Source organism: Nocardioides sp. Z50_6 (assembly GCF_058215755.1).
In genome coordinates this window covers 1-57,671 of record NZ_JBZAJB010000007.1, presented here as the reverse complement: position 1 = coordinate 57,671, position 57,671 = coordinate 1, and the positions used below count along the sequence as shown (strand labels likewise).

At 67.5% G+C, this 57,671-nt stretch carries 44 protein-coding genes, 4 tRNA genes and 1 riboswitch (1 of these 49 running past the window's edge); of the genes, 21 read left to right on the top strand and 27 right to left on the bottom strand.

Annotated features, from left to right (window positions below):
• Nucleotides 1-338: the 3' portion of a DoxX family protein gene (locus AC4BGE_RS15915; RefSeq protein ID WP_490571562.1), read on the top strand. Its footprint begins 256 nt before the window's first position; only the last 338 of its 594 coding nucleotides appear in the window; its start codon lies off the left edge, out of view; its stop codon occupies nt 336-338.
• On the opposite strand, the gene AC4BGE_RS15910 is transcribed toward AC4BGE_RS15915, so the two are convergent.
• Genes AC4BGE_RS15910 through AC4BGE_RS15885 form a run of 6 tightly spaced genes read right to left on the bottom strand, consistent with a single transcriptional unit; the run spans nt 331 to nt 6,352 of the window.
• Nucleotides 331-1,038, bottom strand: a complete 708-nt coding sequence (locus AC4BGE_RS15910) for an ABC transporter ATP-binding protein (protein WP_490575899.1) — start codon at nt 1,036-1,038, stop codon at nt 331-333. The two genes, AC4BGE_RS15915 and AC4BGE_RS15910, sit on opposite strands and share 8 nt — an antisense overlap.
• Nucleotides 1,032-1,937 (bottom strand): ATP-binding cassette domain-containing protein, encoded by a 906-nt coding sequence (locus AC4BGE_RS15905; protein WP_490571560.1) that lies wholly within the window; start codon nt 1,935-1,937, stop codon nt 1,032-1,034. Before AC4BGE_RS15905 ends, AC4BGE_RS15910 begins: the two co-directional genes overlap by 7 nt.
• Nucleotides 1,938-1,969: 32 nt before the next feature.
• Nucleotides 1,970-2,845 (bottom strand): ABC transporter permease, encoded by an 876-nt coding sequence (locus AC4BGE_RS15900; protein WP_490571559.1) that lies wholly within the window; start codon nt 2,843-2,845, stop codon nt 1,970-1,972.
• Entirely contained in the window at nt 2,842-3,849 is a 1,008-nt protein-coding gene (locus AC4BGE_RS15895; RefSeq protein WP_490571558.1) for an ABC transporter permease, read from the bottom strand. The genes AC4BGE_RS15900 and AC4BGE_RS15895 overlap by 4 nt, the downstream gene beginning before the upstream one ends.
• Nucleotides 3,831-5,438 (bottom strand): ABC transporter substrate-binding protein, encoded by a 1,608-nt coding sequence (locus tag AC4BGE_RS15890; RefSeq protein ID WP_490575898.1) that lies wholly within the window; start codon nt 5,436-5,438, stop codon nt 3,831-3,833. Before AC4BGE_RS15890 ends, AC4BGE_RS15895 begins: the two co-directional genes overlap by 19 nt.
• A 38-nt stretch (nt 5,439-5,476) precedes the next feature.
• On the bottom strand, nt 5,477-6,352 hold the full coding sequence (locus tag AC4BGE_RS15885; protein ID WP_490575897.1) for a hypothetical protein: 876 nt from the start codon (nt 6,350-6,352) through the stop codon (nt 5,477-5,479).
• Nucleotides 6,353-6,424: 72 nt separating this feature from the next.
• Between AC4BGE_RS15885 and AC4BGE_RS15880 the strand changes: the two genes are divergently transcribed.
• From AC4BGE_RS15880 to AC4BGE_RS15865, 4 genes are all read left to right on the top strand, one after another.
• Complete coding sequence (locus tag AC4BGE_RS15880; protein WP_490575896.1) at nt 6,425-7,639, top strand: LssY C-terminal domain-containing protein; 1,215 nt, start codon at nt 6,425-6,427, stop codon at nt 7,637-7,639.
• A complete protein-coding gene (locus AC4BGE_RS15875) occupies nt 7,636-8,289 on the top strand; it encodes a DUF998 domain-containing protein (RefSeq protein WP_490575895.1) in 654 nt (217 codons plus the stop codon). Before AC4BGE_RS15880 ends, AC4BGE_RS15875 begins: the two co-directional genes overlap by 4 nt.
• A gap of 112 nt (nt 8,290-8,401) precedes the next feature.
• A complete protein-coding gene (gene lysX / locus AC4BGE_RS15870) occupies nt 8,402-11,707 on the top strand; it encodes a bifunctional lysylphosphatidylglycerol synthetase/lysine--tRNA ligase LysX (RefSeq protein ID WP_490575894.1) in 3,306 nt (1,101 codons plus the stop codon).
• A gap of 1 nt (nt 11,708) precedes the next feature.
• Complete coding sequence (locus AC4BGE_RS15865; RefSeq protein ID WP_490575893.1) at nt 11,709-13,172, top strand: basic amino acid/polyamine antiporter; 1,464 nt, start codon at nt 11,709-11,711, stop codon at nt 13,170-13,172.
• Nucleotides 13,173-13,179: 7 nt separating this feature from the next.
• On the opposite strand, the gene sppA is transcribed toward AC4BGE_RS15865, so the two are convergent.
• Nucleotides 13,180-14,970 carry a signal peptide peptidase SppA gene (sppA, locus tag AC4BGE_RS15860; protein WP_490575892.1) on the bottom strand — a complete coding sequence of 597 codons (1,791 nt, stop codon included), beginning with the start codon at nt 14,968-14,970 and terminating at the stop codon, nt 13,180-13,182.
• Between the two features lie 144 nt (nt 14,971-15,114).
• Nucleotides 15,115-15,190: riboswitch (cyclic di-GMP riboswitch) on the top strand.
• 217 nt (nt 15,191-15,407) lie between these two features.
• On the opposite strand from sppA, the gene AC4BGE_RS15855 reads away from it, so the two are divergent.
• The 3 genes from AC4BGE_RS15855 to AC4BGE_RS15845 are packed head-to-tail and all read left to right on the top strand — an operon-like array spanning nt 15,408 to nt 18,516.
• Entirely contained in the window at nt 15,408-16,634 is a 1,227-nt protein-coding gene (locus AC4BGE_RS15855) for a PAS domain-containing sensor histidine kinase (protein WP_490575891.1), read from the top strand.
• 23 nt (nt 16,635-16,657) lie between these two features.
• Nucleotides 16,658-17,497: a GGDEF domain-containing protein gene (locus AC4BGE_RS15850; protein ID WP_490575890.1), complete on the top strand. Its 840-nt coding sequence runs from the start codon at nt 16,658-16,660 to the stop codon at nt 17,495-17,497.
• Entirely contained in the window at nt 17,494-18,516 is a 1,023-nt protein-coding gene (locus AC4BGE_RS15845; protein WP_490575889.1) for a cobalamin B12-binding domain-containing protein, read from the top strand. Before AC4BGE_RS15850 ends, AC4BGE_RS15845 begins: the two co-directional genes overlap by 4 nt.
• Before the next feature lie 146 nt (nt 18,517-18,662).
• On the opposite strand, the gene AC4BGE_RS15840 is transcribed toward AC4BGE_RS15845, so the two are convergent.
• The 3 genes from AC4BGE_RS15840 to AC4BGE_RS15830 form a co-directional block, all read right to left on the bottom strand.
• Nucleotides 18,663-18,737 (bottom strand) — tRNA-Val (locus AC4BGE_RS15840).
• 15 nt (nt 18,738-18,752) lie between these two features.
• Nucleotides 18,753-18,826: transfer RNA gene (locus AC4BGE_RS15835), tRNA-Cys, on the bottom strand.
• Between the two features lie 43 nt (nt 18,827-18,869).
• Nucleotides 18,870-18,942: transfer RNA gene (locus AC4BGE_RS15830), tRNA-Gly, on the bottom strand.
• A 134-nt stretch (nt 18,943-19,076) separates the two neighbouring features.
• On the opposite strand from AC4BGE_RS15830, the gene AC4BGE_RS15825 reads away from it, so the two are divergent.
• Complete coding sequence (locus tag AC4BGE_RS15825; protein WP_490575888.1) at nt 19,077-19,898, top strand: aminotransferase class IV; 822 nt, start codon at nt 19,077-19,079, stop codon at nt 19,896-19,898.
• A gap of 61 nt (nt 19,899-19,959) precedes the next feature.
• Here the strand turns inward: AC4BGE_RS15825 and AC4BGE_RS15820 are convergent, their stop codons facing one another.
• Nucleotides 19,960-20,394, bottom strand: coding sequence for an SsgA family sporulation/cell division regulator (locus AC4BGE_RS15820; RefSeq protein ID WP_489966282.1), 435 nt, complete (start codon nt 20,392-20,394; stop codon nt 19,960-19,962).
• Nucleotides 20,395-20,534: 140 nt separating this feature from the next.
• Here AC4BGE_RS15820 and AC4BGE_RS15815 point away from each other — a divergent pair, with 140 nt between their 5' ends.
• Both AC4BGE_RS15815 and AC4BGE_RS15810 read left to right on the top strand, forming a co-directional pair.
• Entirely contained in the window at nt 20,535-21,053 is a 519-nt protein-coding gene (locus tag AC4BGE_RS15815; protein ID WP_490571545.1) for a PGPGW domain-containing protein, read from the top strand.
• A gap of 57 nt (nt 21,054-21,110) precedes the next feature.
• Nucleotides 21,111-21,182 (top strand) — tRNA-Val (locus AC4BGE_RS15810).
• A 526-nt stretch (nt 21,183-21,708) separates the two neighbouring features.
• Here AC4BGE_RS15810 and AC4BGE_RS15805 read toward each other — a convergent pair.
• Nucleotides 21,709-21,933 carry a hypothetical protein gene (locus AC4BGE_RS15805; RefSeq protein WP_490575887.1) on the bottom strand — a complete coding sequence of 75 codons (225 nt, stop codon included), beginning with the start codon at nt 21,931-21,933 and terminating at the stop codon, nt 21,709-21,711.
• Nucleotides 21,934-22,578: 645 nt separating this feature from the next.
• On the opposite strand from AC4BGE_RS15805, the gene AC4BGE_RS15800 reads away from it, so the two are divergent.
• Nucleotides 22,579-23,904 (top strand): hypothetical protein, encoded by a 1,326-nt coding sequence (locus AC4BGE_RS15800; protein ID WP_490575886.1) that lies wholly within the window; start codon nt 22,579-22,581, stop codon nt 23,902-23,904.
• Between the two features lie 607 nt (nt 23,905-24,511).
• Here AC4BGE_RS15800 and AC4BGE_RS15795 read toward each other — a convergent pair.
• Both AC4BGE_RS15795 and AC4BGE_RS15790 read right to left on the bottom strand, forming a co-directional pair.
• Nucleotides 24,512-26,011, bottom strand: a complete 1,500-nt coding sequence (locus tag AC4BGE_RS15795; RefSeq protein ID WP_490575885.1) for a hypothetical protein — start codon at nt 26,009-26,011, stop codon at nt 24,512-24,514.
• A 127-nt stretch (nt 26,012-26,138) separates the two neighbouring features.
• Nucleotides 26,139-26,375 carry a hypothetical protein gene (locus AC4BGE_RS15790; RefSeq protein ID WP_490575884.1) on the bottom strand — a complete coding sequence of 79 codons (237 nt, stop codon included), beginning with the start codon at nt 26,373-26,375 and terminating at the stop codon, nt 26,139-26,141.
• 10 nt (nt 26,376-26,385) lie between these two features.
• Between AC4BGE_RS15790 and mobF the strand changes: the two genes are divergently transcribed.
• From mobF to AC4BGE_RS15775, 3 genes are all read left to right on the top strand, one after another.
• Nucleotides 26,386-28,047, top strand: coding sequence for a MobF family relaxase (mobF, locus tag AC4BGE_RS15785; RefSeq protein WP_490575937.1), 1,662 nt, complete (start codon nt 26,386-26,388; stop codon nt 28,045-28,047).
• 64 nt (nt 28,048-28,111) lie between these two features.
• A complete protein-coding gene (locus AC4BGE_RS15780; RefSeq protein WP_490575883.1) occupies nt 28,112-29,410 on the top strand; it encodes a TrwC relaxase in 1,299 nt (432 codons plus the stop codon).
• Between the two features lie 98 nt (nt 29,411-29,508).
• Nucleotides 29,509-29,889 carry a hypothetical protein gene (locus AC4BGE_RS15775; RefSeq protein WP_490575882.1) on the top strand — a complete coding sequence of 127 codons (381 nt, stop codon included), beginning with the start codon at nt 29,509-29,511 and terminating at the stop codon, nt 29,887-29,889.
• Here AC4BGE_RS15775 and dpdD read toward each other — a convergent pair.
• From dpdD to AC4BGE_RS15715, 12 genes are all read right to left on the bottom strand, one after another.
• The gene (gene dpdD, locus AC4BGE_RS15770; protein WP_490575881.1) at nt 29,854-32,019 is read right to left on the bottom strand and encodes a protein DpdD; all 2,166 of its coding nucleotides are present in this window, start codon (nt 32,017-32,019) and stop codon (nt 29,854-29,856) included. The genes AC4BGE_RS15775 and dpdD overlap by 36 nt on opposite strands.
• A complete protein-coding gene (gene dpdK, locus AC4BGE_RS15765; protein ID WP_490575880.1) occupies nt 32,006-32,533 on the bottom strand; it encodes a phospholipase D-like domain-containing protein DpdK in 528 nt (175 codons plus the stop codon). Before dpdK ends, dpdD begins: the two co-directional genes overlap by 14 nt.
• On the bottom strand, nt 32,530-37,026 hold the full coding sequence (gene dpdJ / locus AC4BGE_RS15760) for a protein DpdJ (protein WP_490575879.1): 4,497 nt from the start codon (nt 37,024-37,026) through the stop codon (nt 32,530-32,532). Before dpdJ ends, dpdK begins: the two co-directional genes overlap by 4 nt.
• Entirely contained in the window at nt 37,023-37,733 is a 711-nt protein-coding gene (locus tag AC4BGE_RS15755) for a hypothetical protein (RefSeq protein WP_490575878.1), read from the bottom strand. Before AC4BGE_RS15755 ends, dpdJ begins: the two co-directional genes overlap by 4 nt.
• Entirely contained in the window at nt 37,730-40,786 is a 3,057-nt protein-coding gene (gene dpdH / locus AC4BGE_RS15750; protein ID WP_490575877.1) for a protein DpdH, read from the bottom strand. Before dpdH ends, AC4BGE_RS15755 begins: the two co-directional genes overlap by 4 nt.
• Nucleotides 40,783-41,703, bottom strand: a complete 921-nt coding sequence (gene dpdG / locus AC4BGE_RS15745) for a protein DpdG (protein ID WP_490575876.1) — start codon at nt 41,701-41,703, stop codon at nt 40,783-40,785. Before dpdG ends, dpdH begins: the two co-directional genes overlap by 4 nt.
• Nucleotides 41,703-44,300, bottom strand: a complete 2,598-nt coding sequence (dpdF, locus tag AC4BGE_RS15740) for a protein DpdF (protein ID WP_490575875.1) — start codon at nt 44,298-44,300, stop codon at nt 41,703-41,705. Before dpdF ends, dpdG begins: the two co-directional genes overlap by 1 nt.
• Before the next feature lies 1 nt (nt 44,301).
• Nucleotides 44,302-47,493, bottom strand: coding sequence for a protein DpdE (dpdE, locus tag AC4BGE_RS15735; protein WP_490575874.1), 3,192 nt, complete (start codon nt 47,491-47,493; stop codon nt 44,302-44,304).
• Nucleotides 47,494-47,868: 375 nt separating this feature from the next.
• Nucleotides 47,869-48,978, bottom strand: coding sequence for a DGQHR domain-containing protein DpdB (dbpB, locus tag AC4BGE_RS15730; protein ID WP_490575873.1), 1,110 nt, complete (start codon nt 48,976-48,978; stop codon nt 47,869-47,871).
• On the bottom strand, nt 48,978-50,207 hold the full coding sequence (dpdA, locus tag AC4BGE_RS15725; protein WP_490575872.1) for a tRNA-guanine transglycosylase DpdA: 1,230 nt from the start codon (nt 50,205-50,207) through the stop codon (nt 48,978-48,980). Before dpdA ends, dbpB (AC4BGE_RS15730) begins: the two co-directional genes overlap by 1 nt.
• Complete coding sequence (dbpB, locus tag AC4BGE_RS15720; RefSeq protein WP_490575871.1) at nt 50,204-51,343, bottom strand: DGQHR domain-containing protein DpdB; 1,140 nt, start codon at nt 51,341-51,343, stop codon at nt 50,204-50,206. Before dbpB (AC4BGE_RS15720) ends, dpdA begins: the two co-directional genes overlap by 4 nt.
• Nucleotides 51,340-52,185, bottom strand: a complete 846-nt coding sequence (locus AC4BGE_RS15715) for a hypothetical protein (RefSeq protein ID WP_490575870.1) — start codon at nt 52,183-52,185, stop codon at nt 51,340-51,342. The genes dbpB (AC4BGE_RS15720) and AC4BGE_RS15715 overlap by 4 nt, the downstream gene beginning before the upstream one ends.
• A gap of 126 nt (nt 52,186-52,311) precedes the next feature.
• Here AC4BGE_RS15715 and queC point away from each other — a divergent pair, with 126 nt between their 5' ends.
• The 6 genes from queC (at nt 52,312) to AC4BGE_RS15685 (ending at nt 57,305) form a co-directional block, all read left to right on the top strand.
• Complete coding sequence (gene queC / locus AC4BGE_RS15710; protein ID WP_490575869.1) at nt 52,312-53,010, top strand: 7-cyano-7-deazaguanine synthase QueC; 699 nt, start codon at nt 52,312-52,314, stop codon at nt 53,008-53,010.
• Nucleotides 53,007-53,642: a 7-carboxy-7-deazaguanine synthase gene (gene queE / locus AC4BGE_RS15705; protein WP_490575868.1), complete on the top strand. Its 636-nt coding sequence runs from the start codon at nt 53,007-53,009 to the stop codon at nt 53,640-53,642. The genes queC and queE overlap by 4 nt, the downstream gene beginning before the upstream one ends.
• Nucleotides 53,639-54,013 carry a 6-carboxytetrahydropterin synthase QueD gene (gene queD / locus AC4BGE_RS15700; RefSeq protein WP_490575867.1) on the top strand — a complete coding sequence of 125 codons (375 nt, stop codon included), beginning with the start codon at nt 53,639-53,641 and terminating at the stop codon, nt 54,011-54,013. Before queE ends, queD begins: the two co-directional genes overlap by 4 nt.
• Nucleotides 54,010-54,603 (top strand): VUT family protein, encoded by a 594-nt coding sequence (locus tag AC4BGE_RS15695; protein WP_490575866.1) that lies wholly within the window; start codon nt 54,010-54,012, stop codon nt 54,601-54,603. Before queD ends, AC4BGE_RS15695 begins: the two co-directional genes overlap by 4 nt.
• A 457-nt stretch (nt 54,604-55,060) precedes the next feature.
• The gene (locus AC4BGE_RS15690) at nt 55,061-56,446 is read left to right on the top strand and encodes a ParB N-terminal domain-containing protein (RefSeq protein ID WP_490575865.1); all 1,386 of its coding nucleotides are present in this window, start codon (nt 55,061-55,063) and stop codon (nt 56,444-56,446) included.
• Nucleotides 56,447-56,564: 118 nt separating this feature from the next.
• Complete coding sequence (locus AC4BGE_RS15685; RefSeq protein WP_490575864.1) at nt 56,565-57,305, top strand: HNH endonuclease; 741 nt, start codon at nt 56,565-56,567, stop codon at nt 57,303-57,305.
• A 163-nt stretch (nt 57,306-57,468) separates the two neighbouring features.
• On the opposite strand, the gene AC4BGE_RS15680 is transcribed toward AC4BGE_RS15685, so the two are convergent.
• On the bottom strand, nt 57,469-57,671 hold a 203-nt coding region (locus AC4BGE_RS15680), incomplete at its 5' end, for a hypothetical protein (RefSeq protein WP_490575863.1).

Below are 57,671 nucleotides of genomic sequence, written 5' to 3'. Positions count from 1 at the left end.
GCTTCCTGAGCGGCACCGAAGGCCCCTTCGCCGGCTTCTTCAACTCGATGGCCGGTCACGCCTGGGCCGACTGGCTCTTCATGGCGGGCCTGCTCGGCATCGGTCTGTCCCTGATGCTCGGGGTCTTCACCCGCCTGGCCGCGGCCTCCGGCTCCGTGATGATGGTGCTGATGTGGGCGGCGGCGCTGCCCCTGGACAACAACCCGTTCATGGACGACCACCTGGTCTACGCCGGCGTCCTGGTGCTCCTGGCCCTGATGGGCGCGGGACGCTACCTCGGCCTCGGTGCCGCCTGGGAGCGCCTGCCGATGGTGAGGAAGTACGCCTTCCTCAGGTGATTCGGTGCAGGGAGGTGGCGGTCGGCTTCTGGGAGCCGGCCGCTGCTGCGTCTCCGGCTGCGTCTCGGGCTGCCTGGTCGGCTCCGGCGAGGGCGACGACGCGATCGGCGACCCGGTCCAGCAGGGGCTGGTCGTGCGAGATCGCCAGCACTCCGAGCCGACGCTCACGGACCTGGGCGAGCAGGTGCTGCCACAGCAGCGCCTGGGTCAGCGGGTCCAGGCTGGAGGAGATCTCGTCCGCGAGCACGTACGCCGGCTCCGTGAGCAGCGCCCGGGCCAGGTTGACCCGCTGGAGCTCCCCGCCGCTGATCTCGTGCGGACGCCGGTCCAGCCAGTGCGCCTCCACCAGCGTGCCCGCCGGCCCGTCGGGAGCGCAGGCGAGGAGGTCACCGTCGGGGCGGGCCTCCCGGAGCACGTCCCGGACCCGCCACCGGGGGTTCATCGCCCGCTCGGGGTGCTGGAGCACCAGCTGGACCGGCCGCGGCCGGCCCCGGGGTGGTGTCGTGGCCCCGTCCACGCGCACCACGCCGCGCTCCGCGCTGCGGTGCTGGGCCAGCAGCGAGGCGAGCGTGGACTTGCCGGTGCCCGACGCACCCCACAGGCCCACGACCTCACCCGGGGCGACGTGCAGGCTCACGCCGGCCAGCACCCAGGCGTCGCGCCGGCGGTGACGGAACCACAGGTCCTCGCCCCTCAGCACGACGCCACCTCGGGTGCCACCACGAAGTCGTTCTGCGGCAGGGCCTGCCACAGCGCCCGGCTGTACGGGTGCACGAGGTGCCCGCCGTCGTCGCAGAACGCCGAGGCCGGGGCGTGCTCGACGGTCTGGCCACGACGGGCCACCACCACCCGGTCGGCGACCCGGAGCGCCGGCCCGAGCTCGTGGGTGATCAGCAGGACGCCGCTGCCGGCCCGTGCGATCCGGCGCAGCCGGTCCAGCACCGCGGCGACGCTCTCGGGCCCCAGCCCCGGGGTGGGCTCGTCGGCGATCACCAGCGCCGGGTCTCCCATCAGCGCCAGCGCGGTGAGCACGCGGCGACCCATGCCGCCGGAGAGCTGGTGGGGGTAGAGGTCCAGGACGCTGTCGGCCAGACCCTGCTCACGCACCGCCTCGCGCGCCAGCACGCGAGCCTCGCGGCGGCTCGCACCGACCAGCCGGGCGCTCCGCCGGGCCTGCGCACCCACCGTCGCCGTGGGGTCCAGGTGGGTCAGCGACTGGGGGAGCAGGGCGGTGTGGCGGCCGGCCAGCCGGCGCCGGGCCCGGAGGTCGACGTCGTCGCCGCGCCAGCTGATGCGTCCCTGCTCGTGGGCGTTGGGGGGCAGCTGACCCAGGACGGCATGGCCGAGCAGGCTCTTGCCCGCGCCACTGGCACCCACCAGCGCCACGACCTCCCCCTCGCGCACGGTCAGGGACATCCCGTCCACGGCGGTGACGACGCGGCGCCGCAGCCCTCGCTCGTACTGCTGGAACCGGATCACCAGGTCCTCGACCTCCAGCAGCGGGGCCCGGGTGGGTTCCTCGCCGGGTCCGGGACGGGGTGAGGGGTCGGGGGCCGTGTCGTGGGCAGGCAGGCGCTCGGCGGTCGCAGGGACGCTCACGGGGACGCTCACGGGGACGCTCACAGGGACGCTCACAGGTGTGCACTCCTCGGGTCGAGCAGCAGGCGCAGGTCCTCGCCGATCCGGTCGACCAGCTTGACCACCAGCAGCAGTCCCACGCCGGGCAGGAGCGCCAGCCACCAGTGGCCCGCCGACAGCGAGCGCATCGACTCGGCGAGCAGCACGCCGACCGCGGGCAGACCCGGATCCACGCCCAGGCCCAGGAAGGAGAGGGCGGCCTCGTGCAGGATCGCGTGCGGGAACATCAGGACCACCCCGACGCTGAGGTGCGGCACCAGGTGCGGCGCGACGTGCCGGCGGGCGACGTGCCAGGGGCCGTGGCCCAGGGCCCGGGAGGCGGCCACGAAGTCCCCGGTCACCGTCTCCCGGCCGACCGACATCAGCACCCGGGTGAGCCGCGGCCAGTGGGTCAGCCCCACGGCCAGCACCACCGCCTCCGTCCCGCCGCCGAGCGCGAAGGCGAGCAGGATCAGCAGCACCAGGTGCGGGAGCGCCAGGAACAGGTCGACCAGCCAGGTGACCGCGGCGGCGGCGTACCGGCCGCCGGCCGTGGCGAGCAGGGTGAGCGCCAGGGCGATCACGCCCGAGAGGGCGGCGGCGAGCGTCCCGACCAGCAGGCTCAGCCGCAGCCCGACCAGGGTCCGCAGCAGCAGGTCCCGACCGTGCCGGTCGGTGCCGAAGAGGTGGTCCAGCGAGGGGCCCTGGTTGCGCTCGGACAGGTCGGTGAGCTGGGCGGGTCCCGCGGCCAGGGTGCCGGCCACGACCACCGCGACCACGACGAGCAGCGCGACCCCGAGGCTGACCAGGGTGCGGGTGCGTCGGTCGCCCCAGCGCGGGGCCCGTGCGCTGGCGGTCCCGAGGAGTCCGGAGGCGTCGCCGGCCGTCATGCCCACGCCTGCCTCGTGCGGGGGACGGCGGCCCGGTGGGCGAGGTCGCCGAGCGCGTTGCCGGCGAAGACCAGCACCGCGGTGAACAGGGCGATGCCCAGGAGCAGAGGCACGTCCTGGCGCAGCGCCGCCGTGGTCGTCGCCTCACCCAGCCCGGGGTAGGTGAAGACCTGCTCGGCCAGCACGGAGCCGCCGAAGAGCTCACCGACGGAGGCGAACTGCAGCATCAGCGCCGGACCGGCCGCGTTGCGTGCGACCCGGTGCAGGACCAGGCCGGGCAGCCGCTCGCCCTGGGCCCGGGCGAACGCGACGTGGTCGCTGGCGAGGACCTCGATCGTGGCCTGCCGGGTGTGCAGCAGGACCGGGGAGATCCCGACCACGCTGAGCGTGAGCGCGGGCAGCAGCAGGTGGTGCAGCTGGTCGGCCAGGGACGCCTCGCCCGGGAGGGTGCCGATCGGGGCGGCGCAGCAGACCGGCGTCCACTGCAGCGAGACGGAGAAGACGTAGAGCAGGAGCAGCCCGATCCAGAACGTCGGAGCCGAGGCCAGCGTGTAGGCCCACCAGGTGAGCACCCGGTCGGGCAGCCGTCCGCGGAGCGCGCCGGCGGCCAGGCCGAGGGTGAAGCCGAGGACGCCCGAGAACAACCAGGCCAGCGCCATCAGCGAGAGGCTGGCGGCGAAGCGCTCGCCGATCACCGTGGTGACCGGCTCGCCGAAGACCTGGGAGGTGCCCAGGTCGCCGGTGAGCACGTTGCCGGCCCAGGCGGTGAACCGCTCCACCGGCGGGTCGTCCAAGCCCCAGCGCTCGGCGATCTGCGCGCGCTGCTCGGCGCCGACCGCGGCGCTGTCGGCGCCGACGTACGCCTCGACGGGGTCGACCGGGGAGCCGGCCATCAGGGCGAAGCACCCGACCGCCACCGCGGCCATCAGGCTGGCGAGCCGCAGGGCACGTCCGGCCAGCCTGCGGGCCCTCGTGGGCGAGAGGCTCAGCACCCCCACCGCCATCCGGTGATGCCGGCGGTCAGCGGCCAGCCGTGTCCGTGGGGCTCGACGTGCGCCGGTCCGAGGTCGAGGCACTCGTCGACGAAGTAGGTGTGCTCCAGGTTGACCAGCCAGGCCCAGGCGGCGTCCGCGCCGGCGGTGAAGCCGGCGCCGTCGTCGTCCAGCTGCGCGGCGCGCCAGTGCCGGTTGGCCTCCTCGGGGTCGGTGGCGGCCAGCGCCGCGTCGAGGTGCCGGTCGACCGCCGCGTTCTCGTAGTAGCCGGGGTTGAAGGACTCGGTCCCCGCCATCGAGGAGTGGTAGAGGTTGTACATCTCGGTCGGGTCGTGGCTGCCCCAGCCGAAGAGCACGGCGTCGGTGTGCATCCGCTGGTAGATCTCGTCCCAGCTCACGCCCTCGGGCCGGATCTCGATGCCCGCGCGGGCCACCATGTCCACCACGTTCAGTGCCAGCCCCTGGCGCAGCGAGTCGCCGGCCGGGTAGAGCAGGGAGAAGGAGGCCCGGGTGCCGTCCTTCTCCCGCACCCCGTCGCCGTCGTCGTCGGTCCAGCCGGCCCGCTCGAGCTCCGCTGCCGCGGCGTCGACGTCGTCGTCGATGCTCGAGGCCGGCTCGTGCCACGGCGCCCCGTCGACGGGGCCGGTCGCGGGCGAGCCGTAGCCCTCCAGGACGCCCTCGACCAGGGCCTCCCGGTCGACGGCGAGGTTGACGGCGCGCCGGACCGCGCGGTCGGCGGTCACGTCGTTGCCCACCGGCTCGCCGGCCGGACTGCGCCGGCCCTCGACCGGGACGGTGGGGAAGGCGATGCCGCGGTTGTCCAGGGAGGTGACTGCCTGCACCCTCATGCCGGCGATCTCCTGGGTGGCCAGGGCCGAGGGCACCGCGGCGACGTCCACCTGACCGGCGCGCGCGGCGGCGAGGCTGGCGTCCTCGTCGGTGAAGACGAAGACCAGCCGCTCGAACGCCGGCTTCTCGCCGTAGTAGTCCTCGTTGCGCTCGACGACCAGCTGCTGCCCCTGCTGCCAGTCGACGAGGGAGAAGGGGCCGGAGCCGACGGGGTCCTGGGCGTAGCCGGCGTCGTGGGCGTGCTCGGGCACGATGCCGAGACTGATCAGCCGGTTGACGAAGGTGCTGTTGGGCTCGCGGAGCCGGAGCTCCACGGTGTCCGCGTCGACCGCCACCGCCTCGTCGAGCGCGGTGACGTCGGTCAGGCCGCCCTGCTCGGCGGCGGTGTTGAAGGTGTAGGCCACGTCGTCGGCCGTCACCGGCTCACCGTCGGTGAAGACCGCGTCGGGGCGGAGGTCGACGGTCCAGGTGAGCCCGTCGTCGCTGACCTCGTACGCCGTGGCCAGATCGAGTCCGACCCCCAGGTCGGGCTCGCGGGTCAGCAGCGTGGACTGGAAGAGCGGAGCACCGTAGCGCCCCCAGCCCAGCGTGGGGTCGAAGCCCTCCTCGGACTCGCCGCCGATCGCCAGCCGCAGCTCGGTCGGGGGTCCCTCGGCGGAGGTCGTCTCGTTGCTGCCGCAGCCGACCAGGGCCGAGGAGGCGAGGACCGTCAGGAGAATGGCGCGGTGACGGGTGGTGCCGGTGCGACGCATGGAAGGGCCCCTTGTTGCGAACGGTTTGCAACAGCACCCTACGTCACCGTCCGGTCCACCTCCGCAGGAGTCTCCACCTCGCCGTGCCGGGCGAGGCTGACGGCCCCGGCGACGGACAGCACGAACCCGGCCGCGGCCACCGGACCCCAACCCGCCCTGGTCTGGTCGCCGAGCAGCAGGAGCCCGACCAGGGCGGGCGCCACGGTCTCACCGACCACCAGCGGGGCGGTCGCCCGGGTGACGCTCCCGCGCTGCAGGGCGATCGAGTAGGTGAGCATCGCGACGGCGCCCGCGACCACCAGGCCGTACGTCGCGGGGCTGCGGAGGAGCGGCCCCGTCTCCTCGAGGAGGTGGCCGGGGGAGAGGTCGCCCGGAAGGACCCGGGAGGCCACCGCGGTCACCCCGTAGGACAGGCCCGCGACGGCCCCCAGGGCGGTGGCGCCCCTCGGGCCGCTCAGCCTGCCCAGCGGGACGGCGAGGACTCCGAGCGCGACGGCGGCCACCAGCACCCCCCACTGCTCGCTCCGGGTCACGTCCACGGTCCGGTCCTCGGTCGCCGACGCGCCGACCAGCACCAGCCCCGTCACGACCACCGCCAGGCCGAGCCGGTCCGCCCGGCGCAGCGGCATCCGCAGGAAGACCGCGCCCAGCACCGCGGTGACGGCGAGGAAGCTGGCCACCACGGACTGCACCACGAAGAGCGGCAGGCTCCGCACCGCCACCAGGCTGAGCAGGAACCCGAGCCCGTCCAGGCCGACGCCGAGGAGATACCTCCAGGAGCGCAGCAGCCGGACCAGCAGCCGGGGGTCGAGCCCCTCGACCCGGTCGGTGCTGCGGCTGGCCAGGGCTTGCAGGACCGAGGCCACGCCGTAGCAGAGGGCGGCCCCGGCGGCAGCGACCAAGCCCTCGAGCACGCTGAGCAGCCTAGTCCTGCGGGGTGCCCGAGGACCCTGGCCGGGCAGGTGTCCTTCATGCACACTGACCGGATGCGGGGCATCCGCGCGGGCGCCCGGGTCCGCTTCTCCAGCTCCGTCCTGGACGGCTGGTTCTTCGCGTTCTCCGCGGTCGCCGGGGTCTGGTTCTCCTACGTGCTGCTGCGCGACGGCCTGCGCCCCGGCTGGCCCCCGCTGCTGCTGGTGGCGTTCTGGGGCTTCTCGGCCTACCTGGTGCTGCCGAGGCTGCACCGGATCCTCACCTCGATCTACCTGCCCGGCTACTTCGTCGGCCGGACCCGGACCAGCGACGGCCTGCTCGGCGACCCGGTCAACCTCGCGCTGCTCGGCCGGGAGGCCCAGGTCCACGCCGCGATGGCGGACGCCGGGTGGATCCGGGCCGACCCGGTCGACCTGCGCTCCTCGATGGCGATCGTCGCCGGGGTGGTGCAGGGACGCAGCTACCCCAGCGCCCCGGTCAGCCCGCTGCGGCTCTTCGACCGGCAGCAGGACTTCGCCTACGAGCAGCAGGTCGCGGGCACCCCGACGAGGCGGCACCACGTCCGGTTCTGGCGCTGTCCCGACGGGTGGGTCCTGCCGGGCGGGTTCCGCGTCGACTGGCTGGCGGCGGCGACCTACGACCGCCGGGTGGGGCTCTCGTTCTTCACCGGCCAGCTCACCCACCGGATCGAGCCGGAGGTCGACGTGGAGCGCGACTTCGTGGTCGCCACGGTCAGCCACGCGCACCCCGAGGTCGCCCGCTCGGTGATCAAGAACTTCTCCTCCGGCTACCACCATCGCAACGGGGGCGGTGACCGGATCGTCACCGACGGCGACCTGCCGATCCTCGACCTGCGGGGGATGCCCGCCGGTCCCGACCCTGCGCCGGCCCCACCGGTACGGCGCATCCCGTCCCCGGTCGCCGTCGGCGCCGGGGTAGCGGTGGGCCGCGCGGTCGCCTACCTCGGGTCCGTGGTGACCGGCCGGGAGGACGACCCTGTGCTGGTCTCCGCCCTGCTCGCGGCCTCGGTCGTCGACGTGGTGCTGGCGGTCGGGGTCGTGCGCGGCCTGAACTGGGCCCGCCTGCTGCTGATGACCGCCTGCTCCGTCACCGCTGCCGACGCCATGGTCACGTCCCTGGTCGGCGGTCGGTGGCCGGTCGAACTGCTCGCGCTGCTCGCCCCGGGGGGCAGCATCCTGGTGATCCTCGCGCTGTCCAGCGGAACGGCGCGCGCCTATGCCGGGGTTCCCGACCGGAGCGGCGGGTGAGCCCGGACCGGTCGCGCGACCGGCTGCCGGTGTTCGCCGGCGTGGTCGCCGCGCTCCTCTACTCGAGCTTCGCCTTCGACTGGGTGCTGCGGGGGTTCGAGGGGTTCGAGCACGTGGTCAGCGAGCTGGCAGCCCCGGGGGAGCCGAACGCCGGCCTGGTCCGCCTTGCCGACCTGGTCTGCGCCGCGCTGGTGCTGATCCTCCTGCCGCGGGTCCGGGCCGCCCTGCCGGCGCGCTGGTGGCGTACCGGGGTCGTGAGCGGCACCGCCGTCTTCGCCGTGGGGGCGGCGGCGGCTGCGGTGGTGACCGCTCCGTGCGGTCCGGGGTTGATCTGCGAGGCGGTCGAGCAGCGGCGTCAGGCCGAGTGGCACAACGCGATCACGGTGGTCTCGGACCTCGGCCTGTTCGCGGGAGTGCTCGCCGCCTGGGCGGGGAGCCGGGGAGACGGTCCCGGATGGCTGAACCGGGCGGCCTGCTGGATCCTCTGGATCCCCGGGGTCGCCGCCAGCCTGCTCTTCGGGTGGCTGCTCGCCGCGGACGGGCCCGCCTGGGCGATCGGCACGACCCAGCGGGTGCACATCGTCGGGATCAGCCTCTGGGTCCTGTGCCTGGGTCTTCTGGCCGGGGGACGCCCGGCCGTCCGCGAGTAACGTGGCAGACATCACACTCTGAGGGGAGACCGCGATGAGCCACCCTCGCCCACCGCACCGGCAGAGCACGACGAGTGTCGAGCCCCGTCCGGGTGCCGGGGGAGGGTGGGGGATGGTGCTGCGCACCCCGGCCGACGACCGCTGGCCGGACCGGTTCGCCGGGGTGATGTTCGGCTTCGCCGCCCTCACCACCGTGGTGGCGCTCGTCCCCGCGTGGCACCGCTACTTCCTGCGCACCGACGACCTGGTCTCGTTGCTGACCATCCCGGTGGTCCCGAGCCTGGTCTACGCGGCCCTGCTGCTGGTCACCGGCGTCGGGCTCCGCCGGAGGCTGCGCGCCGCGTGGTGGGTGGTGCTCGTCTGGTGGCTCGGTCTTCCCGAGCTGGGCCGGGTCCAGTCGATGTCCCAGGGCGACAGGTTCACGGCCGCGCTCGTCGGGCTGGTGCTGGTGGGGGCGGCGATCGTCCTCGCGCTGCGGGTGCGCTCCCAGTTCGTGGCCCGGCAGGTGCCCGGCAGCGTGCTGGCGGCGTCGGCCGTGCTGCTGGTCGGTGGCCTGGTCACCGTCCTGGGTGGGGCGGTGCTGGTGGACCGGTTCGGCCGGTCTCCCGGGTACGGCGACGCGGTCGTCCACGTCCTCGACTCGATGCTGCTCGACCTGGGCCGTGCCGGGCTGCACAGCGACGCCTCGGCCCCGTGGTGGGTCCGGCTGCTGGTCGGCGCGCTCGGCGCCGCGGTCGTCCTGGGGGCCACGCTGATCCTGTTCCGTCCGCCACGCGACACCCGCACCCTCGGGGTGGCCGACGAGGCCAGGGTCCGGGCGCTGCTGCGCGACTTCGGCGACCACGACTCCCTGGGCTACTTCGCCACCCGCCGGGACAAGGCGGTGGTCTGGGACACCGGGGCGCCGGAGACCGCGCGTGCCGGGATCTCCTACCGGGCCGTGGGCTCGGTCAGCCTGGCCAGCGGCAACCCGGTCGGGGACCCGGCGTACTGGCCCGACGCGATCGCCCGGTGGCGGGCCGAGGCCCGGGCCAGCGGCTGGTCGGTGGCGGTGATGGGGGCGGGCCACGAGGGTGCGCTGGCGCACGCGGACGCGGGGATGACGATGCTCGACCTGGGCGACGAGGCGGTGATCGACCTCGGCTCGTTCTCGCTGAACGGGCCGGGGATGAAGGGGGTGCGGCAGTCGGTCGCCCGGCTCCGCCGGCGCGGCTACACCACCCGGGTGGTGCGGCACGCGAGCCTCACCGAGGCCGACTTCGCCGAGCTCGGGCGGGCGGCGGCGTCCTGGCGGGGCGACGGCGGCGACGAGCGCGGCTTCTCGATGGCGCTGGGGCGGCTCGGCGACCCGCTGGACGGGAACTGTGTGCTGGTCCAGGCCCGCGACGCCGAAGGCGCGCTGCGCGGCTTCCTCACCTTCGTCCCGTGGGGGCGGGCCGGGCTCTCGCTGGACCTGATGCGCCGTGACCCCACGGCGGACAACGGCCTGGTCGAGCTGATGGTGGCCAGCCTCGCCGCCGAGTCGGCGACCTTCGGGGTCGGGCCGGTCTCGCTCAACTTCTCGATGTTCCGGGAGGCCTTCGAGCGCGGGGCCGAGATCGGCGCCGCCCCGGTCGCCCGGCTGTGGCGGCACGCGCTGATGCTCGCCAGCAGGAACTGGCAGCTGGAGTCCCTCTACCGTTCCAACGCGAAGTACCTGCCGCAGTGGCAGCCGCGCTACCTCGGCTACGAGTACGCCTCCGACCTCCCGCGGGTCGGCACGGCGGCGGGCAGCGCGGAGGGGTTCCTCACCACCCCCTCGGTCGCCCGGCTGCGACGGCGTGCCGACCGGGACGGGGGGCTGGAGAGCGGCGGGGCCGAGCACGCCGCCGCCGTCCTGGCGCTGATCCCACCGGCGCCCGACGTGGTGGCCGAGGCGGTCTCGCCCGACCGCCTGCCCGAGCAGATGCGGGTGCGCCGGGACAAGCTGGACCGGATCCGGGAGATCGGGATCGACCCCTACCCGGTGACCGCGCCGCGCAGCCACACCTTCGCGGAGGTCCGCGGCCTGGTCGACCCCGACCTCGCCGCCGGGTCGGAGACGGGGATCGAGGTCTCGGTGGCCGGCCGGGTGATGCTCAAGCGCGACATGGGACACCTCGGCTTCGCCACGCTCCGCGACGGCAGCGGCGACCTCCAGGTGATGGTCGACGCGCAGCACCTCCCGGCGCCCGAGCTGGCCTTCTGGGAGCACTCCATCGATCTCGGCGACCACGTGAGCGTCACCGGGGAGGTCGTCACCACCCACCGCGGCGAGCTCTCCGTGCGCGCCCGGAGCGTGGTGCTGACCAGCAAGGCGCTGCGGCCCCTGCCCGACAAGCACCGGGGGCTCACCGACCCGGAGGCCCGGGTGCGGCACCGATACGTCGACCTGATCGTGCGCCCCGAGTCGCGCACCACCGCCTACCGGCGCGCCACCGTCGTCCGCAGCATCCGCGACTCGCTCCGGGCCCGGGGGTTCACCGAGGTGGAGACGCCGGTGTTGCAGACCGTCCACGGAGGTGCGAACGCCCGGCCTTTCGAGACCCACATCAACGCCTACGACATGGACCTCTACCTGCGCATCGCCACCGAGCTGCACCTCAAGCGGCTGGTGGTCGGGGGCATGGAGAAGGTCTTCGAGGTGGGCCGCCAGTTCCGCAACGAGGGTGCCGACTTCAAGCACAACCCGGAGTTCACCTCCCTGGAGGTCTACGAGACCTACGGGGACTACGACACGATGCGGGTCCTCACCCAGGAGCTGATCCAGGAGGCCGCCACCGCAGTGCACGGCGCTCCGGTCGCCCGGCGTGCCGACGCCGACGGCCACGTCCGCGAGTACGACCTGTCGGGGCAGTGGCCGGTCATGACCGTCTGTGAGGCGGTCTCGGCGGCCCTCGGCGAGGAGATCACCACCGCCACTCCGCTGATGGTCCTGGCCAAGCACGCCGAGCGGATCGGGCTGGAGCTCGACCTGGACGCCGCCTGGGGCTCCGTCCTGGAGGGGCTCTACGACGAGCTCTGCGAGGGGCAGACCACCACCCCGGTCTTCTACACCGACTTCCCCCGGGAGAACGCCCCGCTGACCCGGCCGCACCGGCACGACCCCCTGCTCTCGGAGAAGTGGGACCTGGTGCTCTTCGGCGCGGAGCAGGGGACGGCGTACTCCGAGCTGGTCGACCCGGTCGAGCAGCGTCGGCGGCTGGTGGAGCAGTCCCTGCTCGCGGCCGCCGGCGATCCCGAGGCGATGCAGGTCGACGAGGACTTCCTCGAGGCCCTGGAGTACGGCATGCCGCCGACCGGGGGGATGGGCCTGGGGGTCGACCGGCTGGTGATGAACCTGACCGGCCTGAGCATCCGCGACACGATCCTGTTCCCGCTCGTCAGGCCACAGCGCTGACATGACGACGACTCCGAGCAAGGACGCGGGGACCGCGGCTCCCCGCGCCCAGAAGGTCTCCGTCCTCACCCTGGCCGGCCTGGTGGTCGGCTCCATCGTGGGCGGCGGCGTCTTCACCCTGCCGGCCAACCTCGCGGGCGTCACCGGCGTGTGGGGGGCGGCCGTCGCATGGAGCATCGCCGGGCTCGGCATGCTGATGCTCTGCCTGGTCTTCCAGTCGCTGGCCCTGCGGCGGCCCGACCTCGACGACGGCATCTACGTCTATGCCCAGGACGGCCTGGGCAACTACGCCGGCTTCAACGCCGCCTGGGGCTACTGGGCCGGCAACGTCGTCTCGTGCGTGTTCTACCTGACCTTCGCGATGACCAGCCTCGGCACCTTCTTCCCCGGTCTCGGGCAGGGCAACACGGTGCTCGCGGTGATGCTCAGCTCGGTGGTGGTGTGGGTGCTGCACGCGCTGATCTCGCGGGGCATCCGGCAGGCGGTGGTGGTCAACCGCATCGTCACCATGGCCAAGGTGGTGCCGATCATCGTCTTCGTCCTGATCGCGTCCTTCGCCTTCGACCCGCAGGTCTTCGCCGACAACCTGTGGGGTGAGGGGCCGCGGACGGGCGGCACCCTCTTCGAGGAGGCCAAGGACTCGATGCTGGTGGTCACCTTCGTCTTCCTCGGCATCGAGGGGGCCAGCATCTACTCCCGGCTGGCGCGCCGCCGCGAGGACGTCGGCCGGGCCACCCTGCTGGGCTTCCTGAGCACCCTGGCGCTCTTCGCCTCGGTCACCCTGGCCTCCTACGGCGTGCTGCCCCGGCGTGAGCTGGCGGCGGCCGAGCAGCCCTCGATGGGGGGAGTCCTGGAGGCGGTCGTGGGGACGTGGGGCGACGACCTGATCAACATCGCGGTGATCATCTCGGTGCTCGGGGCCTACCTGGCCATGAACCTGGTCGACGCCGAGACGCTCTACATGCCGGCCCGCACCGCGGTGATGCCGCGCTTCCTGACCCGGGTGAGCCGCAGCGGGACGCCCATCGCGGCCCTGATCACCACCAACGTCTCCATCCAGCTCTTCCTGCTGCTGGTGCTGATCACCCAGGACGCCCTCGAGGTGATGCTCAAGCTGGCCACCACGCTCACCGTGGTGCCCTACCTCCTGGTCGCGACCTACGCCCTCAAGCTGGCCGTGACCCGGCGCAGCTACGGCGCCGACGAGGAGCGCACCCGTCACCGGGACCTCGCGATCGCGACGGTGGCCGTCGCCTTCGCGATCTTCCTGCTCTTCGCCGCGGGTCCCAGGTACTTGCTGTTCAGCTCCCTGATCTACGCGCCGGGCACCCTGCTCTACCTGCGCGCGCGCCACGAGCGCGGCGAGGTGGCCTTCACCCGCCCCGAGCTGCTCGTCTGCCTGCTGCTGTGGGCGGGCGCGGGTATGGGCGTCTTCGGGGTGGTGACCGGGACCCTGCGGCTGTGACGCGCGCTCAGCCGGGGAGCAGGCCGGGCAGGTGCAGCGGCGGCAGGCTCAGCACCCCGGCGTACGGCCTGCCCCAGAGGGCGCCGAGCTCGGGCAGCGCCCGCCGCCACAGCGCCGGACCCTCGCCGACCGTCAGGCCGGCGGCGAGCGCGGGCAGGCCCGTGGTGGCGGGGGAGAGACGCGCCTCGACCGACTCCGAGCTCTCCCGCGGGAACAGGCCCTGCAGCGGACGGTGCCGCGGGATGCTGCGCACCTCGGTCTTGCGCCGGTCGACGCGGGCCAGCCGGCAGGCCTCGTCGACGGCCGCGTCGAGGCCGCCGAGCGTGTCGACCAGGCCGTGCCGCTGGGCGTCGGCGCCCGACCAGACCCGGCCCCGGGCCACGGCGCGCAGCTGCTCGACGTCCATGGAGCGGTCGGCGGCGGCCTTGGCGGTGAAGTCGGCGTAGACCTCGTCGAGCCAGGCGTCGAGCACCGCCAGCTCGTCGTCGTCGAAGGGGCGGTTGGAGGAGAACATCGCCGCGCGGGGGGACCCGGCGAGGGTCTCGCGGGTGATCCCGATCCTGGCCAGTCCCTCGCGCAGCACGTTCTTGCCGGCCAGCACCCCGATGGAGCCGGTGATGGTGCCGGGGCTGGCCAGGATCGTGTCGCAGGGCATGGCGATGTAGTAGCCCCCGGAGGCGGCGACCGAGGCCATCGAGGCGACCACGGGGGTGCCCGACTCCCGCAGCACCTGGATCTCGCGCCGGATCACGTCGGAGGCGATGTAGGAGCCACCGGGGGAGTCGATCCGCAGGACCACGGCCTTCACGTGCTCGTCGCGACCGGCGGCGCGCAGCGCCGCGGTCAGCGGCTCAGACCCGACCGAGGCACCGGAGAGCGGAGAACCGCCGTCCCCGCGCCCCAGGTTGATCGGCCCCGTGGCCTGGATCAGCCCGATGATCGGCTTGTGGCCCGGCAACCTCGTCAACTCCGGGAGGAGGCCGTCGAACCGGCCGGCGCCGTGGCGCTCGACGTAGCGCAGCGTGGGCTCGGCGCCCCCGGCCCGTGCCCGCATCACCTCGTAGGCCTGGTCGCGGTAGCCGAGCACGTCGACCAGGCCACGTTCGCGTGCGTCCTCGGCGCGCAGGGGCGCCACGGCCAGGACGGCCCGGACGGCGTCGCGGGTCAGCCCGCGATCGCCGGCGACGTCGGTGACCAGGGACTCGGTGGTCGACTCCAGGAGCCGGGTGAGCATCTCCCGGTGCGGCTCGGACATCTCGGTGCGCATCAGCATGTCGGCGGCGGTCTTGTACTCGTGGCGCTGCGAGAGCTGCGGCTGGACGCCGAGCTTGTCCAGGGCCCCGCGCAGGAAGGCCGCCTCGCCGGCGAAGCCCACCAGGCCCACCGCGCCGCTGGGCTGGAGCCAGACCTCCTCGAAGGCGGCCGCCAGGTGGTAGCCGGTGTTGCCGGGGCCGAGCTCCCCGAAGGTCGGGCTCCAGGCCAGCGTCGACTTCCCGGCGGCGCGGAAGGCGGCGACGGCCGAGCGGAGCTCCGCGGACTGCGCCATCGTCAGGGGAGCGTCGCCGACGGTCGCGATCAGGCCGATCACGTCCGGGTCCGTGGCCGCGTCGGCGAGGTGCTCGACGAGCGTGCGCAGCAGCGGGGTGTGCAGGGCCCGCAGCGCCTCCACCGGACTGCCCGGGGGGCTCTCGGCCACGCCGCGGCCCAGGTCGAGCTCGAGCAGGACCTTCTCCCGCGCACCGCGCAGCGGGGTGTGGCGGAGGACGGGGCGCAGGACGGCGGGAGTGGGGAGCCTCATGGACTGAGCGTAGGTGGCGGGACAACCGCGACGTATCGGGCGATTCGCCGGACAGTGGCAGGGGGCCGTGACACCGTGACGGGTGAGACGGGGAGCGGTGCACCCGCGAACCGGATCCTGATGACAGGCCACGCGTCTGGTGTCAGTGCGAAAGGGCAAACCCGATGTGAGTCGGGGACGCAAAGCCACGGGGCCCACCAGGGTCAGCCGGGTTACCGAACACACGGTCCTCGTCGTGCCCGTGCGGGTTGATCACCCGCACGATCGGCTGTCTTCAGGCGCCCGGGGACCAGCGCCACAGGAAGCTGGTCGTCCCCCGCGAACGCCTCCCACCCTGACCCGCAGGGTGCGCCGGTCCGTGCGAGGGTGCACTCGCTGCCTGACGTCGCCACGCGCGCGCCCACATGTCACACCGCCCCGTCCGTAGGAGAAGAACAGTGCCCGGCAGCATCTTGGCCGTCTCGACCGATGCCAGAGGAGTGGTGTCGTGGTGCAACGCGGCGGTCGAGGCCCTGGTGGGGCGACCGCGAGCCGAGCTCGTCGGCAGGCCCTTCCCGATGGACATCTTCGAACCCGACGAGCTGGAGCGACGCGCGTCCGCAGCCGGGGTGCCGCCCGGCCCCGGGCTCTTCGTGGTGGACCCCGCGCGGTACGACCGCCGCCGCCACCCCGCCGTGCACCTGGGGGACCTCGACCGTCGTCGGGCCGAGCCTGAGGCCGGCCCGGACCCTGCCTCCGCGGGGGTGCCGGCCGACGGGGGGCCGGTCGCGACGACCAGCTCGTGGGACATCAGAGGAGCAGACGGCAGCCGTCGCGTCTTGTCGGTGAACGTTCAGCCGCTGCTCGGCTCCTCCGGTGGGGTCAGCGGGTACTTCGCGCAGGCCCTCGACGTGACCGAGGAGCGGCGCACCGGCGAGCTGCTGGCCCAGGCGCTGCTCCGCGAGCAGCAGGCGGCCCAGCGGCAGGTCGAGCTCGAGCGGCTCCGCGAGGACTTCGTGACCACCGCAGGGCACGAGCTCAGGACCCCGCTGACCAGCATCCTGGGGTTCTTGGAGCTGCTCGAGCACGGCGTCGACGACCAGGAGCGCCGCACCCGGTTCGCCGATGCCATCCGGCGCAACGTGGGCCGGATCCAGCACCTGGCCCAGAGCCTGGTCACGCTCTCGGACACCAAGTCCGAGCGGACCCCGGCCACGGGACTCGTCGACCTGCGCGACGTGTCGCAGTCCGTGCTGACGAGCCTACCGAGCCTGCCGAACCCGCCGGGACCGGGCAGCGTGGTCCCGGAGCTGGTGTGTCCCGACCACCCCGTCGTGGTGCACGGCGAGGCCGCGAGGCTCGAGCTGCTGGTGCGTCAGCTGGTCGAGAACGCCGTGACGTTCACACCTCCCGGCGGCCGTGCGGTCTGCCGGGTCGCGGAGTTCGCGGGGACGGCCTCGATCGAGGTGTCGGACACCGGGCCGGGTGTTCCTCGCGCCGAGCTCCCGCACCTGTTCACGCCGTTCTTCCGCGGTGCCGCCTCCCAGGACCTGCCGGTCGCCGGCCCGGGCCTGGGGCTCAGCATCGCCGCCGCGGTGGCCGAGGAGCACGGAGGCCGGATCCTGGTCTCCGACAACACGCCCCGCGGCTCCGTCTTCACCGTCCGGTTCCAGGCCGCGCCATGAGGGAGCGCCGTGGTGGACCCCGCGTGCAGCACCCCGCAAGGGTGCCCGCGCTCTGCCATGATGGCGGCATAGACAGCAGCCCGCGCGAGCCCGTCGGCTCTCCACCTGGCGATGACCAGTCGTCGCTCGTCCTCGACGCGACTCGACGCCTGCTGTGGGCCGCCGACGTCGAGGCCGTCCTGGCCACCGCCAGGGACCTGGTCAAGGACCTGGGCGGCTCGCTCGTACCCCTGGGGGACGACCACGCCGACGCCCTGGCGGTGGACCTGGCGCTCGGCACCGGAGCGCCGGTGCTGGCCACCGCGCCGCCCGGGAGCGCCGCGCGGGAAGCCCTGGAGCGACAGCTCCCCATGTTCGTCCGGGACGCCTACCGGGCCCTGGAGCTGCTCGACCGGTCTCAGCGCTTCGCCGACGAGGCGACGCGTGACCCGCTCACGGGGCTGTGGAACCGCCGCATGCTGACCAGGCTCCTGCCGCGCATCCGCCAGGGGACGATCGTGGCCCTCGACCTCGACCACTTCAAGCGCGTCAACGACTCGGGGGGGCACGAGGCCGGCGACCGGGTGCTGCGCGACTTCGCGATGGCGCTCTCCGCGACCGCCAGGAGCGCGGACTACGTGGCCCGGACGGGCGGCGAGGAGTTCCTCGTCGTGCTGCGCAGCCCGGAGCCCCAGCCCTTCCTGGAGCGGCTCCGGCTGGCCTGGCAGTCGACCCGGCACGACCCGGTGACCTTCTCGGCCGGCACGGCGGCGATCCACGGACGCGCCCAGGAGGCGGTCGTCGCCGCCGACCGGGCCCTCTACCGCGCCAAGCGGGCGGGGCGCGACTGCTGGTTCGCCGCCGATCCCGAGGACTACCCGTGACTCGGCCGCCCGGCGCGGTCACCGACGCGCTGGTGGACCGCTACCTCGAGCTGGCGCGCGCCGGCGACCTCGCCGCGGCCCGCGGACTCGTCGTCCGGCTGATCGACCAGGGGGCGGGACTGGAGTCGGTCCTCCTGGACCTGCTGGGTGCCGCGCAGCGTGAGGTGGGCCGCCGGTGGCAGCGCAACGAGTGGTCGGTGGCCGACGAGCACCTGGTCACCGGACTCACCACGAGGGTGCTCGACTCGGTGGTCGCGGGCGTCCCGGCCGTCGAGGAGAGCCGCGGGCACGTCCTGGTGGTGTGCGCCGAGGGTGACTGGCACTCGCTGGCCGTGCAGCTGGTCGCCGAGATCCTCCGGCTCCGCGGCTGGGACGCCAGCTGTCTGGGTGCCTCGACCCCGGCCGCCCACGTCGCGGCCTACCTGGACCGGCGGCCCGCAGCGGCGGTGATCGTCTCCTGCAGCCTGCCCCTCTCCTTCGCGGGGGTGCGGCGGGTCGCCGGCGTCGCCCACGAGCGGGCCATCCCGGTCCTGGCCGGGGGCCGGGCCTTCGGGTCGGACCCGCGCCGGGCCGCGACGCTGGGCGCCGACGGCTGGGCCCTCCAGGCCGAGACGGCGGCCGAGATCCTCGAGTCCTGGGCGGACGCGCCGCCGGAGACGGCGGAGGCGGCGCCCGTCCCGGCGGCCTACGACGTGCTCGAGGGCCGGGCGCCGGACCTGGCACGTCTCGCCCACGAGCGGCTCGGGCGTCTCGCACCGGCCGTCGCGGACTACGACCCGGAGGCCGGCCGGCGGACGCGGGAGGACCTCGTCTACATCATCAGGTTCCTCGCCGCCGCCCACCTGGTCGACGACGAGGCGGTGCTCTCCGAGTTCGTGCCGTGGCTCGCCGAGCTGCTGGCGGCACGCGGGGTGCCCCGGGTCGCGCTGACGGCCGGGCTGGGGGCGGTGCGCGACGTGCTGGCCGTCGAGGTGCCCGAGGTGGGGGAGCTGGCCCGCCGCGGGCTCGTCCTGCGCTGACCGCGGTTGCCGGGCGCCCTCGTCGGCCAGGGAGACCGGGCGGGGGCTGGTCGCGCTCACCCAGGGCCGGCCGTTGCGGCCCTGGCCGGGAATGCAGAACGGCCGGCTTCCCTGTCGGGAACCGGCCGTGCTGAGCGTGAATCTGCTGGTGGGCGATACTGGGTTTGAACCAGTGACCTCTTCCGTGTCAAGGAAGCGCGCTACCGCTGCGCCAATCGCCCAGGTCTTGAATTTTGTGGAGGTGGGTACGGGATTTGAACCCGTGTACACGGATTTGCAGTCCGTTGCCTCGCCTCTCGGCCAACCCACCGCGTGAGGTCCTCCAGGGAAGGACCGGTGGAAAGACCTCTCCGAGCGGACAACGAGACTCGAACTCGCGACCTCAACCTTGGCAAGGTTGCGCTCTACCAACTGAGCTATGTCCGCCTGCGCTCACAACCGGTGAACCGGCCGTTCGTGCGAGCAGAACAGTAGCCGATGGTCGGGGGGGTGCCAAACTCGGGGGTCCGCAGGGAGTGTTCCGGGGCACTGGCGGGTCGGCGATCTTTAGAGTGCCGATCATGCGCACCTGGATCGACGGCCGCCTCCTCGAGGACCCGACCGGACCGGCTCTGGCCGTGACCGACCACGGCTTCACCGTGGGCGACGGCGTCTTCGAGGCGGTGAAGGTGGTCGACGAGACGCCGTTCGCGCTGACCCGGCACCTGGAGCGGCTGGCGCGGTCCGCGGAAGGGCTGGGGCTGCCGCCGGTCGACGACCGTCTGGTGCGCCAGGCGATCGCCGAGGTGCTGGCGGCGGAGCCGCTGGAGTTGGGGCGGCTGCGCATCACCTACACCGCCGGTGCGGCGCCCCTGGGGAGCGGTCGGGGGCACGACGAGCCCACCCTGGTGGTGGTGGCCGCCCCCATGGACCCGACGCCGGCGGTCACGCAGGTGGTGACCGTGCCCTGGCCGCGCAACGAGCGCGGCGCACTGGCCGGCCTCAAGACCACGTCGTACGCCGAGAACGTCGTCGCCCTGGCTCACGCTCACGAGCAGGGGGCCAGTGAGGCGATCTTCGCCAACCTGGCCGGTCACCTCTGCGAGGGCACGGGCTCCAACGTCTTCTACGTCGTCGACGGCGAGCTGCGCACGCCGACGCTGGCCTCGGGGTGCCTGGCCGGGGTGACGCGCGCGCTGCTGCTGGAGTGGTTCGGCGGGCGGGAGGTGGACGAGCCCATGGAGGTGGTGGACACGGCCAGCGAGGTCTTCCTCGTCTCCACCACGCGTGACGTGCAGGCGGTGGACCGGTGGAACGACCGTGCGTTGCCCGCGCCGGGTCCCGTCACCCGGGAGGCGGCGCGGACCTGGGCCGAGCGGGAGGCGGCGGACGTCGACCCGTGAGTCCACCAGGGGGACCATTCTCGGGCCCTGACGCCCTGAGGGCGTGGCCGAGAGGCGTAGGTCAGTGGGCGAGCAGCTGGGTGATGATGGCGTCGAGTCGCAGGAACTGGGACTCCTCGCCGGCGGGCACCACGTTGAACGAGCGACGGACGAAGCGGCGCACCTCGCGGGCGCTCGCGCGGGTCACGAGGTGGCCGTCGGGGGAGCTGAGCTCCACCACCACGACCTCGCGCCCGTGCTCGTCGGTGCTGGGGAGGACGTGCACGTCTCCGACGCCCGCGGAGGCGCAGACCCCCTCGGCCAGCAGCTCGCGGCTGAAGGTCCAGGGCAGCTCGCCCTCCGGGGTGAGGAAGGTGATCGTGACGGCGAACGGGTCGTCCTCGCGGTAGGAGAAGACGGTCTCCAGATCGTGCCCGCGACCCAAGGAGTCGACGCACTGCATCGTGATCTCCTGCTCGACTGCGCCAGCGACTCGACGGTCGTACTTGCTCGCCATGATGTCCTCCACTGCTGTCCTGATGCAGTAGTAACGCATTCCCGAAGCACTCTTGGGTAGTAAACGTCAAGATTTATATAGGGGAACTTCGACTTTGTGTCCGATCGGTCAGACCCAGCCCACCCGTTAGGCTCATCGCCGTGAGCGAAGAGCTGTCCAAGGGTCCCGCCGCTGATGTCTTCGCGCGCGAGGGCGTCGACGACGGCGTCCACGCCCCAGAGCTCGACTACGGGCCGCACTGGTTGCGACGGCTCCACGCCCGCGCCCACGCCAACCCGGTCACCGGGCTGATCACCAAGATGGTGGTCACGTGCGTCGGCACCGTGGTGATCGTCGCCGGGCTGGTGATGATGATCGCCCCCGGTCCGGGCATCGTCGCCATCATCCTCGGCTTCGTCATCCTCTCCACCGAGTGGGACTGGGCCGACCGGGTCGTCGATCGACTGCGCGACTACGCGCACCGTGCAACCGAGAAGGCGCGCCAGATGGACCCCGCGGTCAGGCGTCGCCGGATCGGCCTCGCGGTGCTGGGCGCCGTCACGGTGGCGGGTGCGGTGTCGGCCTACCTCGGCACCTACGGGTGGCCCCACTTCGCGGTTGACGGGTGGGACGAGGTCCAGGGCCTGTTCGGCGTCGTGCCCGAGCTTCCCGGCATGTGACCCGGCCCGGATGTGAGTCCGCCGCTGCCATGCGCTAGTGTTTCCGCCGCACCACGCGGGCGATTGGCGCAGTGGTAGCGCGCTTCGTTCACACCGAAGAGGTCACTGGTTCGAACCCAGTATCGCCCACCGCACCCTGAACCGCCTCTGACCTGCGAGAGCAGGCTTCAGAGGCGGTTTTCATTTCGGGCGCCGTGGTCTCTACGTGGTCTTAGGATCAGTCACCAGTGGGCGGCGGGCATGCGCTGAAACGCCGCTTCGAGGTCTTCGAGCCGGATCGGAATGTTGCGTCACCCACACTGATAGGCGGGGATCGTGCCGTCGCTGATCCGCCGCCTCATCGTCTTGGCTGAGACCGCCATGACCGCTGCGGCCTCGTCAACGCTGACGTAGATGGGCAGAGGTCGGCCGCGGTGCGCCTGCTGGGCGGAGATCCGTGGTCTGGGTGTGTGAGGCGTCATCTGGGGCTCTGTCGCGTGCCGGGTTTGATGGAGCCTCCACTGAACCCGGCCCGCGACAGCGGGCCAGGCAGGCGCTGCGACCCTCGTCGCGGGCCAACCTTGTGGGTGCCCGGATCCCTGCGATCAGACGTGCGGTACGTTCAGTGGCACCGTCGGGAGGCTTCCGCGGGAAAGCCCCGCTCCGCGGGTCCCCGTCAGTCGTACTTGGGGTGGTTGTTCATCTCGAACATGCCGTTCGAGCAGCGGTAGAGCACGGCGTTGTTGACGGAGTCTCTCTCGGTCGTCTCGAACCAGCCTTCGCCGTGCGCTTCCTCGCACGGGTCGGAGAAGCAGCCGGTGAGGGTCACGTTCGACCCGAGCACCAGGGCGGCGGTGAGAAATAGCGACCAAGCCGAATGTGGTGTGGTGCGGCGCGTCATGAGGTCCCCCTGGGTGCTTGTGGCTAGCGACGAGAGCGTAGGTGCCGGCGCGACAGGCCGTCCGAGGATCGGCCGAATCCGCTCCGTTCCGGCCCTTGGGCGCGCCGCGGATGCGGCGGTTCGTCGAAGTGCGTGCACCCCTCCGGGACTGGCACAGTCCTTCGGGTGCCATCTCAAGGGTCCTCGAGATGGCGGTGAAGTGTCAGGAGGGTTTGTTGACCGGGCGCACGGTGCCGGTGCCGGGGCCCACGGTCTCGGCTGCGAAGTGCTGCTCGTTGATCTTCGGGGCGAGGGCGTGCTGGTATGCGGTCTCGGCGGTGGCGATGGCTGCGTTCCGGGCTGCCTTGGCGGTGCGGATTTTTTTGGTGAGTACGGCCTTGGCCTTCTTCGTGGCTCGCTTGCGGGCCTTGGAGGAGTTGTGACGCTTGGCCTTGACGCGGGCCTTCTTGTGGGCGCGCTTCGCGGTCTTCTTAGCCTAGGTGAAGGCGTTTTCGGCAGCCGAGGTGGCGGCGACGCGGTTAGCGGCAGCGTCGGCGCTCTCTTGGGCGGTCGGCTGGGATGCGGTGCGCTTCACTCCGGCGAGGGCGCGCACGCCGGATCTGTCGGTCCCGGCCGCTAACGTGGCGTTCCTGACCGAGGAGATGTATGAACAACGCCGGCGGCACGATGGTGCCTATCTGGACCCTATCCACTGCGGACGGTGCTTCCGTACCAGCTTTGGCCGCCGACGGCGGGCTCACTCCCGAACGCCTCACCGAACTTCGCACCGCCCTGGCTGCGTTCGCGTCCGCGCCACTGGTAACCCTGGAGGCACACCCGCTTCCCGCGCGCCGTGAGCGGTCGACGGGGTTGACGCTCCACGCGACCAGCCCGCTCGCCAAAGAACTCTCCCGACTCGTGGCCGCCGACGCACCGAAGCTACCCGCGGTCGCCCAGGTCGCGGAGTCGGGCGAGGTGCTCTACCGCATGGTCGTTCCGGCAAGGGTGGCTGCCGAGTTTGGCAAAGGGATGGTCCAACCGATGGCCTCCAAGGCTGCCGACAAGGGCCTCTATGGCGACCTCGTCGGCGACCTTGCCGGTGGCACCGCCAAGACCGTTGTCGCGAAGGCGACGTTCGTCCCTGTACCGGCCGCATCCGCTGGCGCGACCGGCACCGCGGTCGGGGCCACGGCAGGCACCGCAGCAGCAGGCACGGCGATGACCGTGGCCGCCCCTCTCGTGCTGATGGCGGTCGCCGTCGGTGCGAGCGCGTATGCCGACCAAGGACGTCAAAGAGCGATCGAGGAGATCACTGAGCTACTCGAGAAGCTTCACAACGACGCCCTGGACAGGGAGCGCAGCGAGTTGGACGGCTGCCGCGACGCCATCGAGAAGGCGACGGCTCTCTTGCTTGACCGCGGCCGAATCGGCGCGTCCCTCGGTCTCGACTCGGCTGTTCACTCAATCAGCACCGCGACCCGCAATGCCGAGCGTCGCGTGTTGAAGTGGGAGGCGGCCCTCGACGCCGTCGTCGAGAACCGCGTCGAGGCGTCGGAACTCGAGACGATGTTCCCGGGAGTGACCGACGATGGCGGCGAGTTTCGCGCTCACGTCGCGCTGGCCGCGCTCGCCATCGCGCTCAAGCGCCGCGTCGTTGTGCTGCAGGCCGTAGAGGCCGGTCAGAGCGACGAGGCGAACCCTTTCGGGAGCTTCGTCCAAAGCCTCAAGGAGGACCAGCGGAAGATTGACGAGCTAGAGGCACGCGTGCACACAGTGCTCCTGCGCCTGGCGTCGCTCGAACTGCGCCCGCCGAAGCGGCTCATCGACAAAGTCATGACGCGCAAGCAGGTCGAGACCCTGCTTGACACCTCGTACCGTCTCCGAGCTCTGAGCTCTGGCTACAACGCCGCAACTCGGGCCACCGACATTGTCATCGAGATCGAGAAGCACAACGACGGTACGTTGCTCGTATTGCCATCACGCAGTTCCTGATCCCAAACGTGGGCGATACAGGGGCCAAGGCCATGCCCGTTGGGCGGCGTCCGAACGGTTGCGGGCACTAGCACGTCGCCGCCAACAAGCGACCGGCCAATAGCACTGGCACGAAACTCCTAGCGGTCTCGAGTTGCGTCGCCGTGCGTCATTCGCGGTGGAAAGACGCACTCATCGCGCTACAGTCGGTCAACGTCTGACGAGGGGACAGCGCAGTGGGGCTCTTCAGCAGCGGTGGCATCAGTAGTGCCAACACGTACGCGCGGCTTGCTACCGAGAAGAACACGCGAGAGATCGCGAAGGCACTCAAGAATCAGGCGACGACCGTCCAGAACGACTCGGCGCGAGTTCAGTGGTGCATCGACAGGATCCAAGAATTGAACGCCGAGGTGATGCGCCTTCGTGCCGAGGTTGAACGACTGTCGCAGCCTCGGTCCTGAAGCGCCCAACTCGCGGTGGAAAGACGCGGTTGGCGAGCGCGATGCGCAGGCATGGTCAGTGTCGAAACTGGTCGGGCGGTCACTCGTACGCTGACCCAGGGGGAACGCAGGGGGAACGTTGCGTTTCCGCAGGTCAGGCACGTTCCCCCGAAAGAACTCGAGATGGTTCAAGCAGGCAGGTGAAGGGTGTAGGGGATACCCAACTCCTCCAGACGGTCCAGCACCCTCGGGCTCGCCCCAAGCTTGTTGCTGTAGCCGCTTGGGTAGAAGTGCCAATGGACGCCTTCGATGTTTCCGCTCCGGAGAAGGTAGGCGTCGGATTCGATCTGTCTCGAGAGCCCCGAGCTCCAGACGTTGTAGCCGACCTTTGACTCGTGAGCTACGCCGTCCGCGACGACATCGAAGCGTCGAACCGTGAGGTTGCAGACTACGACGCAATCTCTGGTCGACGCGACGACCTGAGTACTGGTCGTGGAGCCTGTTGCTTTCAGGGTCGCCTCGAGGTGTCTTTCACCCGCTGGTCCATTTGGGAAGAACGTCGCGGGGGGACCGTTCACGTGGGTTGGTCGCTTCATGGCAGCTGCTACTGCGTCAAGGTTCGTCTTTCCCTTCCCGAGTTGGAGAAGGGCTTTGTCGCTGGCGCCGGCGACCCGCAGGTCGTCCCAGCTCCTGTAGATCGCCTTCGAAGCGTTGACCTTGATGACGTTGGGAAGCTTCGCGATCCCCACGATGATGGCTACGGTTGCGGCAGCCAGTTCGGGGTTCCTAGCGACGAACTTGGCCGCCTTCCCGGGAACGGCGACAGCGTCCCCGACGTCGGGGAGAACACCTATCGCGCTGTAACCGGAGCCCACCCAGTCCGATCGGATCGCCGATCCGATCGCATCACGGAGGTCAGCGATGCCGCCGACGATCCAGCCCACTCCTGGGAGGAGGCTGGCACCGCCTGAAGAGAGGTTGCCAGCTAGCCAAGCCAGAGTGTCCTCACGATTGAGATCGCCCAGGAATGCGCCCTTCGCGAAGTCCACGGCATAGGCCGTCTTGCTCACCTTGACGTCCGGGGACAACGGATCCAACCCCTGGTCCTGGGAGTTCGCATCCTCGAATCCATCGTTGAAGCCGTCCCCATCGGTGTCGGCGATCTGAGGATCCGTCCCGACCATCTCGACTTCCGGCCCATCATCGAGACCGTCGTCGTCGGTGTCCCAGTCGAGGGGATCCAGAGTCAGGTCCGTCTCGTCCCCGTCCTCGAGCCCGTCCCCGTCCGTGTCAGACGTCAGCGGATTGGAGTAGCCGACATAGACGTTCCCGTCCCCTTGGCCCGCAACGCGAGCGCCAGCTTCAAGACCGTCAGACAAACCGTCGCCGTCCGTATCCATCTTGCTGGGGTCCGTCCGGAAACTCTCTCCAGCTTGTGTGGTCCACCCTGACGCCTCTACTTCATCGTCCAATCCATCGCCGTCCGAGTCGGACACGGACGCCGAAGAAGCCTCTCGGTCCTTGGCGTCGTCGCCGGGGCTCCCGCCATCCCATGGACTGAACTTGATGGCCACGCCAGCGACAACCAGGAGGATTGATGCAAGAGCGAGCAGCATCCGCCGCCTAGCTCTACGGCCCTTGAGCTTCCTCGTGTGGGTCGGCTCTGACTCGCCAGGTTCGTCAGCCATGGCCGATCCGATGGGTTCCGTCACCCAGCGAGTGTCCTGCAATTCTCTGCGAGTCCGCTGGAAAACAGATGGTCCCGGGGCAGGTCAGTCCCTGTCCGCGGCCTCGGCGCGTCTTTACCGAGCGCGGCTACCCGGTGCGTCGCGGCCGTGGCCCGTGACCGCCCCAGTTCTTGTCGCGGACTACTTGAGTGGTGCGCTCCGGTAGTTCGATGGGTGGCAGTTCGTCGTCGCGGCGGTTGAATACCCTTTCGTTCAGGTCCCGGTCGGCCTTCTCATCGTCGTCCGTGGACTTCTCCGCCTGGATCAGATCGAGCTGGGCGACCTCGTCGTACGGCGCCGCGTAGTAGGCGACTCGAGCCGTCACCCAGGAGCGGATCGTTGCCGCCCATCACGCTGCAGTCGCAGACGTCATGGCACTCTTCGAACGAGAGGTCGCCGCCACTCGTGCCGGCATTTCCGATGCCGACGGCGCCGTGGCCCAGGTCGACGTGGCTGGCGTCGCCGCCGTCGCCTACGACCATTTCGACTCGAGGGCCGGCGACCCGCAACTCCACACCCACGTCGTCATCGCCAACAAGGTCCTCACCGTCATGGACGGCCGGTGGCGCAGCCTCCACGGACGCCCGGTGTTCGCCTCACGTACCGGCCTGTCGGCGCACTACGACGCACTCCTGACGGACCGGCTGTCGCGCGACCTCGGCATCGAATGGGAGCTGAGGCAGCGTGGACCCGACCGGAATCCTCGATGGGAGATCGCGGGCGTGACGGATGACCTGATCGCCGAGTTCTCCAGCCGCACCCGCGAGATCGAGCTCAAGAAGGACGAGCTCATCGCCGAGTACGTCGCTCGCCACGGCCGGAGGCCCTCGGCGAGGACGATCGTCGAGCTCCGGGCCCAAGCCACGCTCGCTACGCGCCCGGCGAAGGAGGTCCGGTCGCTCGCCGACCTCACCGCGGGTTGGCGGCAACGAGCCGCAGAGCGGTTGGGGACCGAGCCCACCGGGTGGTGCCAGTCGGTGATCGGTCGAGAGGGCGACCTCCTGACAGCGGAGGACGTGCCGCTGGCTGCGATCGAGGCGATCGGTGCCGAGGTGGTCGCGGCGGTCTCTGTGAAGCGGGCCGTGTGGACGCACTGGAACCTGATGGCCGAGGCGGCGAAGCAGACCATGGTTCTGAGGTTCGCGACGACCGAGGACCGCGAGGCCGTCGTCGGCCTCATCGTGGACGCGGCCCAGGCACGCTCCGTAGTCCTGACGCCGCCGGAGCTCGCCCTCAGCCCGGTCCGGTTCCAGCGCGAGGACGGCACGAGCCGGTTCCGTCCGCGGCATGGCGAGAAGTACTCCTCGATCGCAGTGCTCGAGGCCGAAGCGCGACTGTTGGCACGCGCCGAGAAGCTGACCGCGCCCACGGTGTCAGCTGGGATCGCTCGGCGAGCAAAAGGCCATGGCACGGTCTCACTGACCGTGCAGCAGCGGCGTGCGGTGGAGAGCGTCTGTCACTCAGGGCGCCAGGCCGACCTTCTCGTCGGGCCCGCCGGGGCTGGCAAGACCACGACTATGAGAGCGCTCCGCGCGGCCTGGATGAGCGAGCACGGGCGGGGGAGTGTCGTCGGTCTGGCCCCGTCTGCCGCCGCAGCCCAGGCGCTGGCCGACGACCTCGGCGTCGCGTGCGAGAACGCGTCGAAGTGGCTCCACGAGTACGACCACGGCCGGACCGAACTCCGCCGGAGTCAATTGATGATCGTCGACGGGGCGACTCTCGCCGACACGGTGACGCTGGATCGGCTCACGGGGATCGCCGCAGTTGCGGGCGCCAAGGTGCTGTTGGTCGGTGACCCGCACCAACTTCAGTCCGTGGATGCAGGCGGAGCCTTCGCACTCCTCGTCGACCGGCGTACGGACGCCCCGGAGTTGAGGGAGATCCATCGGTTCGCCAACCAGGGAGAAGGAGACCTCCCTTGCGCTGAGCCGGGGAGACATCCAGGTCATCTCGGCGTACGGCCGCCACGAGCGGATCCGCGAGGGCCTCACCGATGAGATGGTCGATGCCGCGTACGTCGCTTGGCGCGCAGATTGCGCAGTTGGGCGCGCCAGCATCCTTGTGACGGAGTCAGCGCGGGACGTTCGCGCGCTCAACGAACGCGCCCGGGCCGAGCGGCTGCTCCTGGACGGCGCCGTCGATCATCGCGAGGCACAACTGGTCGACGGCTGCCGAGCCTCGGTGGGAGACGTCGTCATCACGCGTCAGAACGACCGCAGTATCCGGACCACGCGAGGTGGGTGGGTGAAGAACGGCGACCGCTGGCTGGCCACCGACATGCGGCGGGACGGCTCTGTCGTCGTCAAGCGCCTCGGCGACGACGGTCGGCGAACAGTTCTGCCGCCGGAGTACGTCGCCGAGCACCTCGACCTGGGCTACGCCGTCACCGCGCATCGCGCTCAGGGCGTCACCGTCGACACGGCGCATGTCGTCGGGACCCCATCCACAACCCGGGAGAACCTCTACGTCTCGATGACGCGTGGCCGGGCTTCGAACATCGCGTACGTCGCCCTCGACCAGCCCGACGACAGCCACACGACACCTGAGTCTGACGACGTCACCGCTCGGACGGTTCTGTACGGCGTCCTCCAGCACAGCGGCGCCGACCTGTCGGCCACGCAGACGATCGAGGCCGAGTACGAGATCCACGGAGGCATAGACCGTCTGGCCGCCGAACTCGAGACGATCGCGGCCGACGCTCAGCACGACCGCTTCGTCGACCAACTCAGCCGCTCCGGCCTGACCGCCGAGCAGCATGCCGCGGTCGTCGAGTCGACGGCCTTCGGCCCGCTCGCAGCAGCGCTCCGCCGCGCTGAGGCGTACCACCACGATCTCGAGGCGCTGTTGCCGCGAGTGGTAGACCGCCACGGCCTCGATGACGCGGACGACATCGCTGCGGTTCTTCGCTACCGAGTCGACAAGCTTGCAGCGACTCCGCCGCGCGGTTGCCACCTCCGCCCGCGACTGGTCGCCGGTCTCATCCCCGAGCCACTCGGCCCGATGTCAGCCGAGGACCGACAGGCCATCGACGAACGGAAGGAACTGATCGAGTCGCGGGCACGCGCCCTTGCCGAGGACGCGGTCGCCGGCCGCAAACCGTGGGCCCGGCGACTCAGATCGCGCCCGGTCGGTGCGGGCTCTAATGATGCCTGGCCCGACGCCGCGGCGACGGTTGCGGCGTACCGCGACCGCTACAGGATCACCTCAGACCTGCCCATTGGCGGCAGCACGACGAGTGACGCTCAGCGGGCGGATCGTCAGCGCGCCCTTGCTGCTCTCCGCGTCCCCGCATCGCCACGGTCTGCCGAGTGCTCGCCTGCCGCGCCTCTGCTCGAGGCAAGAGCCGCGTCGGGTCCATAGGTCGACAGGCGCCGCACCTTTCCACAGGCCACTCGCGTCCAGGCTTGTTGGTCGTCGACCTGGCGTATCGAGGAGGTACCAATCACGTGGAGGCATGGATGCTGATCCTGCTGGCTTTGCCGGTCATCATCATCGTCGCAGCGGTTCACCGTTACCTCGCGCTCTACGCGCCGACCAACTGGCTAGTGCGCCACGTCCGGGCTCGGGAGCCCCGCTGGCCGACCGTTGCTTGGGTTGCAGTCATCGCGATTTGCCTGTTGCTGGCCGCGGACGCACTGGCGGCCGCCGTCGCACGCGGCGCCCCCGGTTGGCTCAACCTGGTCCTGCTGGTCGTCGCCTGGGATGCCATCAAACTGTGCGTGTTTGCGGCTTTGACGATGGGCCGCGCTTGGATCCTGACGACGAAGCGAGCCTGGCACCGCACCCGTCGCTGGCAAGCAACGTCAGCCCTCGCCAAGTTCGCGCAGGATGGCAGATGAACCTCGCGAGTTGACTTGGATGATTGGTCGGCTTCCGCGGTGATCCTTGATGAAGTTTGTCGCTGCATGCTTCGCCGATGCCGCGACCATCACGAACACGTCGGCGTTCGAACTGAGTGCAGCCAACTGCTGACTGCCGTCATGCTCAGAGGTCGTCCGCACATCGATGCCTGGAATCAGCCGCCGAAGGACCTGGGCGGCACGGGTAGTCGCGGACTCGGTGAGCGAGTAGAGCACAACGACGGAACCTTCAAGATGGCGGTAAGGCGCGGCCGGGTCCGCACCTGAAGCCTCGATCTCGAAGTCGTCCGGCAGGCTGGTTGCTAGCTCGTCTGCGACCAACCGCAGTCCCTCGATATCAGCGAGACTGAGGCTGGAGCGCACAGGCCTCAGCACTTCCAGCGCGCCGTAGAACAGTCGGGTCTTGGCATCGAGGGCGACCGCTTGTGGGCTGGCGGTTGCGGCCTGGAGCACATCAACGGTCCAGTTCGCAGTGACCGCCGAGGTGCCGGCCCGAATGATGTCCTCGGTCCACGCGAGGGAGGAGGTCAGGGTCTTTGGACTGGGACCGGCGGCTGCCATGTACTCCAGGAGCGCGACCGTCTGCAGGCGGATGCCCGCAGTGTTCCTCTCGCTGACGGCGAAGCCCGCAAGGACCCGCTCACAAAGCTCGGCCCCATCTGGGCCCGCGAACAGCGTCGAATGGGCTGCCATGAACGCGCCGCCGTGGTCTCCGAGTCGAGCAAGCGACTCTTCATCTAGTGAGGCCAGGCGGTTGGCAACCGTCGCACGGTCGAGCGGGGTCCAGTCGATGCTGACGGTGTAATCAGCGCCCAGGCCCGCAGCGTCGTTCGTTTGGAGGGCGTCGAACCAGCCGAGCCACCCGAGGTTCCGCTGCGGGGTGAGGAAGTGTGCGAGCCATTCCAAATCGGCTCGGACGACGACGTCGTCTTCGCCGGACTCGGCCTCAAGTCCGGAAGCTTCGACGAAGGCGGCGACTTCAGCCGCAAGTCTCGGTTCCGCGAGTTCCCGAATGCACCCGAGCAGTAGGGCAGCTGTGCTCATTGATGGAGTCTCGGCCAGACCGGCGACGATCGCGGCAGCGAACTCGCCTTCCTCGATGAGTCGGTGGAGTTCGTCGGTAGGTCTGACGTCCCGCGACGCCGTCGCGTCTGTCTGGAGCGCCTGAGCAGTCTCGGCTGCAGTCGGGACAAGCAGTCGGAGGGAGTCTGCCAACGCCGTCGAAACCTCTTGAGCTTCATCGGCTAGTCGCTCAAGCGTCGAGGTCTGCGCTCCTCGCAGTTTCGCGAGCATGAACTCCACTACGAGCGCGGGCCGGCTTCCTGAGGTTTCTCCCGTTGTGAGCGTTCGTAGGCCCGTTGGGATCTGGTCGGCAGCCGCGATCAGCGCCGCTCCCTCGCCGGACGTGTCGGCGGACTCCAGGTAACGCTCGTAGATGGCATTCTGAAGAAGTCGAGTGATCCCGAGCGGGCGACGCAGTTGGAGGACGTGCTCTAGGTCCTGGTCCGCGAAGATCGAGGCCACGTCGCCAAGCCCGGCGTGTACGCGCAAACGGAGGAACGCGAGGTTCGAGTGGTCGAGATCGGCGAAGGCTTCGAGTTCACGCAGGCATGCAAGGGCGATTCGTCGATCCTGAGCACCGATTGCGTGGCCCAGGTCGTCGAGCACCTCGACCGTGGTTCGAGGGGCGTCGAACTCAGAGCGGGGACGCTTCCACACCAACTTGGAGAGAACCAGGAGTGCTTGGCGTACCTCGTCGCGAGCCGTCCCGTTGCCGCGAGGCAGCACCTCAAAGCGAAGCGGCGGCACGGCTTTCGCGGCCAGCGCCGTGTCAAACGGATCCTGCGGGTACAGCCGTCCTCGGCTCCTTGGTAGGTCACTGAACGTTGGCCCTACCCAGGCGTCTAGGAGCGTGAGCAGTTCCTTCTGCTCTCGCTTCGTGGGAGCGAACCCGTACCAGTACAGGTTGCCCTTGGTTGACCTCGGCAGAAACGCGATCTGCCCGCGTCGAATGGCGTCTCGCCAGATTTCGATCGATGTCTCGTGTTCCGGTCGCAGGCGAGCGGGCTTGATGTCGTTGCCCGGGCCAAAGAAGTCATCGTCCTGCATGACCGGCACCTTCGTAGAGAGCGTTGTAAGCGATCCGTGTCTCCGCGATGGCGTGGGGATCGCGCGTCAACGTCACGCCTTCTGAGTTGACGGCCTGTCCGAAGTAGGTGAAGTTCATCGAGCCTTGAAGATGGAATCGGTCGCCCAGGATGCCCTTGTCGTGGAGTTTGGGATGGATTCGTACCGCCGGCTTGGCGCCTAGACCGCCGACGTTTTCGAGTCGCTGCCGCGCAACAATGTTGCTCTCGACGTCGCGAGTCAGGACGCGGACGTCGCTCCCACGACGAGCCAGTTCGATCAAGACCTCGGTCAGGCGAATCCATCGTGACGGCAGGCCTGGCAGCACGGTCTTGAACTGACCGGCCGTGTTGTCGACGACGTCAATATCGGAGATCCAAGGAGACAGGACCCACAACTGCCCAGAAGGGACCAGGAGTTCTGTGACCAGCAGGTTCTGCATGAGGTCATTGAGAACCCGCGTCTGCCCACGGCCCCCAGTCGTAATCCGTCTCATGCCGACACCTCGGCCAGTTCGAGGGCGACGACGACGTCGCCGTTCGCCCGGTGGTCGATCTCCACCACCCGCGGATAGACATTGAGGTATTCGGTCACTACTGGCTCGACGCTGACGTCCACGAGCAGATCCGCAAGCTCGCCGGCCTCATCGGGGGTGGCTAGGACCTGCGCCGACCCCGTACTCGCCAGGGCCTCCCGGACGCGTACACGGAAGTCGCCGGTGAGGGGGAGCGGGGGATCGCCCACGGCAGCGAGAGACCGCAGCACGTCGGGCGCCGCGGACAGGTTCTCGGCAAACGGATTCCACGCGTTCAGTTGTTCAGATCGGAGCTGCCAGCCGCGCGGCCACAGCATGCTTTGGACCGCATCCATTCGCTGGCGCTCGCCGCCCCCACCTGCGAGGACCAGGCCAGGATCCAAGTCGGCGCGTTTGCGCATCAGATACGCCCAGGTGCGAGGGGGAATCTCGACACCGAGTCGCCGCTCTTCTGCCTTCCACTCGGTCGTCACAGTCGACAACGCCCTGTCCGTTGCTGAAGACGATCCTGGCCGCAGAACGCGACTCGCGAGCGATGAGACGACCGACTGTTCGGCGCCGTAGATGCCTGATTGGCGAAGGCCATCCCGGATCCGCCCGAGCGCCTCGACGCGTGTTGCCTGATCAGGCGCAGTCCGAAAGTCGTTGACGAGGCCAGACCATGTTGCATCGGTTGTCGTCAGATTGATCACCCGCTGCAGATGGGTGTCGACGAGTTCGTACGTGCTGGGCTGTGTAGCTCGGAGGATGAGTCGAAGGAGTCGTCGAGGATCGGGGCGGACGCGCGCTGCGAGAGCTTCTACGAATCCACCGCCGCCGATCGAGGATTCCGATAGCCAGATCTCTCCGGCCCGTCGTCCGCCGTCGGCGTCATATCCGGGCTCGATGTCAACGATGACACTTTCAGGATCGTGCTCCGGGCAGATCTGTCTGGCCGCAGCTAGCGTCGCGTGTCCAAGCGTCGAAAGCGTCCGTTCGCGGATCCACCTATTGAATGCTGTGGGCTCAGGGGACCAGTACTGCGGTGTCAGGGCGTCGAGACGGGACGCGATAGCCGGGTTCTTGAGTGCCTCCTTGAGTCGGGCGCCCATTCGTGACAGCACCGCGGACTCTGACTCGATCACACTCGACGCCCGGAACATGGCGTCGAGGGTCTCGTCGAGTTTGTCGTCGAAGGAGTCGTGGATCGATGCGTAGGCCTCCGCCAGTGTGCTCTGGTCACGTACTGCCGTAGTGAGCAGCATGGCCTCGAGGCACTGGTGCAGCCAGTCGATCCGGAAGCTGTTCAGGAAGCTCAGCAACTCATCGTCATTGAGCAGGACGTGCTTGAACCAGGCACTGCGCAGTCCGGGCATGAGGTCGGACGGAATGGCGATGTCCGCCGGCAGGTCGACTCGGATGCGCAATCCGTCCACGTCAAAGGTCGAGCCCAACGCTGCGGGTTGGCCATGAAGAGCGAAGCGAGATCGCACCCGCTGCTCACTGCCGTCCTCGAGGTTCAGGGTGGCATCAGCACTCACGGCCGCACGGTGGACGTTGACGTGAGCGTTCTGAGCATGCAGGAAGAAGCGGGCGTCCTTGATCAGGCGCCCGACAGGGTCCGCGCTCGGGACACGGATGATCAGGCCGGTGCCCGTTTCGATGAACTGCGACCGCCATTGCATCGTGGCGTTTGACGAGTCCTTCACTGCCTTCGGTGGCAGTTCGAGCAGGACCTGATCGGGACGAACCACCGTGGTGGTCATCGGAGTGCCGTCCACGTCGATGGTGCAAGGCTCCTCGATCCCAAACAGGGGCAGGAGCGTTGTGAGTTCCAGTACCGGTTCAGCTACGCCGATCGGAACGGGAATCCAGTGGCGGTGCTCGAGATTCCTTGTCGCGAATCGGCGTGAAACTCGGCCCGGTGCGTACTCGCGGAGCATCTGGCCGAGACCCATCGCCTGGAGTTCGCGGTCGGTGTCCCGATCCGACTGGGGCGGAATGCTTACGAACGTCTCGGGCAAAGCGAGTTCGCTGAAGAGGTTCATCGGGAAGAAGTCGGGCAGGGGATTGCCTCCCATGAGATCGCGACACTCGTGGACTCCGGAGGCATCAGCCACGCCCCAGTTGTGCTCGAGGCGGCGACGCAACGTCGGGATTGCCTGGAGCAAGAGTGGCCTCGGCGGATGCCACAAGACCTCGTTGGCCTCTGAGTCGGACAGGCCGAGTGCGTTCTGCACCCACGTGCGCAGGCTTCGCTGGCGGTCCGGATCGCGGAGGGCTTCGTTCAGGATCTCAACGGCATTGAGTTGAGTCTCGCGGCCCGGCTTGGCGAAGCTGTCGGCGGGCTTCTTGCCGAGGGCAGTCCACGCGACTGTCGTTCTCGGGACCCCCCGCTGACGAAGCTGCGTTGTCAGCCAGTCGATCATCGCGATGCTTGCTTGCATGCGTAGTACGGCTCGGTTGCGGATCGGCAGCACGAGATCAGGCAACACGGGGTCAAACAGTGTGTCCCACGACTCGTATGTCGCGCGGTCGCGGCCGTAGTCGGACAGCACGACTGCGGTGTAGGGGCGCATGGTTCGCTTGCGTCCTGCTCGCCCCTTTCGCTGTAGGAAGGCAGCGACTCCTCGAGGTGCCTTGTGCTGGATGACCACACCGACGTCGGGGTCGTCAAAGCCGACCTCGAGAGACGCGGTTGCAACGATCAGTTGGCTGTCGGCCATAACGCCTGCGTCCTGAGAAGTGGTTCGGCTCACCCGAAGTCCATCGCCGATGGTCGCGAACTTGTGGCCGATCGCAGTAGGTAGATCCCACAGTTGGCCGGCACGACGCTGTTGCGTGACATTCCCTCCATTGGAGTTCGAACGCAATGACGCGAGAGGAGGTTTGAACGACTTCGTCCTTCCGGAGGCGTAACGCTGCCCTTCGGCGTCGAGGAGGTATGAGAACAGGCGGTTCGTGACATCGAGATCGTCTGTGAAGACGAAGGCCTTCGTTCCGTAGACACCGGAGGAGATCCTGCTCGTCGGCTCATCCTGAGTTCGTGGGAGCAGCATCGAGGCCTGGATGGTGGAGGACAGCACCGAGGCGCCGCTGGTGGGATCGCTACGGAGCGCGAGTAGGTACTCGGCACCCTCGTACTCCAGTTCTTCGGCCTCTGGCGTGATGCTGGTGACCAGTTCGTCGTCGACTCCGGTCAGGTCGGCCATGTGACGGATCGGATTGGACAGCGTCGCAGACAGGCCGACGAAGGCGATGGGAGCTTGGATACTGTGATGCCACCGTCGGAGGACCATCGCTGCTTGCGCGCCCGTGGTTCCGTCATAGGTGTGGATCTCGTCCAGAAGCATGATTCGCGGCTTCTTGTCCGCTGGCTGGTCCACTCCGAGTGTCGGACGCAGATAGAGGTCAGACAGGCCTCGATTGAGCATTTCGGTGGTGACGAAGAGCAGATCGGGTGGTGACGTCTGCATCCGTCGTCGGGTTAGGACCAGTTGATCGTCGCCGAATGATCGCTGACAGTTTCCGCAGACCAAGCGCTCGATGTCGCGCGCGATATCGGCATCGAGCCACACCAACTCGCCGCCGCAAGGGGCGAAGCCGTCACCAGGGCATCGCATTTGCGGCGAGGCCATTCCTTGTGGGCGCCGCTGCCAACCCAGGTAGGGCGACTTCACGTCACGGGCCTGTCTGGGCGTGCTGGCGTAGAGCGCTCCGACGGTCATCGACCTGCCGTGGAGGTGCTTCCATACCGTGTCGAGGCGACACGCGTGCGCGAACGCGGTGTCTAGTTGGTCCTTGAGAAGCTCCTTTCGGGGATAGACCGCGAGGGCGCGTGTCCAAGCTGAGGTGTCGTTGATTCCAGCCAGGTAACTGAACGCTGGGAGGTAGAAGGCGTTCGTCTTTCCGCTTCCTGTGCCTGCGCTTACCACCGTGGCTGTTGTCGTCTGGCTCTGCAGCGAAGTCAAGATCTGCCTAGTGGCGCGGACCTGGAATCCGCCGAGGAGGTCGTGCCCCCCGTCCCGCCTAGTCATGACCTCAAGGACGTGGCGGTAAGTGGAGGTGGGGTCGTCGACCCCATCCAGGGCCGAGGTCCAAGCATGATCGCGCTTCGGGTAGAAGCGGGGCCGCCGTGCGTACCGGAAGTCGGAGATCAGGTTGGTACCCGATTGCCAAGTCTGGCCTGGGAAGGTCTGGCGCAGCCGTGCCAGCAGACGGATGGTCTCGCCATTGCGGGTACGCCAACGGGCAGGTGACGAACTGGAGTCGTGGACCAGCAGCGACCGCATGGTCATCGCCTCGATGATGTCGTCGGCGCTCAGGTCCCACTCCTGGCTTGCGGTGAGTTCTTCGCTGATCACCGTACGGAGTTCGTCTGTGCTGAAGCCTCCATCGACGACGCCCCAGCACAGCAACGGATCCTCGAGTGACTCAAGTCGGTCAAGGATTCGGGTCAGCAGGGTGGGGTTCATCGCAGCCTCACTTGGAAACGATCGACGATGCCGAGAGAGTGGAGCTTTTCGAGGCGTTCCGGGGTGAACCAGGTCAGGGGGACACCCGACGAATCCTGAGATCTGACGATGCCCTCAGCGATATCTGCGTCAACGACGTCTCCGATTTGTTCGCCGCAGCGGTTGATCGCTTCGATGGCGCCTCGATACCTCTGCACCGCACCGCGGTCCGGGATCACCTTGCTCGTGACTGCGAGCAGGTGGGCGCGCGCAGTCTCCAGCGCACTGCGAATGTTCTCGACGTCGACCCCCCCGTGCGCCAGTGCGTCGATGAGATCGGCGTTGACCGCCGGCAGGGGCTGACTTACATGCGCCTGCCACGTGCTTGTGACGAGAGCGCGAAGTTCCTTGGCGTACTTCTCGGCCGAGCGGACCCGCTCGATGGCAAGGTCGATACTCTCGTCTATGCCGAGCGCAGGCACCTCGGCCGCCAGGGCACGGAGACTCTCGGCTACCTGGGCGGCGTCCTGTTCACGGCCCGCTGACAGTTCGACATCAAGTTCTGCAAGTTCACTCAGCGCGACGTTTAGTGCAGGCAACTCCGTCAGGGGCGGGGTGAGGCGTGCACTGAGATCTGCAAATTGTCCTGTCCGGACCTTGACGCGGTGCTCGTCGTTGGCGACGTCTGCGTAGGCGCGCAGATCCTGGATGGTGCTTCGCAGGGTCATGCGAGCGCCTCCGCTTCGGATGCATCCTTGGCTACTGGGCTTGAGATCGCGTCGGCCATGGTCGTGAGAGCGGTGACCAGTTGGTCGCGTGCTTCAGCGTATTCGCGCTGCACGTCAGAGGGACGGCCGTTGCCAAGGCTGTGCTCAAGCAAGCGAACCGTCTGACTCGCCAACCGCGTCCATGCACTCACTCGCCGTGCGGGCTCATCCCAGTCGCCGTTCAGGAGGTGCAGTTTCTCGTCTCGCGTGAGTTGACTCCAGCGACTCAGCTCAGCAACTGCGGCCTCGACCTTCCGTTGGTCACTGGGCTTGACGGACTTGGCGGCAGCCTGGAGGTCGGCGGGGTTGATCCCACCTGGCAGCGCGCCGGCGGCGGCGCGCTCGTTGACGAGGACGAGAAGCTCCGAGGCGACCTCGGGGAGTTCACCTCCAAGGTCGGAAAGATCGGGAAGTAGGTTCGAAGCCTCCGCGTGCAAGGGGTCAAGAGAGGCCAGTCGGGCCTCGATGGTCGCGACCGAGGACCTGATCAGGTCGGGCGTCGACTCCGGCCAAGGCGCGCCCACCGCCCCGCTCCGGATAACACGCGCTAGTTTGCTGAGCTCCAGGGCAAGGGGCTTGCCAGAGCCCTGGCTGTAGGAAGCGTGACGCAGCAATCGCTGCTGCAGTTGGTCGCGGCTGACTCGAGTCAGACTATTGCCGCTGCCGGCACCGTCCACCAGGAAGCCGTGAAGGGACCGCAGACCAGGCCTCGACTCGAGATCTGTTCGTGCTGGGACTGGGGCGAATAGGGCACGAATCCGGCTTGCGGTGTCTGGCTTAAACGCATCAGCGATCCCGAGCGCTCGCGCCATGCTGAGCAGCACTTCCACGAGCCGGGCTAGTTCAGTGTCGTCGCTGGGGTGCTGCGGCGGGAGAAGTGCTGCGCCCACGCGGACTGCCCATCGGTCGATGGCAGTCTCCGTGAGCCTCTGCAGACGCTCTCCGTCCGGCACTTCTGCCCAGTTGCTCTTGTGGTTAGCCCAGGCGAGTGCCCGGAGAGCGCGCATGTCGTCTGGATTCGATCGGTCCATTGGCAAGACCGCGCCAGCGATCTTCCCTTGGTTGAACTCGACCATCTTCGCCTCGAACCCTGGCGCGAGGGCCCTATCGTTGCCCCACAGACTGTCGCCGCCGTATCCATCGTCGAACGCGAGTCGCTGTCGAACAGCCTGGAAGACGGTGTTTCGAAGGTCGTTTATCTCGCCCTGCAGGATGTTGCCAGTTGCGAGCCAGCCATCGACGGCCTTGACGAGCGCCGGATCCGCAGCGACTGGTTGCGGTGTCGGGGTGGGAGCCGGTGACGGCGCAGTGGGGCTAGGTGGACTGCGCCTTATGATCGGCTGCTGCGGATCGTCGAGTCCGGTGATGGGCGTAACGCCAAACGCTTCATGAATCGCCGGCGCGAGGTTCTCCGCACCCCTCCCGGAACCCCAAAATCGGACGAGTCGAATGCGACGTTCGGAAATTTCCTCCTCGCCGGGTGACCGCAGTTTGAACTGGTCCTCGATGTTCGCCAGACGGTCGCTTGCACCGGTCCGGAAGTCATTGGCAAAGCCCTCGCTCGGGAACCGACCATTGTCGATCTCAGCCTGGTCCCGATGCAGGACCGGTCGAAGGACGCGGGTCAGCACGTCGCGAGCTACGAAACTTCCGTCGGTGGATTGGCTCTTGATGGCGCGGTCCAGAGCGGCGGAATTGAACGGGAAGAGGCCGTAGCCGTCAACCTGTCCGAACGACGCGTGGCACTCTGCGTTCACAGGGCACTGTTCGCAGGCGTTGGTCAGTTCATCCCCGCGCGCATGTGCAGTTTCGAGTTCGGTTGTGCCGACGCGAACGGCGTTGAGGTACCGACTGGCGAACCCGGTCGGTTGGAATGACACATCGATCCCGTCGGGTAGATCGAGGTCGAAGACTCGATACGTCCGCGTGTAGACCGTTTCCGGCATCTGATTGACGAAGTATCCGGTGGTCACAGCCATGACGACTCGCATCGGACACAGCCTCTGCGCCTCGGTGGAGATGAGAGTGATGGCATCAATCAGCCCGCCCTGGATGCCTTGGAAGATCGAGAAGTCCTCGATGAGCACCAGTAGTTCGAGGCCTTGCTTGTCCATCTCGACCCGAACGTCTGTGAGGATCTTCTTGAGATCGTCGCCGCCCACACCGAAGACTTCGCTCACGGACGGACCGAGCTGCTCGTTGATCATTCGCGCGGCGAGTTCGCGGAAGGAGAGCTCGCTCGTTAGCGCGCCGGCGACCTCACGAGCGGCCTGACCGGCCCGGTTCACATCGTCCACGGAGAGGTTCAGATCGGCGGCGGTGAAGCCGAATGCGTCCTCCTTGTCCTCGTCACCCTTGCCGGACAACTTTTCACGTACAAGGCGGGCGATAGGTCCGTTCTGGTCGAGTAGTCGGCTTCGGAAGACGTCGTCGCCGAAGAGAGCCGGAAGACCAACGGGGGAAGCGAGATACGAGCGGAGCTCGATCTCCTCGGGCGATCCGTCGGTGCGGTGCCCGCGCGTCTCGATGTTCACCGCCAGAGCGTTGCGCAGTTTCAACTGCGCGGTCTTTTCATCCGCGGCGGCATCGACCGCGGTCGATACCTTTGCCCGGAGTTCGTCGGCCCGCTCGCCGCTGGCGTGCTCAAGGATCAGTTCGAGGATTCCACGGAGCGACATCCGGTGCTTGGGAACGAAGATCAGGCGGGTTGACTCTTTCGTTTCCAGATGAGCACGCAGCCACCGGACGAGGTGGGACTTACCTGTTCCAGACCTGCCGAGAATGGGAATGATTGGCTGGTCGGCGGGCTGCTCCTGGACCGCACGGAGCAAGGCTCGTTCGTCAACCACGGCGCCGCCGCGGGCGTTGTCGACCTGGTCACGCTGGGTGATCGGGATGGTGCTGTGTGTGGCCAGGAAGACGGCGTCGGACGTGCTTTCCGCCTCAACCGGGATGACGGCAGAAGCCTCATGTGCGTTCCAGCAGGCCGCTGGGAGGGTGCCACGCCAGCTCACTTCTTTCCTCCAGCCTTCACGATGGCGTGCGTTTGGCGCGCGGTGTCGAATCTGGACAGGCGGATGCCCTGTGCGTCTGGGAGTGTTTCGAATCCGATGCGACCGCGCTCCTCGAGAATGCGCAGTGCCTGCCCGACTGAACTGTCCGCGCAGTCGGCGTTGATGCCTGGGTCTGGGTCGGCGCCTAGGAGGGATACGAGTCCCGAACGCATGGACCCGCCATGGAGGACAGGAAGCGCCTGTCCAATTCGCCCCAAGAGTTCGTGGATCGAGAGACGGTTCGGTGGCACGGTTCGCAGTATGTCGTCCACCGCGGCAACCGGTAGCGGAACGACGCCGGTCCGGTCTTTCATGACCGACGGGGTCGCCAAACCGAGCGCAACGATCCACCGGGACGCCGCCACCCATCGGGTGTCGTTGACGATGGCCCACGATTCACGATTGGTTGTGCCGAACTGTTGAGCCTGGAGGGTCTGCAGGTTCTCGGTCCAGGACAGCGGTTGGCCCAGCGCGTCCTGAGCCATCACCCAGGTCAGGGCTCGATTGAGGTCACGTGCACCACTCGTGTGGCCGTCGCCGAGTTGCGTTGCCCAAACATCGCCATCCCGACCGAGGTCGAAGACGCGGGATTGGAGGAGTCGACGAAACTCCGGAGCGGAGAATGGAGACTTTGGGGTCGAGACCTCGGCGCTCAACTGAAGCGTTCCGTCGGGATTCGTTACCAGCACGTTGATCGCCCGCAGCGAGGAGATTGTGTTCTTCATTCCGCCGGCGGCCTCCGCGCCCGGGTTCAAACCCTCCGGTTTGAAGGCGGCGACCAGGTCATCCTCGGTCCATGTACGCCGAGCATCGAGGAGGTAGTTGACGATGGCACGGCCGAGGCCAGGCAGTGTGCGCGGCGGGTTGAGTACTGCCATCACAAACTCCTAAGGAAGTACGAGAGCGTCCAATGCGGGAAGCGAATGCTCTTCACGAGCTGGCCGAGATACTGGGGGTCCGGCGTTCCTTCCGGAAGCACGACAATCCGAAGGGAGCCAGTCTGTCCGGCGAGCCAACTCAACTGTGGTGGATCGGTCGGGTCCAAAAGGACCAACGTGGGGATCGGGAACGGCCGCGGTGGACCCGCCACGATCGGATCAATGGCTACGAGTCCTTCGGGTGCAGAGCGGCCGGCGTCAACTACCGCGGGCAAGCCGACCAGACTCGCAGAAGCCAAGATTCCGCGGATGCCGTGTGTCACGGACTTTGTGACGAGTTCGGCAAGGTGGATCCGCAAATCGCCCTCGGGATAAGTCACGACCAGTGTCTTGCCACTCGTGGCCATCGCCCCAAGCGTGGGGCTTACCGCGCGCTGCAATTGGGGGAGGGATGCCTCCTGCACGACCGGGCGCGCAGCCCGCAAGGTCGGCTCATGAATATGCGCGGTGGCGGGGCAACCCGAGCACGCGGGCGCGACGACCTGATGAGCGCGCATCACGCCGGCATTTTCGTACGCATACTCCTCGCTCAGGATTGCGCCCCAGCATTCATCCAACCCGAACATCCGCTCGATACGGTCGCGAGAGTCGGATTCCGAATCACGTATCTCGCGTCGAACTCTATCGATCGCCTCGAGGACCGTCGTTTCGTCGACATTCGCAATACCCGGGCGGATGCGGACGGTCGCAAACTTCACGTAAGCGGACCAGGCAGCATCGACGCGCTGCTGCCAGTCAGCCTCAGGTTCGTCCTCAATGCGTTCCAGGGCCGGCGGGGGAGTGTCGACAATGTCGAGCACCCCGGCCCGCTGCAGCAGGACCAGAGTGTTGCGATTCCAGAGTTGATTGCTGTCAGAGGCGTAGCGGAGCCAGGACGGGACGGTGCTGGTATCCACGACAAGTTCACGGCGCGACGGGTCGTCTGAGACGCGGGCTGAACGCATCGCGTCCCAGCGACCCCAGCTCTTCTTGTCACCAAGAACGGTGGCGTTTTCGACGACGCGCCCCTCCCGGGCATCGGTGGTGCTCGGGATCCAGACCGAAACGGCTGCGTGACCGTCGCGGCCACCGCGCCCGACTTCTTGATAGAAGCGGTCAACTGATGCGGGAACGCAGGCATGGATGACAGAACGAACGTCGCTCTGGTCCACACCAAGGCCGAAGGCGCTAGTCCCCACGACGACATCGACGGACGTCGGGCCGGCATCGCCCGACCATGCTCGCAGGATCTCGAGCCTGTCGTCGACGCCCACATCCCCGTGGAAGACCGTCGTGCGGCCGAATCCCGCCTCTCGGAGTCGATCCGCGACGGTGTCGGCCGTCTCCTTCTTGGTCGTGTAAACGATCGCCGGTCGCGGAAGGTGATGGAGCGCTTCGACTACTCGGTCGAGACGCGATTCGTTGGAGGTGGGGGGTGCGAACAGGTAGCGAATCTCGGTGCGTAGGTAGGTCGAACCTACGAATAGTGAAGTGCCTGTTCCTGCGAACAGTTCGTCGTTCAGCACCAGGCTCTGTCGGGAGAGCGTCGCTGTCAGCAGTTCGACATGAGGCGGTGCTACGCCCTGCGCTCGGGCGACCTCCCGCAGTTCGGCGATCAGGGAGGCGACGACTTGGAACTCGGGTCGGAAGCTCAGGCCCCAGGTACGGACGAGGTGCGCCTCGTCGATCACGACGTAGCTCAGTTCGCCCCGGGCAGCAAGATGCCGGAGTGTCCGTGCCAGGCCGGTGACTAGGGCCTCGGGCGAAGTGAAAAGCACCCTTTGCGTCCCCTCGCGCAGGCGCTGCTTGATCGCCTCTTTTTCAGTCTGCGCGCGATCGCCGTAGTAGGCCAACTCTCGAGGGAGGCGCTGGTCTGGGAACCGCTGATGAAGCTGGCGCTCCTGGTCCAGGGCAAGCGCAATGGTCGGGACCACGACGACTGTTACGCCCGTACGGCTGAGTAGCCCGGGGGCGATCCCCACCAGGGACTTTCCTGTCCCGGTTGGTAGGACCACGTGGAGTGTGTCGCCTGCAGGTGCAAGGGCCGCTGCCCGGACGGCGCTTGCCTGGCTGCGCGAACGGTAGCTATCGAGGCCCGCTATAGCAGCCACAGACGGGTCGATCGGCACCGCCATGTCGTGTCGGACAGACGTGGACACCACGCCTCGCGGACCCTCGAAAGGATCGGGGCTGGTGCAGGCCAAGTCGATCCAGCGCACGTCGCCGCGGAGCCAGTCGGGCACCCAGTCTGCTCCAAGGCTGATGTGGTGCTCGTGCAGGCCGAACTTGGTTACCTCAAGGTTTGCGCGGCGAAGGGTTTCAACCGGAATGCCTCTCTCGTTGAGACCAAGGACCACGAAGCTATTGGCCTGACCTGTAGTCCCTCGGCGGTGACGCAGCACCTGTCCCAGGAGCGCCGCAACATCACCCGCGATCTCCGCCCCCGGCACCTCCGAGAACCACGCATCTATCAGTCGGCGGTGCGGTCCAGTCAGCTGGTCGCGGTCGGCTGTGGCGCCAGCCAGGTGGGCTGTCGCAAGGTTCCACTGGTCAGTCATGTCAGCTCGTCAGGGCTCGGCCAGAGAGAATCACGATGCCGGTGCTGTCGAGTCGTAGTGATGGTGCGGCCACCGCGGCGGCCATGGCGCCGGCTATGACTTCCTCGCGATGGAGTTCCTGCTCCAAACGGACAAGTTCCGATCCCGACGTGCGCATGGCGCGGAGACGCAGTTGCGACAGCCTTGTTGCAGAGTCTTGACTGGCGATGGTGGTAGCTCGCTCGACCGCAGCACGGACTCCCTCCCGACTGCGAACGAGCCGTTGAGCGGCCCGTTCCGCCGCTCGCCAAGAGTCAGCCCATACCTGTGCGGGAATGAGGTCGTAGGCCTCCTTGATCCTGACACGGTTGAGCGAGTAGTCGCCCCCGGCCCGGGTCGGGCCCGGTTTCGTATATGGGCCGGCAAGCGCGTCCAGGTACGTCTTCGACGTCAACTCCTGCGCGCCGGAGGTCATCCAAACGCTGACGATGATTGGCGGGAAGATGCCGTCGGCGCGCCTCGTCAACGCACGTTGGTCCATGCCTGCGCTGACCGTCGCGAGCTCGCCACGAGGATCTTCTGCGGTCGGCACATGGAGAGGGTTGGCCTCGACCGCGTAATCGAACCGGTACAGGAGTGTGTCGTCACGGCTCCAATGGGGCAGACAGCGCCACATCCCGAACGCTCGGCCACGATCGTCGTGCCAGAGGAAATCGCTCACAGCGTCGACGAATGGGTCTCCGTACCGGTAGAGGTGGACGTCCTCACTCGCGAGGGCGACCTCCCGAACGTAGGTTCCGACGTGGCCTTTCAACGGAAGGAAGTCCCGCATGAGCCGCGATGCGGGGATCAGCGGAATCTGGGCTTGATTCCCTGGCAGGCGACCGAGCGCCTCGTATCCGCCCAAGCCGGTGGCAGGGTTGCCCTTCCGCTCGAATCGGAGGTTGCCGGCGGCGCTGTTCGCTGCAAGAAGGTCATCGCTCACCTTCGCAAAGACCGATGCGTCGGATTCGATGGTCGCGATCCGTGCGTAGACGGATCGTTGGTCGACGCTCGTCTCCAGACTGTCGAGCGCGTCTTGCTCTCGGACGCGCTCAATTTCCGCGTCGAGTTTCTCCCGAACTCGCGTCACCGCGGATGCGACGCCGTCGAGACCCAGTTGAAGAAGAATCTGCCACGCCTCGTCTGTTGCCTCGTCGACGGCCTGCTGAAGGCTGGCGACGGAACTGTCGAAGATCCCGAACCCGTCCGAGAGGATGCGTTCCCAGGCGCCGGCGTAGGTGCGATCTGAGTGTCCAGAAACGACGTACGACCGCCACTCTCCCGACCCTCCAGGCGACCACCGGTCACAGCGGCCGATGCGCTGCTCAAGACGGTTCGCTGATCCCGGAAGGCCCAAGTGCACCAGAACATTCGCGAACTGGAGATTGCGGCCTTCTTCGGCCGACGCATCTGCCACCAAGACCGCGGCGCTGCGGACCGCCTCGAACGAGCGCACCGCGCGCTCGTTCTCCTCGCTGCGTTGGGTCATCACGTGGCAGAAGACGGATTGGGCGCCGAAGAGATCCTTGAGTTCCTCAGCCAGTTCATTCGCTAAGTCAGCCGTGGGGCAGAAGACGACGGCACGCTCGTTCGACGTCATGAGTTCGCTCAGCGCTTCAGCGACCGGACGACTGACGTTTGCCCGTCGGTCGACGTAGGCCATGTCCTGCTCGATGCGCTTCAAAGCGTCTACTTCGTCAGCGGCTAGTGGGCCAGCGGCGCGGTCTGCCGCCCACTCCTGTAGTGCACGCGGATCAAGGCCAACCGCGGCGGCCTCGGCGAAGGCGCGTGCGGCCAGGGCCATCGCCTCCGGGGCGCCTTCGGCCGCTGCCAATGCCTGTTCCCGCCATCGATCGAGAGCCTCTGCGACTTCGTCGCGAAAGGTCGATTCCACGAGAACTGGCTCTGGCGCGCGACGACCGGACACGCGGTAGGTGCCTTCCAGCGCCGTCGTACGCCGAGTGCGCAGCATTCGTCGGTGGACGCGGTAGACCTCGGCAACATGTGTGCGCAGTGCCTGGATCAGGGACGCTGCCTCGTCCTTGTCCTGCGTGGCCACCGCCTCGCGGGCGCGCGCAACAAGGTCGCCGACCTGGACGTCATCGGGGAACGATGCTTCGACCTCCGTCAGGCGCCCTTTCAGGAGTACGCCTGGGAGGCTGGGTTGTAGCCCGAGGAACACGCGGCCCAGGCCCGCGCGAGCCTCCAGACGAGACCGGAGTTGCTCGGCAGTGGTGTCGACGTATACGGCGGGGTCGAGCAACTTGAGCATCGCTAGGAAGGCGTCCTCGTTGTGCAGTGCAGGTGTTGCCGACAGCATCAATAGGCGCGGACTTGAAAGGGCGATCTCCCGAAGCCGCTCGAAGCGAAAAGCGAGGTTGGGATCCGTGCTGACTGACATCCGTGCAAGGTTGTGTGCCTCGTCGACGACGACGAGGTCCGCCGCACCCCACGCCGACGGATCATCGTCACGGCTGAAGCGAACCTGTGCCCGGGGGAAGTCCTGCACTCGGAACTTCTGAGTCAACTCGCGCTTCCACTGGTGGACGAGGAAGGGAGGCAAGATCAACTGGACCCGCAAGTCGGGGTTGTCCAGCAGCATCTGGCGGATGATGATTCCCGCTTCGATTGTCTTGCCTAGGCCGACCTCATCAGCGAGGAGATAGCGCTGGACCGGGTCCTGCAACACGCGCCAAGCCGTCTCGACCTGGTGCGCGTGGAGTTCGATGCAGCTGGATAGCACGGCTCGCATGCCGTGAGCCGCCGAGCGCTGCTGAAGGATGGCGCGCAAGAAGGGAAGACGCAGTTCAGCGAGCAGCGGCGACTCGAGCATGCCCGCTTCGCCGAAGCCGACCGGATCCACGAGGGGTTTGTTCCAGCGAACGTGCAGGTGCTCCTCGGGAACAAAGCCCTCCCATTCGTGCCCCCGGACGTAGATGTCGTTGTGCTCGTTCGCCTCGATGATCCGCCCGGAGCGCCATCGGTCCTCTTTGTCCTGCCAGAAGACGCGGAGTTCGGGAGACAGGGTCAGCCGGGTCAGGCTTGCCCGTGGCACTGCCTCGCGGTAGCGGGCCGATGAGGCGGGCCCGGGCGCATCGAAGTACTCGAGGACGAGCTCCTCGCCCTCTCGCGCCACGAGCTTTCCGGGGCCCAAGGTGTTGGCCGAGGACACGAGCAAGTCGCCGCGACTGAGGGATTTCGTTCGGCGTCCTGCAGCCAGCCCTGGCGCAGGCTGTGCGGCTGCCTTCTTTCGCGGCTGGCGCGGCTTCGGCGCGTTGCCTTCGGCGTCGCGCGATCCCCGGCAACGAGGGAACTTCGAGCACCCCCAGAAAGTCTGGCCAGCGTTCCGTCCGCGAGAGGCAAACTGCATCACCATCGGTGAGTCGCAGAGAGGGCACTGCACCCCGTCGATCAACTTCAGCCCCCTTTGCACGCCTTTCATGGGGAGGCTATCGGCGTTCAGCGAGGGATGTAGCTACTACGCAGAATCCGCGTCGACCGACCGACGGGGGTCCTGTCGCTTCACCGCCGGCTCTGGCGGGGGCGCTCAGGCTCGTCGAACCGTCCGGAGAAGGTGGCCCGACAGCACTCGGACGTCGTTGGGCGTGTTCTGGATGCCGTTCCAGCGTCGGGGCTCGCTATCCCCGAGGTTCCACGTCCCGTGGGTCCATGCGCAGTGTTCCGCTAGCGCCGAGATCTTTCGTTCGATTCCAAGCGCCGGCAGGTCAGCCGCTGGCGTTCCGTCCGTCAGCGCGTCCATGACGTACCCGAGGGCCTGGATGCCTGCCCCGTGAGTAAGGCGCGACTTGGCAGGCGGGAGGTCCCAAGCGTCGGGGAACGTCATCTGTACGACGGTCCAGAAGTAGTTGAGGTGAAGAATGATCTGCTCGATGTCCCCGCTGCCGTCCTCCGGGTTGCGGTATTGGTAGAGCGCACCGTCGTACAGGCTGTTCTCGATCATCTTCAGGACGCTGTTGTCCTTGATGTAGCCGTCGGCCATGGTCGGCGTCGCTATGCGTCCCGCGAACGGCTCGCCAGCAGTCCGATCCCCGAAGTTCAGACGCGCGAGGATCTCTGCTGGCAGTTGCTTCTTCGCGTAGGCGGTCGGCAAGTGCCCTTCGGTGCTCGGCAGGAGTTCGTGGATGAGTCCCTTGGGCAGCGGTTTGGTGTTGTTCACCAGGATGAACTGGGAACGCTGCTCCGCCTCACCATGGGCGATGAAGCCGACTGCGGCCACCGCAAACTCCGCCACATCAGCGTCCCGGATGGCAGCGCTTCGCTGCTGACCATCGACAAGCCAGGCCGCCTTCTCGTCGTCAGGGAGTGACTCGTCGACGGGGATCACGAGTTCGCCTGCGGCCACGTAATCGACACTGCTTGCGGGACCCGTGGTCTCGAATCTCACGCGTTCGTCGAAAGCGAGGACGATCGCGTTGGGGAGCATCGCGCCGTCCGACTCGAGGTACCGGCGGATGGCGCGAATGTGACTCAAGACCTCTGGACGCTGGTAGCCCTGGAGTTTCACGTCCTCACGGTGCACGCGGCTGACCGTGGCGAAGTCGTGGATGCGTTTCCCGTCAACCCCGAACGTGTAGATGTACTGCTGGCCCTGCCGGATCCGCAGGGCCGGGAGCCGGATGTCGTATCGGTCGGCCATCAGGCTCTCCTCGCTTGAGATCTCAGGGTGCTCATCCGCTGGGCTAGCACGGTCATGTTGTGGAACCCTCGTCGCTTGTTGCGCTCGGTGCCGCGGAAGATTGCGATCTCGATGCCATGCTGTGCGCAGAGCGAGCACTCGCATCGCGTCCAGGGCGCATCGGTGAGCGTCTCCGCGTAGGCGCTCAGGTACGACTTCTTTTTGGATTGAACAACACTCTCGTATGCGCCTAGCGCGTCCAAGCACGCTCGGCGAGCCGATTCGGTGCCGTCGTACGCACGTAGCGCCTTGAGGGCTTCACGCTCAGAGGTGAGCGCGTCCTTCTGGCTGACCATGCCGGCCAAGATGGCTCGCTTGAGTGTGGGGTTGCCGTCAACCTGGGGGACTCGGATTGCCACGTACGCGCGCTTGGCGGTGTGATAGTTCTTCCGGTCGTCCATGAATGCCTGCCGGAACGCTGACGTGCTGTCGAAGCTTGTCACGCCGAGGTCGGCGAAAGCGTCCATCGAGTCGATCCGCGTGATGCCCAGGAGATGCAGTTCGGTCTCTGGCTTGATGACGTCTTGGATGCGAGTGAGGCAGGCCAGGATCTGGTCAGTCTTGAGGGGAACCATGCCTCCGAGTGCAATCCGCCGGTATCCCATGTCCTGGAGAGCTTTCACACTGTTGGCGAAGCTGTCCGGACTCCACCCCTGGGCAGCACCCACCGGCACCACGGAGCTCCGTCGCTGACGTGCGGCGTCGATGAACTGTTCGGCGAGCCGCAGGGTGAGGAGTCGCCGTTGAGCCCATTGGGGGTCAACGTCATCTTCGGAGGCCTCGGGCTCGTATCCAAAGATGATGTGGTCCGTGCTGACACCAGCGTCGAAGTCGCACTCCTCGTAGAAGTCGAGGGTTTGCTGTGCAGTGACAGGCGGCACTTCTTCGTCGACGTAGTTGAAGGCGCCGTTGTCACCCATGGTTTCCACATCGTCTGGCAGGCGGAAGAAGGGCCGCACGCCCATGCGATACATGCGCGCCCGTTGCGCGGCGGTGTACTTGCCTGCGCCCTTGATGGACCCGTCGACAATCGACTTGCTGACGAGTACGCCGTGATACGGGGCGCGGTCCAGCACTTCATGGGCGTATCGATCGTCGCGTTGCCGGACCCGGTGCGCCACGTACTCGTCCCTGAGGAAGTCGTATGTCGGGCTAACGAGGTCTTGACTGTCTGGGAAGTAGAACTTCACTTTCGCCCGGTCCGTTCAGCGAGGTACGTCCGAACAAGGTAGTTGGACAGCGCACTGATGTGCCGTGGCGTGTTCTGCAGGTCGTTCCACGCCATGCCGCCTAGGTCCTCCCAGGCGCCCGAGGTCCATCGACACTTGTCGGCGATCAGGCGCAGTTCGTGGGCAGCCAGGTCCTGAGCGTGAGCATCGTCATCGGGCACGTGTGTCATCACACGATCCATGACTCGTCCCATCGCGCGTATCCCCACGCCATGCATGAGGCGACTCTGAGTTGTCGATAACCCCCATGCCTCCGGAAACGTGTCCCGAACCGCTCCCCAGTAGGCCAGCAGCACTCGCCGAATTCCCTCGGTGTCCGTCGTCCCACTGGCGATGTTGCGGTAAGGGAACAGGACTCCTGAGGGTGACTCGACAGATTCACGGATGGCCTCGACCAAACTCGTATCAGTGACGACTGCCGTCTTCTTGTCTTCGGTCGTCGTTGAGGCCCGCCGGATCAGGCCACAGAACGGTGAATCCTTGTCATGGTTCAGCATGTCAACGAGAGCAGACGGCAGTTGCCGGGTCGCCATACGCGCAGAGGGAACACGAGAAATCTCGGGAAGCAACTCGGTCACAAGACCCGTAGGCAAAGGCTGGACGGTGTTCACACGCAGGAACTGCTCGCGTTGAAGTTCGAGGTTTGGTGCCACGAACCCAGCGACTGGCACTGGCAGACGCCGATTCTTTGTTCGCGCGAGGGCCAGGCTGCGCTGCTGCCCGTCCACGATCCACGCCGGCCGCGGTCCTTCGCCGTCCATCGAGAATGGGATCTCGAGCGTTCCAGACACGGCCAGGCCATCGGTAGTCGTGGGACCTCGGCTCGACTTGAACTTAACCTCGGGGGGGAGAGCCAAAATCAAGCCGTTCGGGAACAGTGGCTCCTCGGAGTCGAGGTATTCAAGGATCTGCTTCACATGCTTCTGCTTCTCGGGACGCTGATACCCGATCAGGCGACCGGCCTCGTCGCGCCCGATCCGGGCAACGTCGGCAACCCAGTCGATCTCCTCTGCTGCGAGCGTGAACAGGAACAAGGGGATCTGGTCGCTCTGCAGCACCTTGAGCGCTCGGCGTGTCAGCCACTTGGGGTCGGTCATCGCGTTGTTACCTGTCCGAAGAGGGCGGAGAAGCGCTTCTGCTCACATGCCAGGCCTGCTTCTCGCAGGGATGTCAGGGCACGAGTCTTCGAGATGCTGGGGTCGTTCAACTTAAGGGCGGTCACGAAGTCGAGGACTGCAGTGTCGGTCAAGGGACGGCGGTCGTACACCTCGCGACGACGCGCCCGTCCCGTCCATTCCAGCCAGCTCTCGCGAGCGCCAGCGCCAAACGGGTCGGTGCCGCTCGAGAGCGAGAGCCATTGTGTGGCGGCACGCAGATTGAGACTCGTGGCGGTACCTCCGAGGGCGTGACGAAGGCTGCGGTCAGCAGGGATCCTGACCTCGTCAGCAACATCCTTTGACCCCCCGAAGACCAAGAGTTCGTCAGGGTTCATCATCGCAAGGAGGCCAGGCGCCACCACACGCGAGTAGCTGTCCGACAGGACCCAGAGAGCCTGTCCGCCGACTGGCCCGTCGCGGTGAAGAAGTGAGCCCCACCATGCGCGTGCTTCCCTGCTGGAGGTAGCCACAGAGTCTAGGTGCCCGGCGCTGAAGGTGGCCGCGTAGGCGGGGGCTTCGTCGTTGAGTGCGCGCAGACCCAGGCCAGCCGAAGCGACCATGACATGAGGTTCGTAGCCCACATCTCGGGCGGTCTGAATGAGGCGCTTGACCTGCGTCCAGGCCTCACCCCGGTACAACTCCAGCAGGGGCAACTTCTGTGGTGCGCCAGCGATGGCCGCATTCCACGTCCGAGCCCGTTCGTCCACCGTCCCAGGGCCGAGGTGCCTGACCATCAGACCGGGCTCGGGCGTCGCAGACTTGCGGTCGGTGCAGGTGACCATCACCGTCAATTTGCGTCGCGACATGACCTCGAGCTTCCAAAACTACGTGTTCGACGGCGCTACTCTATCGTGTAGTTTCAGCCCCTGGCAGCATGACCGAGTGCGTGTACGAAAGAGGTGTCGTCCGTGGCTAAGAAGGCCGTCGTGTTGCTGAGCGGTGGACTCGATTCCACCACAGTGTTGGCGATCGCGAAGGATCAAGGCTTCGACCCGTACGCCCTAAGTTTCCGCTACGGGCAGCGCCACGAGGTCGAGCTCGTGGCAGCGGAACGCGTCGCGCAGGCGGCCGGGGTGTCGCGTCACGTCGTCTGCGACATTGATCTCCGAGTCTTCGGCGGATCCGCGCTCACCGCGGACGTGGACGTTCCCAAACATGACTCCGCAGCAGACATGCCTGACGACGCCATCCCGATCACCTACGTGCCGGCGCGCAACACCGTGTTCCTGTCGTTTGCTCTCGCCTACGCCGAAGTGGTGGGCGCGACCGACATCTTCATCGGCGTCAGCGCACTCGACTACTCGGGCTATCCCGATTGCCGTCCCGAGTTCATCGCTGCCTACGAGCAGATGGCGAACCTTGCCACGCGCGCCGGCGTCGAGGGGAACAGGTTGACGATCCACACGCCCCTGATCGAGTTGACGAAGGCCCAGACCGTCGAGATCGGCACCCGCCTCGGAGTGGACTACTCCCTCACGTCGTCCTGCTATGACCCTGATGCTGAGGGACGGCCGTGCGGCCACTGCGACTCGTGCCTCCTCCGCCTCAAGGGATTCGAGGAGGCGGGACTTGAGGACCCGTTGAACTACCAGGCGGCGGGAGCGTGACCTACAAGGTCAAGGAGATCTTCTACACCCTCCAAGGCGAGGGCGCCCACGCCGGGCGCCCCGCAGTGTTCTGCCGTTTCAGCTCCTGCAATCTGTGGACGGGACGCGAGGCGGACCGGGCGCGCGCGGTATGCCAGTTTTGCGACACAGACTTTGTCGGCACCGACGGCGAGGGCGGCGGCAAGTTCCGCGACGCAGAAGCACTCGCGCACGCCATCGCATCCCAGTGGCCGCAGGGGACCGGGGGAGACCCGATGGTGGTTTGCACCGGCGGAGAACCACTGCTTCAACTCGACGAGGCCGCCATTGGGGCCTTGAAGGCGCGAGGCTTCTATGTGGCGGTAGAGACCAACGGGACGGTCGCACCGCCCGCGGGGATCGACTGGCTATGTGTCAGCCCAAAGATTGGCGCCGAACTGGTCGTTCACGGCGGACAGGAATTGAAGCTCGTCGTTCCTCAGGGCGGGGTCGACCCGACCACCTTCGAGCACCTGAACTTCAGCAGCTTCCGAGTTCAACCGATGGACGGCCCCAACCTGAGCGCCAACACCGCCTACGCCGTCGAGTTCTGCATGACGAATCCCCGCTGGCACCTCAGCCTGCAGACCCACAAGTACCTAGGGATCCCGTGACTTACACAGCAGAGATCTACCGCGAGTTCTCCTTCGAGGCGGCGCACCGCTTGCCCAACGTGCCGGAGGGTCACAAGTGTGCGCGCCTCCACGGCCACTCATACAAGGTAGAGATCCACGTCACCGGCGTAGTCGGCCAGGAGACTGGCTGGGTCCAGGACTTCGGGGACCTCAAGGCGGCCTTCAAGCCCCTCGAAGAGCAACTCGACCATCACTACCTCAATGAAATCGAGGGACTGGACAACCCGACCAGCGAGATCCTCGCGAAGTGGATCTGGGATCGTCTGCAAGGCGATCTGGTAGGCCTCAACGAGGTGCGAGTACGCGAGACCTGCACCTCCGGCACCGTCTACAGAGGGGACGCGCGATGAGCACAACCCTCGCACCGACACCGTCAACGCAGGACGAAGCACGAGTGCGTCGTCTGCCCCTCTTCCTGGCCCTCTTGTTTTACGTCGCGGCAGTGGTGCTTGCCAACGTAGTGACGGAGCGCTTGGGACTGGTCACGGTGGGGTTTGGGCTCATGGTCACGGCCGGCACGTACGCCGCCGGCTTCGCTCTGCTAGCTCGCGACTTCGTCCACCGCTACGGGAATCGCGGTTGGGCCATCGCCGCGATCGCGGCAGGCGGTGTCATCTCCTGGCTCACCTCGTCCCCGGCGTTGGCTGTGGCCTCCACCGTCGCCTTCGTGAGCGCCGAACTCATCGACCTCGCCGTTTATGAGCCGATCCGGCGCACCAAGGGCTTCATCCAGGGAGCTCTCGCCTCCAACATCGTGTCCGCCCCCATCGACACGCTCGTCTTCCTGTCGCTCGCCGGTTTCCCGCTGACGGCAGAGACGGTGGGCGGCCAGTTCGTAGGGAAGGTGTTGTGGGCGACCGCGATACCCCTCACTGCCTTCTGGTTGGTTCGACGAACCGTTCACGCCCGGGCACCTAGGGGGACGTCGGTAGGCATCTGAGATGCGCCTCGAAGTTGCGCGTGACTCGCCAGGAGGTGCAGTGGCTGAGCGGGCCGCCCGGATGGTCGCCGAGATTCTAAACGTGGGCAGGCCCGCTGGGGCGAAATGAGCAGGACGGCTGAGTTGCCCTATCGGGGCCCAAGTTGCCGTCAGACCGGGGTCGGCGTCCAATCGTAATCTGAACCCAGTTCCTGTGCTGCTCGAGAAGGTATGCGCGTCTTGGCCACGAGACGCCGACGGAACGGGTCGGCGATGGGGTGTCGAGTCACCCGGCGGCCGCCTCGCTGAACCGCCGTGATCACTTACGACGAGAGTCGCGGCAACAGGGCGTCAGAATGCGAGCTAGGCAGCGACCCAAGACTCGCCCTCAGCAGGACGAGGACGCTCCGTTCCGCCCCCCACGGGGCGCGTCTCTGGCATCATGGGCCGAGGCGTCTTCGAGTTGAGGGTTAAGGTTGTGGCTGACACTTACACATATCAAGCAATCAGGATCCAACAGCGACCCACTGCACCACCCTTCTACCTCCTCGGGGCGCCGGCGAGTGAGATCACACTTTGGGCGGACGCTCCGCACAAGAAGTCCAGTCTTCGTGCCGGCTACCAAAGAGAGTTGGACGAGTCGCGGCTCGGTTCGATTGAGCGCTTTCTTGAGTTGTCCAGCGACAATATTCTACCCTCGGCGGCGCTTATCGCCGTTCGCCCATCCGCGTTCACCGTCAATGGTGAAGGCCCTCAGTGCACGATCGAGATTCGTGTCAATGATGTGGACCGAGCGGAAGCCAGGACCTTGCTGCTGCAAGAGTTGACTGCGCGCTTGAGCGACGAGGAGATTTCGAGCGTCGCTCCTATTGAGGGTACGGAGATGGCTGCGGACGACGTAGTTGAGGAGGATCTGGAGGCGACTCGGCCCGAGTCTTATATGTCGAGTCTTTACGCCGAACTGCGCGACTACGATTCCCTCGATTTGGAGCGCAAGTCCGAGATGGATGAGTTCGTTGAGACAATGATGACCCCCGGACTGATAATGGACGGCCAGCACCGTATCTTCGGAGCTAAGGAAGCCTTTGACGGATCAACGGTCCTACCCCTGGTATTGGTGCCGGGCCTCGATGTAAGTGAACAGGTCTTCAACTTCTACGTTCTGAACAACAAGGCTAAGCCACTCGACAAGCGTCAACTCCGTTCGATCATTGCCACATCTCTCACGGCGGGTGAGATCACACGCCTGTATGACCGGTTTAGTAGTAGTGGCCTGCGGGCGGACGAGGCGCAGTGGACCTACCGAGTTCACACTGATGTTGCTAGTCCGTTCCTCGGTCTCATATCGCTGAAACTCTCAGACGATATCGCTCCAATCGACGACAATGTCATGGACCAAGTGGTAAGTAGGTTTATGAAACTGCCACGAACGTACAACGCACTGAAGAAGGGCGTTGCCTGGGACTCCGGGGACCCCGACTACGCGATGCGGCTTGGACTCTTCTACGCCCTGTGGCGCGCAGTGAAGGACACCTATCCGGCAGCGTGGGCCGCCGCGGCGAATGATGGAACCGGCCAATTGTTCCAGAAGGTGTCGCTCCTTCAGACGCAGGAATACGTTCTCGATGTTCTGAAGCAGGTGGTTGCGTTCCAGGACAAGTCCCCTTTCTCGTCGCCGGAGGAACTTTACGACGCGGCCACCGTTGCCCTGAAACGCATTCCCGAGCTGTTCTATCTGAAGGAGTGGAAGAGAAAGGGTCTCGACACAGGAACTGGAAGGACCTTCTTCTTGGAGCAGATGCGGAAGGTCGCGGCCGCGGACGGGAAGAACGTTGGAAGCCACGCTCTCTTCCGTGCCGAGTAGCCCGAGGCGGCAAGCGGATGGTCCGCTTGACTCCCTAATCTCCGACCTTATCCTCCGAGCGGGCCGCGAGACGGCCCATTGGAGGCACGCCCGCGACTGGGCTGCCGACCGACTCCGGATGGCAGCCGAACTGGAGGAGCAAACGGATCTAGCCGTGCGACTCCGGGTCGCTCTTAGTTTGTGCCCTGCGGATGCCTTAACTCACAAGCGCTCGGATCGCGTTTCCAGGCTGGACAAGATAAAGCGGCACCTCACGGACGAGGCTCTCGTCCCCGCGGAGTTCGTGAGTCGCGTTGCTGACGCTGTGGATCGGACTCTCGATGCCTGGCAAGTGGAGCGCGAGAACGTTGCGTCATACCGCGAGCGGTTGCTGGCGCGAGATGGTAGCCGCTGTCAATGCTGCCATGTCGACTTCGACGATGCGCCGGACGATGCGCTCTCTGTGCGCCTTCAGGATCCATTCAAACTGGTTTGGGTTGACGCACCTCGGCATTTGTTTCCGACGGTCGATCACCGGGAGCCCGTTTCCAAATTCGGGACGAATCAATTGGATAATTTGTGGCTCCTATGCCGATTCTGTAACGAGGGCAAGGGTGATGGGGCGCCCATGCTACTTAAGCATGAACTGGACTACGCGACGGTGCTGCCTTGGAACTCGTCGGTCGCACCCAATAAGAACGCAGTTGCCCAATCGGGTCGACTCGTATACCGGGTGCTTGCTCGCAACGACTTTGCATGTGGGCTCTGCGGCAGTCGGGCTACGGAACTCTCCGTCCGCAAGGAACGCGACCGCGGTCTTGCCGTGCTTAGCAATCTCGTAAGCGTGTGTTTCACATGTCTGGAGCCCAAGCACACGTAATGATCGGCCAAGTCTGGCCGACAGGGGCATTTGCAGGATGTGCTGACAAGTCCCACAAGGGCCGTCCCGCGCAGTTAGAACAATACCGGAGTTGTGTCGAACGTCTTCGTGGCCGGTGACGCAAGGGGGCAGGGTCAAGTTTGAGTCCACGTGCCCCCTTTCCTCAGGGCGCTGTCGAGTTGCCGATCCAGCCGCGTGCTTCGGCTCGTTTCCTAGCCAACTCGGCGAGTCGACCGGAGGCGGCCTGTTGGTAGCGCATGGCGGCGTGGCTGGTGGAGTGGCCCCCGAGCGCCATGAGTTCGGCGAGGGTGGCGCCGTGTCGGGCGGCTTCGGTAAGGGCGCCGTGGCGCAGGTCGTGGAATCGGA

Excerpts from the sequence above, each read along its gene's own strand:
- AC4BGE_RS15900 (WP_490571559.1), bottom strand. The coding sequence starts at position 2,845 with ATGACGGCCGGCGACGCCTCCGGACTCCTCGGGACCGCCAGCGCACGG.
- AC4BGE_RS15895 (WP_490571558.1), bottom strand. The coding sequence starts at position 3,849 with ATGGCGGTGGGGGTGCTGAGCCTCTCGCCCACGAGGGCCCGCAGGCTG.
- AC4BGE_RS15890 (WP_490575898.1), bottom strand. The coding sequence starts at position 5,438 with ATGCGTCGCACCGGCACCACCCGTCACCGCGCCATTCTCCTGACGGTC.
- AC4BGE_RS15880 (WP_490575896.1), top strand. The coding sequence starts at position 6,425 with ATGCGGGGCATCCGCGCGGGCGCCCGGGTCCGCTTCTCCAGCTCCGTC.
- lysX (WP_490575894.1), top strand. The coding sequence starts at position 8,402 with ATGGTGCTGCGCACCCCGGCCGACGACCGCTGGCCGGACCGGTTCGCC.
- AC4BGE_RS15865 (WP_490575893.1), top strand. The coding sequence starts at position 11,709 with ATGACGACGACTCCGAGCAAGGACGCGGGGACCGCGGCTCCCCGCGCC.
- sppA (WP_490575892.1), bottom strand. The coding sequence starts at position 14,970 with ATGAGGCTCCCCACTCCCGCCGTCCTGCGCCCCGTCCTCCGCCACACC.
- AC4BGE_RS15825 (WP_490575888.1), top strand. The coding sequence starts at position 19,077 with ATGCGCACCTGGATCGACGGCCGCCTCCTCGAGGACCCGACCGGACCG.
- AC4BGE_RS15820 (WP_489966282.1), bottom strand. The coding sequence starts at position 20,394 with ATGGCGAGCAAGTACGACCGTCGAGTCGCTGGCGCAGTCGAGCAGGAG.
- AC4BGE_RS15805 (WP_490575887.1), bottom strand. The coding sequence starts at position 21,933 with ATGACGCGCCGCACCACACCACATTCGGCTTGGTCGCTATTTCTCACC.
- AC4BGE_RS15800 (WP_490575886.1), top strand. The coding sequence starts at position 22,579 with ATGAACAACGCCGGCGGCACGATGGTGCCTATCTGGACCCTATCCACT.
- AC4BGE_RS15795 (WP_490575885.1), bottom strand. The coding sequence starts at position 26,011 with ATGGCTGACGAACCTGGCGAGTCAGAGCCGACCCACACGAGGAAGCTC.
- AC4BGE_RS15775 (WP_490575882.1), top strand. The coding sequence starts at position 29,509 with ATGCTGATCCTGCTGGCTTTGCCGGTCATCATCATCGTCGCAGCGGTT.
- dpdD (WP_490575881.1), bottom strand. The coding sequence starts at position 32,019 with ATGCAGGACGATGACTTCTTTGGCCCGGGCAACGACATCAAGCCCGCT.
- dpdK (WP_490575880.1), bottom strand. The coding sequence starts at position 32,533 with ATGAGACGGATTACGACTGGGGGCCGTGGGCAGACGCGGGTTCTCAAT.
- dpdJ (WP_490575879.1), bottom strand. The coding sequence starts at position 37,026 with ATGAACCCCACCCTGCTGACCCGAATCCTTGACCGACTTGAGTCACTC.
- AC4BGE_RS15755 (WP_490575878.1), bottom strand. The coding sequence starts at position 37,733 with ATGACCCTGCGAAGCACCATCCAGGATCTGCGCGCCTACGCAGACGTC.
- dpdG (WP_490575876.1), bottom strand. The coding sequence starts at position 41,703 with ATGGCAGTACTCAACCCGCCGCGCACACTGCCTGGCCTCGGCCGTGCC.
- dpdF (WP_490575875.1), bottom strand. The coding sequence starts at position 44,300 with ATGACTGACCAGTGGAACCTTGCGACAGCCCACCTGGCTGGCGCCACA.
- dbpB (WP_490575873.1), bottom strand. The coding sequence starts at position 48,978 with ATGGCCGACCGATACGACATCCGGCTCCCGGCCCTGCGGATCCGGCAG.
- dbpB (WP_490575871.1), bottom strand. The coding sequence starts at position 51,343 with ATGACCGACCCCAAGTGGCTGACACGCCGAGCGCTCAAGGTGCTGCAG.
- AC4BGE_RS15715 (WP_490575870.1), bottom strand. The coding sequence starts at position 52,185 with ATGGTCACCTGCACCGACCGCAAGTCTGCGACGCCCGAGCCCGGTCTG.
- AC4BGE_RS15695 (WP_490575866.1), top strand. The coding sequence starts at position 54,010 with ATGAGCACAACCCTCGCACCGACACCGTCAACGCAGGACGAAGCACGA.
- AC4BGE_RS15685 (WP_490575864.1), top strand. The coding sequence starts at position 56,565 with ATGGCAGCCGAACTGGAGGAGCAAACGGATCTAGCCGTGCGACTCCGG.